The following is a 56,504-nucleotide window of genomic DNA, read 5'->3' as shown; positions in this document are numbered from 1 at the left end:
ATTCTCGCTCTCCAGGAACAGCAACTGCGCGACGATCAGATTGGCGGAATGGTCGTTCACCGGGCCGACCAGGAAAATCACACGCTCTTTCAGCAGGCGCGAGTAGATGTCGTACGCGCGCTCGCCGCGGCCGCTTTGTTCAATCACCATCGGCACCATACCGAGCATTTCGGTATCAAGTGCAGAGTTTTTCATCATGCCTGACATGTGCTTTCCTTTGGAGAGTGCACAAGCAGCTTAGGCTTGTGCGTTATTGCCCATCAATTCGTCGAAGGCGACCGCTTTCTCGGTGACCTTCGCCTTTCCGAGTACATAGTTAACGACGTTTTCTTCCAAAACAAGGGCTTCGACTTCGGCCAGGCGGCGACGGTCGCTGTAGTAGAACTTCAGGACCTGCTGCGGATCCTCGTAGCTCTGCGCGAACTCCTCGACCTGCGCCTTGACCTGGTCGGGCGTTGCCTCCAGCTTGTTGGCCTTGACGATCTCGGCCAGGATCAGGCCGAGGCGGACGCGGCGCTCAGCCTGCGCGGTGAACAGTTCACGCGGGAACGGCATGTCCTTCACGTTCATGCCGCGCTGTGCCATGTCCTGGCGGGCCATCTCGACCAGCCGATCGACGTCCTGCTCGATCAGGGCGTTCGGCACGTCCAGTTCGGAGACCTTGATGAGCGCGTCCATCACGCTGTCTTTGGTCTTCGATTTGACGCGCCCTTTGACCTCGCGCTCGAGGTTGGCCTTGATATCGTCGCGCATCTTCTGCAGGTCGCCGTCGACGATGCCCAGAGACTTCGCGAATTCGGCGTCGACTTCAGGCATGTGCGCCCACTCGACCTTCTTCATGGTGATCGTGAATTCGGCGGTCTTGCCTGCCACGTCCTTGCCGTGGTAGTCCTCGGGGAAGGACAGCGGGAACGTGCGGGTCTCGCCAACCTTCAGGCCGATCGCGGCCGTCTCGAACTCGGCCAGCATGCGGCCCTCGCCCAGCACGAACGGAAAGTCTTCCGCTTTGCCGCCCTGGAATTCCACGCCGTCGATCTTGCCGACGAAATCCACGGTCACGCGGTCGCCGTTCTGCGCCGAGACGTCCGCGCCGCCGTCGCCGTGCGCGCCCTGCTCACCCTTGACGTGGTAATGCACGCGCTGCTTGCGCAGGATGTCGATGGTCTTGTCAATCTCGGCGTCGGTCACGTCGCTGGTCGTCTTCTCGACCTCGACGCCCGACAGGTCGCCGATCTTCACTTCGGGATAGACTTCGAACGTGGCGTCGAATGCGACCACGCCTTCGCCTGTGCCGGTCTTCGGCTCGATCTTCGGGAAGCCGGCGACGCGCAGGTTGTTCTCGCTTGCCGCCTCGCTGAAGGCGCGACCCACCTTGTCGTTCAACACTTCAGTCTCGACCTGGTAGCCGTACTGCTGCGCGACCATCTTCATCGGCACCTTGCCGGGACGGAAGCCGGGAGCCTTGGCGGTACGGGCGCGGATCTTCAGGCGCTTTTCCACCTCATCCTTGACGTCCGCCAGCGGCACCGTGATGGTCATGCGGCGCTCGAGTTTTTCCAGGGTTTCGACTGCAGTTGCCATGTGAATTGTCCAAAAATTAAAGATTCTGTGGTGCGAGGAGGGGGACTCGAACCCCCACACCATTGCTGGCGTCAGGACCTAAACCTGGTGCGTCTACCAATTTCGCCATCCTCGCGGGAATGTAGCATCGCGTGCCTGCGTTGATTTGCACAAAAGCAAAGGGCGACCGTGAAGTGAACATTTGGTCGCCCTACTTTGATGCGTTAGTAGCTCTTCAACTTCAACGCGGGATTTTACTGTATTTTTTCAACCGCTGTCCCGATTTTTGAAGTCCGGAATCCCCGCGGACGGGCGCTCTTCACGGGATGACCGCCACTTCCGGCTGCGGTTTGCGCACCCTGAACCAGGCGGCGTAAAGGGCAGGCAGGAACAGCAGCGTCAGTGCGGTGGCGATGATCAGGCCGCCCATGATGGCGACCGCCATCGGCCCCCAGAACACCGAGCGCGACAGCGGGATCATGGCCAGCACCGCGGCTGCGGCGGTGAGGATGATCGGGCGGAAGCGCCGCACCGCGGACTCGACGATCGCGTTCCACGGCTCCGCGCCGGCCTGGATGTCGTGCTCGATCTGGTCGATCAGTATCACCGAGTTCCGGATGATCATGCCGAACAGGGCGATCACGCCCAGCTGTGCGACGAAGCCGAACGGCCGCTGCAGCAGCAGCAGCGCCATCGCCGCCCCGGCCACGCCGAGCGGGCCGGTGAGGAATACCAGCAGCGAGCGCGAAAAGCTGTGCAGCTGCAGCATCAGCAGCGTGAAGATGATGAAGATCACCAGCGGGACGTTGGCGGCGATCGACTCCTGCGCCTTTCCGCTGTCGGCCGCCGCGCCTGCCAGTTCGATCCGGTAACCGGCAGGCAGCTGCTGCCGCAGGCTTGCCAGCGCCGGGTCGATCTGGCTGGAGACCGTCGGTCCCTGGATGCCGTCGACCACGTCCGACTGCACGGTGATCGCCCATTCCCGCCCCTCGCGCCAGACCACGCCCGGCTCCCAGACGAAGGCGACGCGCGCGACCTGCGCGAGCGGCACGCCCCTGCCGCTGGCAGTCGGGATATATGCCTCGTTCACCGCGCTGATGGTTGCCCGTTCCTCGACTGGCTGACGCATGACGATATCGATCAGCTTGTTGCCGTCCCGGTACTGCCCGATGGTGCTGCCGGTCAGTACCGTGTTGACGGTGCGCATGACGGACTGCGAGCTGACGCCCAGTGCCCGCAGCTTGTCCTGATCGAGATCCAGGCGCAGCACCTTCACCGACTCGTTCCAGTTGTCGTTGACGCCGACGGCATTCGGGTTGGCGCCCATGATCTCCTTCACCTGGTCGGCGATCGCCCGCACCTTGTCCACCTCGTAGCCGGTGACGCGGAACTGCACCGGATACGGCACCGGCGGCCCGTTCGGCAGCAGCTTCACCCGCCCGCGCACTTCCGGGAAGTCCGTCTTGAATGCTTCGCTGATCTTCAGTCGCAGGTGCTCGCGCGCCGCCAGATCCTTGGCGAGCACGACGATCTGGGATACGTTCGTCTGCGGGAAGATCTGGTCGAGCGGAAGATAGAAGCGCGGGCTGCCGGTGCCGACGTAGGTGGTGACGCTTTCCACGCCTTCCTGGCGGCCGATGAACGCTTCGAACTTCTTTGCCTGGGCTTCGGTGGCGCTGAAGGAACTGCCCTCGGGCAGCCACATCTCGACCATCAGCTCGGGACGGCTGGAGTCCGGGAAGAACTGCTGTTCGATCAACCGGAAACCGAGCACGCCAAGCGCGAAGACGCCGAGCGTGAGCACGATGGTCGTCTTGCGCCACTCGACGCACCAGTTCACGAGCTTGCGGAAACGGACGTAGAAGCCGCCTTCGAACAGCTCGTGGTGACCGTCGGCACCGCTCGACGGCTTCACCTTGAGCAAAACGTAGCCGATGTAGGGCGTGAAAATGACGGCGACGAGCCAGGACACGATCAGGGCAATGGCGTTGACCGAGAACATCGAGAACGTGTACTCGCCTGCCGCCGACTTGGCCAGGCCGATCGGGAGGAACCCCGCTGCGGTGATCAGGGTGCCCGTCAGCATCGGCATGGCGGTGGAGGTATAGGCGAAGGTTGCGGCATCGAAGCGCGAGAAACCCTCTTCCATCTTTCGCACCATCATCTCGACGGCGATGATCGCGTCATCGACCAGCAGCCCCAGTGCAATGATGAGCGCCCCAAGCGAGATCTTGTGCAGGTCGATGTTGAATACCCGCATGAACAGGAACGTCACCGCCAGCACCAGCGGGATGGTCAGGGCGACCACCAGGCCCGGCCTGACGTCGAGACGGAATGGCCGCGTATGCAGGCCGAGCGCAAGGAAACTCACGGCGAGCACGATCAGGACCGCCTCGGCAAGCGTCTGCAGGAATTCATTGACGGAAGACGCGACGGCTTTCGGCTGGTCCGATACCCGTTCCAGCTCGATGCCCACCGGGAGCTTGTCCTTCATGGCCGCCACGGTGTTTTCGAGGTTGCGCCCGAGCTGGATGATGTCGCCGCCCCGCTCCATCGAGATACCGAGGCCGATCACGTCCCTGCCGTTGAAGCGCATCTTGTCCTGCGGCGGGTCGCGGTATTCGCGCTTGACCTTGGCGAAGTCGCCGAGCCGGAACGTCGTGCCGTTGGCGCGCAACTCGAGGTTCTCGAGGTCCTTCGGGGTCAGCAAGGCGCCCGTCACGCGCACCTGGAGATTGTCCGTGGGCGTGACCAGCACGCCGCTCGCCTCGACCGCATTTTGCGCATTGATCTGGGCCACCACGGCATCGAAGGGGATGCCGAGCTGCGCGAACTTCTTGTGCGAGAACTCGATGTTGATCTTCTCATCCTGCACGCCGAACAGTTCGACCTTGGCGACCGAAGGCACCTTCAGGAACTGCTGGCGCACGAAGTCCGCGTAATCCTTGACTTCGGCGTAGCTGAAACCGTCCCCTGAGAGCGCGAAGATCGAACCGTAGGTGTCGCCGAACTCGTCGTTGAAGAACGGGCCGATGACGCCGGGCGGCAGCGTGTTGCGGATGTCGCCGATCTTCTTGCGCACCTGGTACCAGGCGCCGGGCGTCTCCTTGGGCGGCGTCGACTCGCGCAGCTGCAGGATGATCAGTGTCTCGCCCGGCTTCGAGTAACTGCGGATCTTGTCGATGTAGGGCGTTTCCTGCAGCTTTTTTTCCAGCTTGTCCGTTACCTGGTCGGCCATCTGCAGCGCGGTGGCGCCGGGCCAGATGGCACGCACCACCATCGCGCGGAAAGTGAACGGCGGATCCTCGTCCTGACCAAGCCGGCCGTAGCTCAGCACGCCGCCGATCAGCAGCGCGACGATCAGGTAGCGGGTCAGCGGAATGTGTTCGAGGGCCCAGCGGGACAGGTTGAAACCGCCCTTCATTTGGCGGCTCCGGCGGGGAGCGCGGCCGTATTTTCAGTAGCGAGCAGCCTGACCTTCTGGCCCGGCTTGAGCTGGTTGACGCCAGCCGTCACCACGGTCTGGCCGGGTTCGATGCCGCCGGCGACCAGCACTTCATTGCCGGCGGTTCCGGCCAGTTGCACCGGCACGAGCTTCACTGCGCCATTCTCCACGACCCAGACGGCCGTGCCCGACTTGTCCTTGAACAGGGCATTGAGCGGCAGTCGGATGGCATTGTCCGTGGATTTTTCACTAAAGGCGACGTATGCGGTCATGCCGAGACGGACGTCTTCCGGTGCCTTTGGGATGGCAATGCGCGCGGCGTAGGTGCGGGTCGCCGGGTCGGCGACAGGCGACAGCTCCCGCAGCTTGCCCGGAATGACCTGCTCGGGACGCGCCCAGGTCCGGACCCTTGCTTCGACCGCCTGTTTGATGGCGTCGACCCGGTCTTCGGGAATGCCGATCACGACCTCCTTCTCGCCGAGCTGGGCGACGCGCACCACCGGCGTGCCTGCGGCCACCACCTGGCCGACCTCGGCGTCGACACCGGTTACGACGCCGTCCGCGTCTGCGACCAGTACCGCGTAGCCGGCCTGGTTCGACTGGTTGCGCAATGCCGCCACCGCCTGGTCGTAGCTTGCCTGCGCTGCCTTGAATGCAGTTTCCTTGCTGTCGAGGACGGCCTGGCTGACGAAGTTCTTCTCGCGCAGGTCCTGATAGCGCTTCAACTCGGCACGCGCGAGGTCGCGATTGCTCTCTGCGGCCTTCAGCGCCGCATTCGCCTGCGCCTGCGCCAGCTCCAGGTCGCGCGGATCGAGCTGCATCAGGACCTGGCCGCGCCTGACCGGCGTGCCGACATCGACCTTGCGGCTGACGATCTTGCCCCCGACCCGAAAACCGAGGCGGGACTCGACCCTGGCCCTGACCTCGCCGGAGAACTCGGCGCCGCCCTCGACGCTGCCGGCCGCGACTTTCACCACCCGGACAGGTCTCGCCTCCTCCACCTTCTCCACCGGCTTGGTACAACCGGCCAGCACGAGGCCGGCGGCGAGCGCGAGCAGTGGCAGGCGACCCGGCGGGGACAGGCGCGTGCGGAAGAAGCGGGAAGGATTGGGTGCGGCCACGTTCTTTTCCTTTACTATGCGGGCTGATTTTGCGGAGCGGATCTTAGCTGGCTGCCCGCACTGAACGCGCCGGCAACGGTTACTGACTGATTGGTTAGTAATTATAAGCAGGCGTTGATGGTTTGCATATGACTTTTTGGTCAGTTAAAGAATGCCCGTTGAACACTACGAGAATTTCCCGGTCGCCTCGCTGCTCCTTCCGGCGCGACTGCGACCTGCGGTCGAAGCCATCTACGCGTTCGCGCGCAGCGCCGACGACATCGCCGACGAGGGCCACGCTTCCCCTGGCGAGCGGCTGCAGGCACTGGACCGTTACGAAGCCGGGCTGGACGACATTGCAGCCGGCAGAACGACCGGGACGCCGCCATTCGCCGCTCTCGCCCGCACCGTCCAGGCCCACGCACTGCCGCTGCAACCGCTGCGCGACCTGCTGTCGGCATTCCGGCAGGACGTGGTCACCGTGCGCTACGCACGCTATGCCGACCTGCTCGACTATTGCGCGCGTTCGGCCAATCCCGTCGGCAGGCTGATGCTGCACCTTTACGGCAATGCGAGCGAAGAGAACTGCAGGCAGTCGGACGCCGTCTGCACCGCCCTGCAGCTGATCAATTTCTGGCAGGACGTCGCCGTCGACTGGGGCAAGCGCCGCATCTACCTGCCGCAGGAAGATCTGGACCGTTTCGGCGTGACCGAGGACGACATCGGGGGTGGCAAGCTGAGCGATGCATGGCAGGCGCTGATGCGATTCGAGGTCGAGCGCGCCCGCGCCCTGATGCTGTCCGGCGCCGGCCTCGCGCTGCGCCTGCCCGGCAGGATCGGCTGGGAATTGCGGCTGGTGGTGCAAGGCGGCCTGCGGATACTCGAACGCATCGAGGCGGCTGACCATGATGTGTTCCGGCACCGGCCACAATTGCGAGCACGGGACTGGGCGCTGATCTGCTGGCGCGCCGTGTGCATGAAAATACGTTTGTCGCCAAAGACGCAACTCGGCTAGGATAGCGGCTTTCGCATTTGCCCATCACCACGCCTTCATGTCGCCGGACGAATACTGCCAGCAAAAAGCCGTTCAGAGCGGCTCGAGTTTCTACTACAGCTTCCTGTTCCTGCCGGCCGAACGGCGGCGCGCCATAACTGCCCTGTATGCATTCTGCCGCGAGGTCGACGACACCGTCGACGAGTGCACGGATGCGACAGTGGCGCGCAACAAGCTTGCCTGGTGGCGCAAGGAGGTTCGCGCGATGCGGGAGGGCAAGCCGTCGCACCCGGTCACGCAGGCATTGCATCCGCACCTGGCGACGTACAAGCTTCAGGAGGAGCACCTGCAGGCGATCATCGACGGCATGGAGATGGATCTCGACCAGACGCGCTATCTCGATTACGCCGGGCTCAAGCGCTACTGCTGGCATGTCGCAAGCGTCGTCGGGATCCTGTCGGCCAGCATTTTTGGCGCCTCCCGTCCCGAAACTTTGCAATATGCCGAGAAGCTCGGCCTGGCCTTCCAGCTGACCAACATCATTCGCGACGTCGGGGAAGACGCCCGCAAGGGCCGGATCTACCTGCCGGTCAACGAGCTTCAGCAGTTCAACGTCACCGCCGCGGACATACTTAACGCGCGGCACAGCGAAAATTTCGAGAAGCTGATGCGGTTTCAGGCCGAGCGCGCCCGGACCGCCTACGACGAGGCCTTTTCCCTGTTGCCGGGCGCGGACCGCCGGGCGCAGCGCCCCGGCCTGATGATGGCGGCGATCTACCGCGCGCTGCTCGATGAGATCGAGCGCGACGGTTTTCACGTGCTGGAACGGAAGGTTTCGTTGACGCCGATCCGCAAGCTGTGGCTCGCCTGGAAGACTTATGTGCGCGGGTGATGCGTAACATTGCGGTCGTCGGGGGCGGCTGGGCCGGCTGCGCGGCCGCCGTCGAACTGTGCCGGAAGGGCGATGTGGCCGTCACGCTGTTCGAAGCGGCCCGCACGCTCGGGGGCCGGGCGCGACAGGTCGAGATGCAGGACATGGCACTCGACAATGGCCAGCACATCCTGCTCGGGGCCTACGGCGAATCGCTGCGCCTGATGCGGGAGGTCGGCATCACCCCCGAAACCGCCCTGCTGCGCTTGCCGATGCAGATGCGGTATGCGCCATGCGGCGACGGCATGGACTTCGTCTCCTGGCGACTGCCCGCGCCCCTGCACATGCTGGGCGGGTTGTTGTCGGCGCGCGGCCTGCGAGCCGGCGACAAGCTCGCGCTTGCCCGTTTCACGAGTGCCGCGCGATGGATGGACTGGCGGCAGGACACCGACTGCAGCGTCACCGAATTGCTTGACCGTTTCGACCAGACCGACCGGTTGGTTCAGCTGATGTGGCGGCCGCTGTGCATCGCCGCATTGAACACCCCGCCGGAGCGCGCTTCGGCCCAGGTCTTCCTGAACGTGCTGCGCGACAGTCTCGGCGCCTCCCGCAGGGGAGCTTCCGACATGCTGATTCCCCGACGCGACCTGACCGCGCTCTTTCCGTCAGCGGCGGCGAGTTATGTCGAGCGTCATGGCGGCGTAGTACGCAGCGGCACTGCCGTGTCGGGCTTGCGCCGCGTCGACGACGGCTGGAAGGTTGTGTCCGGCGAGGCGGAACATTCCTTCGAAGGCGTCGTGCTCGCCACCGGGCCGCATCATGCGGCGGGACTGCTGGAGGGATGGGTCGACGTCGCCGCATTGCAGTCAATGCGCTTTGAACCGATTACGACCTGCTACCTGCGGTATGAGGACGGCGTGTCGCTCGGACATCCGTTCTTCGCCCTGCGCGACGATCCAGTCGGCGGCGAATGGGGACAGTTCGTGTTCGACCGCGGCATGCTGGATGCGCGGCAGCGCGGCCTGCTCGCGGTCGTGGTCAGCGCCTCGACGGAAGCAATCGCGGACGGACATGAAGCGCTTGCTGCCGCGCTTGCAGCGCAACTGGCCCGCGCATTCGGTCAACCCGGGCTCTCGGCGCCCCTGTGGTCGAAGGTGATCAGCGAGAAGCGCGCGACCTTTTCCTGCACGCCGGGCATGCATCGCATGGGCAATGCCACCGGCCTGCCAGGGCTGGTCATTGCCGGCGACCATACGGCCTGCGACTACCCGGCCACACTGGAAGGCGCGGTGCGCAGCGGGGTGCAGGCAGCGGCCCTTCTGCTCGCCTGATCCCTGGCTCGGCCGCCACCCCTGCCCGGCTAATCCTGCTCGCGCAGCTTTGTAAACGCTTCGTCGATCCGTTCGACGCCAATCACCGTCAGTCCTTCGATCGGCTGCTTCGGCGCATTCGACTTCGGGATCAGCGCCAGCGAGAACCCGAGCTTTGCCGCTTCGCGCAGGCGCTCCTGGCCTCGCGGCGCCGGCCGGATCTCGCCTGCCAGGCCCACCTCGCCAAACACCACCAGGCCGCGCGGCAACGGCCGGTTGCGCATCGATGAATGAATCGCCAGCAGTACCGCGAGGTCGGCTGCGGGCTCGGTGATCTTCACCCCGCCCACCGCATTGATGAACACATCCTGGTCAAACGCGGCGATGGCCGCGTGGCGGTGCAGCACGGCCAGCAGCATCGCGAGCCGGTTCTGTTCCAGTCCGACCGACAGCCGGCGGGCATTCGGCACATGCGAGGTGTCGACCAGCGCCTGGATCTCCACGAGCAGCGGCCGGGTGCCCTCCTGTGTCACCATCACGCAGGAGCCCGGCACCTGGTTGTCGTGCTGCGACAGGAACAGCGCCGAGGGATTGGACACGCCCTTCAGGCCCTTCTCCGTCATGGCGAACACGCCCAGTTCGTTGACCGCACCGAACCGGTTCTTGAATGCGCGCACCAGCCGGAAGCTGGAGTGGGTGTCACCCTCGAAATACAGCACCGTGTCGACAATATGCTCCAGCACGCGCGGGCCGGCGAGCGCGCCTTCCTTTGTCACATGGCCCACCATGATGATGGTGATGCCAGACTGCTTCGCAACGCGCGTGAGCTGGGCGGCGCACTCCCTCACCTGGGCGACGGAGCCGGGCGCCGAGGTCAGCGCATCGGAGTAGATGGTCTGGATCGAGTCGATCACCGCCACCTGCGGCTTGTGCTCGGCCAGCGTGGCCAGGATCTTCTCGAGCTGGATTTCCGCCTGCAGCTGCAACTCCTTCGCGTCGATCGCGAGGCGCTTGGCACGCAACGCGATCTGCGCGCCGGACTCCTCGCCGCTGACGTACAGCGTCTTCTTGATGCGCGAGATATTGGCCAGTGCCTGCAGCAGCAAAGTGGATTTGCCGATGCCGGGGTCGCCGCCGATCAGGACGACGCCGCCCGCCACCAGGCCGCCGCCGAGGACCCGGTCGAATTCGTCGATGCCGGTACCGAAGCGCGGCACGTCGATCGCCTCGATGTCGGCCAGGCTCAGCACCGGCGACGACTGGGCCAGCCCCTGGTGCTGCCCCGAGTAGCGGTTGCCGGCACTCTCGACGACCGTCTCGACCAGGGTATTCCACTGACCGCAGGACGGACACTGCCCGGCCCACTTGCTGCTGACGCCCCCGCACTCGGTGCAGGTGTAGTTGGTTTTCTGCTTTGCCATGGAGTGCGGTCCCCGTTCAGTCCTCGATGACGCGCACGCGCGGCGCGACCGCGCACATCAACTCGTAGCCGATGGTGCCGGCTGCGTTCGCCACCTCGTCGATCGGCAGCGCGCGCCCCCACAACTCGACCCTGCTTCCCACGCGCGCGCCCGGTACATTCGTCAGGTCCACCGTGATCATGTCCATCGACACCCGGCCAGCGATGACGGTTCTCACGCCGTCGACCAGAACCGGCGTGCCGGCGGGCGCATGACGCGGATAGCCGTCCGCATACCCGCAGGCGAGGACGCCGACCGTCATCGGCGCCGGTGCAATGTAGCGGCTGCCGTAGCCGATGGCTTCGCCGGCGCCGATGCGCTGCACGCCGATGATCTCGCTTTCCAGCGTCATGGCGGGCTGCAGGCCGAATTCCGCCGCGCTCCTGCCCCCGGGCGTCGCCCCGTAGAGCATGATCCCCGGGCGCACCCAATCGGAACGCAGGTCGCGGCAGCCGAGCACCGCCGCAGAGTTCGACAGCGACCACTCGCCCGGCAGCCCTTCTGCGCCGGCACGAAATCGCGCCAATTGTTCCCGCAGCGGCAGGCCCGCGTTCAGCACTTCGTCCGCATTGGCGAAATGGGTCATCAGCGCAATATTGCCGACCGCGGGCAGCGCCCGCACCTTTTCCCATACGACGCGAAATTCCGCTGGCATGAAACCGAGCCGATTCATCCCGGTATTCATCTTCAGGTGCACGTCGATCGCCGCCCCCGGCCCGGCGCTCTCGAGCATCCTCACCTGCTCCTCCGTGTGCACCGCTGTCTGTATCCGGTGGTGTGACAGCAGCCGCACGTCGGCCGCATCGAAGAACCCTTCCAGCAGCAGGATGGGTTTTTGCCAACCCAGCTCGCGCAGCCGCACGGCGCCTTCGGGCTCGATCAGCGCGAGGCCGTCGGCGGCGGCGAATGCGCGCATCGCGCGTTCCAGTCCGTGGCCGTAGGCATTGGCCTTGATCACCGCCCAGATTTTCGATTCGGGCATGGACTTGCGTGCAACCGACAGGTTATGCCGCAGTGCAGACAGGTGGATGGTGGCGGTAAGGGGTCTCGGCATGAAGAGGCTTTTGAGGTTGGCAATTGTGAAGCAAATCAAGCATTTATTTTACCGGAGAGCGCCGCGCGAGCGCCGAGGAAAACCTCTGTGGCCCGAAGGATTCATGGTATAAAGCAAGCCGGAAACGGATGAGTCGAACACGTACACCTGAATATGCGGATGAATCGCGGTTTTTATACCATCATGGCAGCGCAGTTTTTTTCGTCGCTCGCCGATAACGCGCTACTCATCGCGGCCATCGCTCTGTTGTCAACAATGAATTCGCCGGCGTGGATGACGCCGATGCTGAAGTTGTTCTTCGTGCTTTCCTATGTCCTGCTCGCGGCATTCGTCGGCGCATTCGCCGACTCGCTGCCGAAGGGCCGCGTGATGTTCATCACGAACCTGATCAAGATCGGCGGCTGCGCGATGATGTTCGCAGGATTGCATCCATTGCTCGCATATGCCGTAGTCGGCTTCGGCGCCGCTGCCTATTCCCCCGCGAAGTACGGCATTCTCACCGAACTGCTGCCGCCGGAGAAGCTGGTGGCCGCCAATGGCTGGATCGAAGGCCTGACTGTCACCTCCATCATCCTGGGCACGGTGATGGGAGGCGCGCTGGTCAATTCGCGTGTCTCGAGCGCCTTGCTCGGTTTCGATTTCCCCTTGCTGGATCTTGGCATCGATACCGCGGCCGAAGCGGCGCTGACGGTGATCACCTTCACTTACCTGCTGGCTGCCGCATTCAATCTGCGCATCCCCGACACCGGCGCCCGCTACCCGCACCAGGAACGCAATCCCTTCCGCCTCGTGGCGGACTTTGCCAACTGCTTCAACCTGCTCTGGAAGGACAAGCTGGGGCAGATCTCCCTGGCGGTCACCACGCTGTTCTGGGGGGCCGGCGCGACGTTGCAGTTCATCGTCCTCAAGTGGGCAGAGAAGTCGCTCGGCATGCCGCTCGACAAGGCCGCGATCCTGCAGGGCATTTTCGCGGTCGGCGTGGCCGTGGGCGCGACGGCGGCGGCCCGCTTCGTTCCGCTGAAGAAGGCACTCACCGTGATGCCGCTCGGCGTCGCCATGGGCGTCATCGTGATGACCATGACGCTGGTGCACAGCGTATGGGTCGCCTATCCGCTGCTGGTACTGATCGGCGCACTCGCCGGATATTTCGTCGTGCCGATGAATGCGCTGCTGCAGCATCGTGGCCACGTCCTGATGAGCGCCGGCCATTCGATCGCCGTGCAGAATTTCAACGAAAACCTGTCGGTGCTGACGATGCTCATGCTGTACGCGCTGATGGTGAAGCTCAATCTCGACATCAATGTTGTCATCGTGCTGTTTGGCTTGTTCGTGGCCGGCATGATGTTCCTGACGATGCGGCGGCACGATGCCAACCAGCGCCGCTTCGACTCCCTCTCGCTGATCGGCGAACACAAGCACTGACGACGCGCGCGTCTGCTGAAGCCGGGCTCAGCTGGCGGCGTCCATCGATCGTCTTGCTGCCGCCTGCTCGCGCCAGTCGTCGGGCACGATGAAGCCGCGGTCAAACTCCAGCAGCTCGTCGCCCTCGCGGCGCAGCAGTGCAACCAGCACCGGCGCAGATGCAGAGGCGAAGTGGCGGGATAGCGCGCACGCCAGCGCCACCGGTTCCATCGTCCCGGCTTCGCCCGCGACTGCCCGCGCAGGCGCCAGCCACTGTAATCGCGGCAACACTGCAAAGGCGTCAGCCGCCAGCCCCCCGAGCTCGCCCTGCGGACGCCAGAAGCCGCGGCAATGCGAAATGCCGATGCCCTCCGGGGTGGCCGGGGTGCGCTCCCGGTAGAACAGCCAGCCCTTCACCAGCGCCTGCGCCTTGTGCACCGGCAGCGTCAGCTGCGCGCAGGCTGCCGGATGCTGCGACAGCGACAGCTGCTGATCCATGATCTTGCGCACTTTCGCGCCGAGCGTATCGGCCAGTCCGGGACCGACGAAGTAGTCCGCATGCTGCCCGTGCCCGCTCGACTCGAGAAGGTAGAGCTTGGTCGCAAACTCCCAGTGCACCAGTCCGTCCCCTTCCCGCAGCAGGAAATCGAATTCGCCGATGGTCTCGCCGCGCTCGGCACGAACCTGCACCCCATGGGCGTGAAGATCGCCGCGGCGGCTGAGGTACCAGGCAAGCAGCTTCTCGGCGTAGCGTCCCAGCCGTGTAAGCGGTTGCAGCGCGAGGTAGGTGTGCAGGTCCGCCGGATTCCTGTCGAGCGCCTCGAGCCAGTCGCGGGTTTGCTGGTCGCACGGCGGCAGGCTTGCCACCCGCCCCTTCCAGCGCGGCGCGTCGGCGTCCAGCAGATCGGGCGCGTCGAGCAGCCACGCCAGTGTGCGCACGTGCGGATCCTGCAGGTGCTTCCAGCGCTGGTGAAAGCCGGCCTGGTAGCTGAAGTCGCGCGCCTGCTCAGTCGGCGGCGGCATAGGTGGCCGTCGCCAGGCACAGATCCTCCCATGCCTTCTTCTTTTCCGCAGGGCTGCGCAGCAGGTAGGCCGGGTGATAGGTCACCACCAGCGGCCTGCCGGCAAATTCATGCACCTTGCCGCGCAACCGCGACACCGGCGTGTCCGGATCGAGCCCGAGCAGCGACAGTGCGGCGGTCTTGCCGAGGGCGACGAGGATGGTCGGCTGGATCAGCGCAATCTGGCGCTCAAGGTAAGGCATGCAGGCCGCCGCTTCTTCCGCGGTCGGCGGCCGGTCGCGACCGCTCTCGTCGACCGCCCGGCATTTCACGATATTGGCGATAAACGCGTTCTCGTCGCGCCGCAGCCCGACGGCCGCCAGCATGTTGTCGAGCAGCCTGCCAGCCTGGCCGATGAAGGGTTCGCCCTGCAGATCCTCGTTGCGCCCCGGTCCCTCGCCGATGAACAGCCACCGCGCCTTTGCGTCGCCGACGCCGAAAACCGTACGGGTACGTCCATGACAGAGGCCGCACTTGACGCATCCGGCGACGCTGGCCTGCAGCTGCGCCCAGTCCATCCGGGCCACCTCCTGCGCCGGCGGCGCATCGAAGCCAGGCGCCACGGGCAAGCCGTCATCGACTGTTGCGGCTTCCAGCGCGCCAGCGGAAGGCGCCGGGTGGACGGCGCCAGGGTTATCACGGCGCTGCCAGAGGGGGCCCAGTCCCATCTCCTGCAGGAAGACGGCGTTCCGGTCGCTCATAGCGGCAGCCTCATGACGATGGCATCTTCGCGGCTGCCGTTGGCTGCCGGGTAGTAGGCCTTGCGGTGCCCGATCCTGGAGAATCCGTACCGGGTATAGATGGCCTGCGCACGCGGGTTGGACGGCCGGACCTCGAGCAGCACCGACGCCATTCCCTTGTCGCGCGCGATGGCCGCCACCCGGTCCAGCTGCAGGCGTCCGATGCCGAGCCCGTGCAGATCGCGCCGCACGCTGATGTTCAGCAGGTGCGCCTCGTCCACCGCGAGCATCAGCAGAAAATAGCCGACCAGCTCGCCCGCATCCGACCGCAGGGTCCAGCATTCGTAACCGGAATACAGGGAATCCAGGAAATTCCCGCGCGTCCAGGGCTGGGGGTAGACGTCGTTCTCGATCGTCAGCACCTCGCCGAGATCATCCACCCGCATCGGGGTGAGATGCAGCGAGGTCAAGGCCGGCGAACTCGCCGTGGCCCGATACACGGCGCTCATGCCGCCGCCCTTGCCTGGCGCTCGGCCGTGGTCAGCGCGACCTTGTTGCGCAGGTAGACCGGCTGGGCGTCGCGCGGATCGACAATGCGCCCCGCGGAAAAGTCGCCGGCTGCCAGCACGGCAATCTCGGCCGCATGCGGAACGATGTCCGGCTTGCCCCCCTCCGCAAACGGCCGGCCGGCGAATGCGGCCGCATAGGCAGAGAGGCCGTTGCCGCAGGCAGTCACCGCCCCCTCCGCGCGTATGGCTGCGGCGGCGGACAGCGCGGGCGCCGATACCGTATGCCAGCCGTCCTCGAACCGGTACTGCGCCCAGTAGACCTCGTCCATACGCGCATCCAGCACGACCAGTACATCGGTCGCGCCATGTCGTCGGCGACAGGCTTCCGCCATTGCCTGCAGAGTGACGACAGGGACGACTGGCAGCGCCGCACCGAAGGCGAGACCCTGAGCAACGCCGCATGCGGTGCGTACGCCGGTGAAGGAACCGGGCCCGGCGCCGAATGCGATCGCGTCGCAATCGGCCATACCGATGCCGGCTTCGGCGAGCACGGCCTGGACCATGGGCAGGACCGACTGGGAATGCGTCTGCACCCCGCTCGCCTCACGCGTCACCAGCCGGCCATCCCGGGATAAGGCGACCGAGGCAAGCTCGGAAGATGTTTCAATCGCAAGTATCGTAGGCATGGCGGTATTTTACCGCGCCGTACAGGCTAAAGATTGGCGCACGGCTGCCGTAAACAGGGGATCTGATCGGAGGGAATCCATGGATGTGACCAATATTGCGCAGCTCGCAACAACCATTGCCGAGACCAACACCCGGGCCACGGTAGCCCTCACGGTCCAGAAGATGGCGATGGACGCCCAGGCCAGCAGCGCCACGGCCCTGCTCGATGCCCTGCCGCCGGTGACCCGCCCGAACCTGCCAGGTCACCTCGGCCAGAACATCGACACCACTGCCTGACCCGCCGCGGGCGCGGGCGAGAAGCTTCCCTTACAATAGCAATCCCCGAGCAATCCCCGCCGTTCTTCTGGGTTTCATGGCCGCCAACGGAATCACCCTCGACAGCAGCAATTACACGCAGCTGGCCGCATGGCTGGAGCAGGATGACTGGGTCATCGCCTGCCTGTGCGCAGCCTGGTGCGACACCTGCCGCAGCTATCGCGACGGCTTTGACCGCCTCGCCGCGCGCCACCCTGACAAGCGCTTCGTCTGGATCGATATCGAGGACCAGGCGGACTTCATCGGCGACATCGACGTCGAGAACTTCCCTACCCTGCTGATCCAGCGCCGCGACGTCGTCGCCTTTTTCGGGACGGTGCTGCCGGATGCCGGCGTGGCTGACCGCCTGCTTTCCGCGCAGGCGGAAAGGGATCCCGCCGAGCTCCTGGCCGAGGCAAGCTCCTCGACCGAACGCCAGGACTGGCAGCGCGAGTGCAACCTGCTCGCGCGCCTCGCCCGCTGAACAAGCAGGGATCTGCCTCGCCGCCGTCCGTTCGGCATCCACCGCGCGTTCGCAAATATCATTCTGCGCATCCTGTGGCATCCTGTGCAGCCTCGGAACCCCTGCCTGCGCCACATGACCCAAAGTTTTTTCCAGTCTTTCGTCATCCTCCTGCTGGTGACCGACCCGTTCGGCAACGTGCCATTGTTCGCCAGCGCGCTTTCCCATGTCCCGGTCGAACGGCGCGGGATGGTGATCGTGCGCGAGTGCGCGATCGCCTTCCTGCTGCTGCTGCTGTTCATGTTCTTCGGACGGCATTTCCTGGCGGCCCTGCAACTGACGGACATCGCCCTGCGCATAGGCGGCGGCGTGATCCTGTTCCTGATTGCGCTGCGCATGGTCTTTCCGCAGCCCGGGGGCGTATTCGGCGGCGACGGCGAAGTCCAGGGAGAGCCCTTCATCGTGCCACTGGCGATCCCAGCGCTGGCCGGGCCGTCCGCACTGGTGACCGTGCTGCTGTTCTCATCCGAAAGCGCACCGGAGACGATGCTCAACATCGGCGTGCTGTCGGCAGTCGCCCTGGTCTGGCTGGTGGTGCTGCTCGGTGCCGCGCGCATGCAGCGCGCGCTCGGGCCGCGCGTCATGACCGCCTTCGAGCGGCTGATGGGGCTGATCCTGACCGCAATGGCCGTGGAAATGCTGCTCGCCGGGATACGCGCCTACGTCCGGTCGTTGTAGGCGGCTGCCGCGGTCAAAGGGTCTTGATGAAGTAAAACACCGTCAGCAGGGCACCGACGGCAATGATGAAGCGCCGCAGCCAGACAGCCGGGATGCGGCGGGCGACCGAGGCGCCCCAGTATCCGCCCAACGTGGCGGTCAGCAGCATCACCGCGGTGTAGGGCCAGTCGACTGCACCCGCGATCACGAAGGTGAGGACCGTCACGCTGTAGATCACTGCCGAGAGGAGGTTCTTGATGGCGTTGATCTCGTGCACGTCGTCATGCCCTGCCATGGCCAGGCTGGCGAGCATCAGGATACCCATGCCGGCACCGAAGAAGCCGCCATAGACCGAGACCACCGCGTGCCCGGCCAGGGCCCCGGGGCTGTTGCCGGGCTTGGCCTTGTTCCCCCGCCGCAGCAGCGCCGAAATGCGCCCGGAAAACGCAAACAGCACGGTGGCGAACAGCAGCAGCCAGGGAATCAGCACCGAGAACTTGGCATCCGACGTCGCCAGCAGCAGCAGGCCGCCGCATACCCCGCCGACCAGCGAGACGAAACCCATGGGGATCAGGTACCGCTTGTAGCGCGCCAATTCCTGGCGATAGGCCCAGGCGCCGGACAGGCTCGCCGGCCAGAGGGCCACCGAATTGCTCGCATTGGCGACGACCGGCGGAACGCCCACGGCGAGCAGTGCCGGAAAGGACAGGAAGGTTCCGCCGCCCGCCACCGAATTCATCGCACCTGCACAGAATGCCGCAGTGCCGACGAGTGCGATTTGCCACCAGATCATTTGTTCTCCTTGAGATGCTTCTTCACGAAATCCAGCACGGCTGTCATGTCGGCGCCGGTGGCATCCGGCGTGACGCCGAGTTCTTCCAAAGGTGCGCCGGTCCGGTTCACCCAATAGGTGGTGTAGCCGAACCACGCGGCGCCGCAGGCATCCCAGCAGTTGCTCGATACAAACAGGATACTTCTTGGAGTTAGCCCGAACACGTCGGGGGCAAGCTGGTAGGCCTCGGGCGCGGTCTTGTACTTCTTCACGACATCCACCGACAGGACGTGGCTGAAAATGCCGTCCATGCCGGCAGCGGCGACCGCGGAGTCGAGCATCTGCGGATTGCCGTTAGACAGGATGGCCAGCTTCAGTCCCTGCTGCTTCAGCTTGCGCAGCACACCCAGGTTTTCCGGGAATGCCTGCAGCTTCGCGTACTGTCCCATCAGCGCATTTTGCGCATCGAGGGTGAGATCGAGACCTAGCTTGCGGCAGGCGAAGACAAGCGCATCCTGTGTCACTTCCCAAAACGGCTTGTAGGTGGCGCAGAGCGTGCGCAACCGCGTGTACTCGATCTGCTTGTCGCGCCACAGGTCCGCCAATGCGGCGCCGCGGCCCGGGAAACACTTCTCCGCGAGCGTGCCGATCGAATAGACGTCGAACAGCGTCCCGTAAGCGTCGAAAACGATGGCGTGGATGGTCATGGTGTGGGGTACTGAGGATGGCTGAGTATATTAGAGATGTTTTCTTTTAAAACCATACGTACGATCATTTGATTATTGCGTTTTAGTATCAAATGCTCTAAGTTCGGCGGATGGATCAGTTCAAGCAAATCTCGACTTTTGTCGAAGTGGCCGCGCGCGGCAGCCTCTCGGCGGCGGCGCGCGCCGAGGGCATCGCACCAGCGATGATAGGTCGCCGTCTGGACGCGCTCGAAGAGCGCCTCGGCGTCAAGCTGCTCCAGCGCAGTACCCGAAAGATTGCGCTGACCGACGAGGGCCTTGCGTTCCTCGAGGATTGCCAGCGCATACTTGCCGATCTCGAGGATGCGGAAAGCGCCGTCTCGGAGCGCAGCGCCAGGGCAAGCGGGCATCTGCTGATTTCCGCCCCGGCGGGTTTCGGCCGCCAGCACGTCGCCCCCCTGATTCCTTCCTTTCTTGCCCAGCATCGCGATGTCGCCGTGACACTCAACTTGAACGACCGTGTGGTCGACCTGATCGGCGAAGGCGTCGATGTGGCGATTCGCATCGCCGCCCTTTCCGATTCCAGCCTGATCGGCGTCAAGCTCGCGGACAACAAGCGGGTGGTGGTGGCATCGCCCGCCTATCTCAAGCGCAACGGCAGGCCGAAGGCACTCGACGATCTATCGCGGCACAACTGCCTCGCGATCAGCAGCGAGGGCAGTCAGCGGGGTTGGACCTTCCGCCAGAACGGCAAGAACGTCACGCTGAAAGTGGCGGGCAACATGGTGTGCAACGACGGCGCCGTGCTGCATGAATGGGCGCTGGCAGGCGAAGGCCTTGCCTGGCGGTCGATGTGGGAAGTCGCAACCGCGATCGAGGCAGGCGCGCTGGTTACGGTGCTCGACGAGTATGCTGCACCGGGTAACGACATCTATGCGGTTTTCGCGCAGCGCCGGCACCTGCCGCTGCGGATTCGGTCCTTCGTCGATTTCCTGCGCACCGCCTATGCGCAGCCCGACTACTGGCGGAAGGGCTAAACCCGAACGTTGGCTGTCCACTTCCCCGCGTGGCGTGCGACGCGCAAAGAGGACGGACAAAAAAAATCCCCGGCATGCCGGGGATTTTTTCGATCAGGGCTACCTGTCAGCAGCTTACAGCGGCTGGATAGCGGAAGCCTGCTTGCCCTTCGGGCCGGTCGTGACCTCGAAGGAAACACGCTGGTTTTCCTTCAGCGACTTGAAGCCGCTCGACTGGATTGCGGAGAAGTGCGCGAACAGATCTTCGCCGCCCTCGTCCGGAGTGATGAAACCGAAGCCCTTAGCGTCGTTGAACCATTTGACAGTACCTGTTGCCATGACATTTCCTTTGATTTGTTTGATTTGAGCTCGCGCCCACAGAACCCTTGAAGCTAGAAAGAAATGACAGACGAATACTGCACTACTAGTTCAAACTTCAAACGGTGGCCGAATTGTACCGTATGTGGAAAACCCGGAGTGAATTTAATTTTCATTTCATGTAGGGGTAATCGACTGCGTCAAACAAGAATGCTTTGCAGCATTTTTTCTCTGGCATGGATGCTGCATTGCAGGAGGCGACCGCCTTCCTATCCATGCCCATGACGACCACGCACTCTCCCATTCCGAATACCTCCCGGCCCCGTACCGTCGCCGGAAGCCGCAAGCGTCGCCGCGCCGTGCTGCAGGAACATGAACTTCAGGACACCTTGCAGGAGGCCTTCGGGCTTCGCCGCCTGCGTCCTGGTCAGCGCGAGGTGATCGACAGCGTGCTGCAGCAGCGGCATACGCTGGCAGTCATGCCGACCGGTGCCGGAAAGTCGCTCTGCTATCAATTGCCGGCCCTGAAGATGCCCGGGGTGACGGTCGTGGTATCCCCCCTCATCTCGCTGATGAAGGACCAGGCGGAAAAGCTCGGCGAAGTCGGGATGGACGCCGCCGAGGTCAACAGCACCCTCACCACCCGCGAGGAGGCGGAGGTGCTCGACCGCATCAGCCAGGCCGACCATGAGTTCATCTTCACCACGCCCGAACGCCTGTCCGATCCGGAGTTCCTTGCCACCGTGCGCCTCAACACGGTCAGCCTGTTCGTCATCGACGAGGCGCACTGCATCTCTCATTGGGGGCACGACTTTCGGCCGGCCTACCTGCAACTCGGAGCGATCATTGAAGCACTCGGTCGGCCCACGGTGCTGGCCCTGACGGCGACTGCCACGGAGGACGTCGTCTCGGACATCGGCCGGCAGTTGGGGCTGGATGACATGCATGTCATAAATACCGGCATCTACCGGTCAAATCTTCACTACGAGGTGGTGGCGGCAACCGACGAGTCGGAAAAGATGATGCATGTCGTGCGGCTTGTGCGTGAAAGCGAAGGCCCGGGCATCATTTACACGGCAACGGTGAAGGCGGTGGAGGAGGTGCTGCACGCGCTGCAGGAAGCCGGTGAAAACGTCACCGCGTATCATGGCCAGATGGCGACCCGCATGCGAACGGAAAACCAGGACATGTTCATGTCGGGTGCGTGCAGGATCATGGTCGCGACGAATGCATTCGGCATGGGTATCGACAAGAGCGATATTCGTTTCGTGATTCATTTCCAGATGCCCGCCAATCTCGAATCCTACTACCAGGAGTCCGGGCGCGCGGGACGTGACGGAAGACCTTCCGCCTGCACCCTGCTCTATTTCGCCAAGGATAAGCAGGTCCAGCAGTTTTTCCTGGCACGGCGCTATCCGGGCGCCGACGATATCGCCAGCGTCTACGCCGCATTGCAGGCGCTTGCAGCGGAAGGAGCGCCAGTCCCGCTCGAGCGGCTGCAGGACAAGCTTGAAGATGTGCATGACAACCGGCTCCAGGTTGCGCTCAAGCTCCTCAAGGACGGCGGCCTGGTGCGGCAGGACGAAAACCTCGCTTTTCATCTGGTCCGCGCCAATGCGAAGGCGAAGGAACTGCGGCAGCTGGTGCAGACCTATCGTGACAAGAGCGCCCGCGATCACGATGCGCTGGACCGCATGGTGTTCTACGCGCAGACCGGCTTCTGCCGCTGGAAGGTATTGCTTGAATACTTCGGCGAAGAGGCCGAGTGGTCGCATTGCGGCGTGTGTGACAACTGCCGCCGCCCCCCGGAGCAGGCGCTCAGCCCGGAACATGTGCGGCATCATGCGCCGCCGGTGCAGGTGGAGAAGGGACCGGAGCCGGGCCAGGCGGTGAAGGTGGCGCGCTACGGCGAAGGACGGGTCGTTTCATCGGCCGGGGACAAGGTAACCATCAGCTTCCCCAACAGCGAGACCAAGACCTTCCTGCGCAATTACGTCGAACTCGTCTGAGCCAGGGCAGCCTTGCGCACCCTCTTCGCGTCGAACATCCGCTTGTCCGCGATTTTCAGGAGTGCTTCGATATCCTCGCCGTCGTCCGGGAACATCGCCCAGCCGATGGACACGCCGACGCGGGCAATGCCGTGCTCGAGCGGCACGGGAGCCTCGACCACGGTCCGGATCTTCTCCTCCATCGCCATCACGTCACTTGCCGGCGTCAGGCCCTTGAGGAGGACGACGAACTCGTCACCGCCATAGCGGGCCACGACGTCGGTGACCCGAACGGATTCCTTCAGCCGCGCCGCCACCGTCGCCAGCACCCGGTCGCCGGCGGCATGGCCGTGCTGGTCGTTGACCTTCTTGAAATGATCGAGGTCGATGAACAGCAGCGCAAATTGCGGGCGCTCTCCGTTTTTCTGGTCGAGCTGCCGGCGCAGGAAGGCAATCTGCGCGATCAGCGAGGCGCGGTTGAACACGGCGGTGAGCTTGTCGATCCGCAGGTTGTGCTCCATCTCGCTGAACGACATGGCGAGCTGACCCAACTCGTCGCGCCGCCGCAGGTCGAGCTTCGGCAGCGGTTCGCCTTCGCCGATGCGACGGGCGGCCTCGTTCAGCCGGCGAATGTCCCCGAGCACGCGGTTGATCAGCGACAGGCCGATCGCGATCGCGGCCATCACGCACAGGATGGCGATCAGCATGCCTTGCACGAAGCTGCGCCTGACGCCGCCGGTAAAGTCCGACTTGGGCACGGCCACTACCGTGATCCAGTCGACGCCGTAACGCGCACCCAGCTCCCCGGCCGCAATCTCTATCGGGCCGGACGAGAGCGCCAGCATGTCCTTGGCATCCCCGTCGCGCATCTTCCAGTTGTGAATCCCCGCGTATGCCTGCCTGATCATGGTCGACTGCATGTCGGTGACATGCATGCGCTCCGGCTGTCCGTTCACCATCCGGAACGGCAGCTCCTGCCCGGATGTCGCGACCATGTAGCCGTCGCCGTCGATGACGAAGGCGACGCCATTGTCGCTGACCGAGAGCGTGCGCAGAAATTCGGTCAGCACCTTGAGCGTCACGTCGGTGGCGACGACGCCAGCCAGGGACTGGTCGGCACGGCGCACAGCCTTGGCCAGGGTGATCGTCGGCTCCTTCGAGGTGAAGTCGTTGTATACCGGCGACCAGACCGGGCGCGCCTGGGCGGCAGCAATCGTGTACCAGGGACGTTCGCGCGGATCATAGTCGTCGCGCCGCAGCAGGCTTTGCCGCTGGCCGGGCTGATTGCTTGCATAGACGCTGCGGCGGGCTGCGCCAGGATCACGACGGTAGAGTTCGACCAGGTCCTTGCTCACGCGGTTGACGCCGATGAAGCGGCCATCCGCGCCACCGAAGTAAACATAGTTGTTGATGTCCATGAACAGCCCGCTGGCCACCCAGAAGCGGGACTCGAGGCGGCTCAAGTCGTCGGAAAATGGCTGGGGCTCGGGCAGCGTGGCGGGGTCCGGGTCGATCGAATGCAGTGCCACGAGCGCGCGCGAAAGGTGTTCCTCGGTCGATGCGCTGATGCGCTGCACGGTATCGGCCAGAATACGGCGCGACAAGGTGTCGACCGCCTCCTCGCCTGCCTGGTACGAAACCCATCCGATTGCGGTGGACACGAAGATCACCAGCAGCACATATGGCAGCACAAGCTGCCTGCGCAGTGAGCTTTTGGTCATGTTTGTCCCCAACAAAAAAGGCCCGGAAGGGCCTGTCCCTGCTTGCTTGAATTTTGGAGCAGGATTATATCCTTACCATTGTTTAATTTCCTCGAGACAACATACTAGTATTGAATAAAGCATATCTCGACTTGAGATTTATCAAAGCCATCATCGGCACTTACGACAACGAATTTCCTCCAATTAGTTGTGTACCCCTTGTACTCCAATCAACAACTATATTTTTTTGAGAGGAATCAGCATGAAATATTCAGTATTGCTCGCGGCACTCGTCGCCACATTGACCCTGGGTGCCTGCAACAAGAATGACGCCGGCTCCGGAGCTGGCGGCGAGGGCAGCACCAGTAGCTCTGGCGCTGCCGGCAGCACCGGCGGTACTGCAGGCGGCACCGGAACCGCTGGCAGCACGCCGAGCGCGGGTGGCGCCACCTCCAGCGATTCCGCCGGCACGCCGGGCGGTACGGCCGGAAGCGGCACCACGGGCAGCACCGGCGGCACTGCAAGCGATTCCAGCAGCGGCGCGGCAACCGGCGGTATGCCGGGTGCGGGCGCGACCGGCGGAACGACCGGCGACACCACGGGCGGCGCGGCTGGCGGGACCAGCGGCGCAACGGGCGGCACCGGCGGCGCAACGGGCGGCACCAGCGGCGGCACCAGCGGCAGCACGGGCGGCACCAGCAGCGAGGCTGGCAGCGCAGGAGGCAATACCGGTGCCGGCGCCAGCAGCACGACGCCGCCGGGCAGCGGCAGCACTTCCGGCAGCAGCTCGTCGACTGGCGGCGCTTCCAAGTAACAGCGTCACTCCAGGAAGCCGTGCACCGCTAGCCGGTCACGGCTTCCTGCTTTTCTGCCCCGGCTTCGCGCCGCTCAGGCCTCGTCAAGCGCAACCGCTTCTATCCGCAACTCTCCGCGCAGCATCGGTTTCACCAGGATCTTGTAGGTGTCGACATCGAAGGAGCGCCGTGCCGCGCGCTTGATTGGCCGGGCGCCCGGGACATGATCGATGGAGCCGAGATAGAACCAGTGGTCGACCACATGGGTCTGCTTCCAGCCATCGCACTCCTCCACGATACCCATGGGACCGGACCACGGCCAGACGACGATGCGCAAGTCGTCGAGTGCCGCCCTCAGGCGCCTCTGGTGCTCCTGCACCGGCTCGGCGCCGACACAGGCACCAAGACAGCGCGATACCTGCCTGGCAAAGCAGGCCCGGCCGCGCATGGCATTCTCGAGTCCGGTCAAAGCCGGGCACAGCATGTGAAGGTCGACAATCTCACGCAGTTTTTCCAGTGCCGCCTTGCGCGTCGCGAACAAGCCGTACAGGTTTGCCGTGCGCGCGAAGTCATGCTCTCGTGCGTAAACGATCTCGGGCATCGACTTGAGGCCGGGGGCAAGATGCAGCGTGCACATCTCCCTGGCGCGGCGCAGCTTCTTATTGTGCAGCGGCTGCAGATCCTTGATCAGCCGCGACTCCAGCAGCAAGGCGCCGATGTCGCCTGCAGTACGTCGGAATTCGACATAGCGGCTCTGCTGCAGCATGCGCGCCTCCTCGGGGGTACGCAGGTGTGAAAGCACTCGTGTGCGGATGCTGACGCTCTTGCCAACGTAAAGGGGACGGTCCTGCGCATCGCGGAATATGTAGATGCCCGGCTTGGCAGGCAATGCATCAAGGCTGGCACGATCGATATGGTGCGGATAGGCGAAACTGCTGGCGGGATCGGGCTTGACCAGCAAGCCTACGGAAGTGACACGGGGCTGCATCGAAGGGATTTTTCCTGCTGGGTTCGGGCCATGGCCGCACAGGAAACCGGGCCTTGTGAATGGTCATGGCAAACAGTATGCGATCTTGGAATTTGACTAATCGGGTCTGAGGTTTTACTGTATATTTATACAGTATTGATGACAAGCATCATCAACCAGAATACTAGGAGGCCCGATGCCAGCAATAGTTTCACCGATAGAAAAATCCAACCGGCCCGAGCTTGTCCTTCCCGGTGCAGTATGGCGGGCAGACCAAATGGGGTCTTATCATGCCGCCGTCACACCTACCGGCCATCCTGCGCTCGACCAGGAACTGCCGGATGGCGGCTGGCCCACCGCCACCCTGATCGAACTCCTGGTGCAGCAGGCGGGCATCGGCGAAATCCGTCTGCTGCGACCGGCATTGCGGCACATCGCCACCAGGCGCCGCATCGTCCTGCTGCGCCCGCCCTACCTGCCGCAAATGGCGGCATGGACCGGATGGGGACTGCCCGCCGACAGCCTGTTGTGGATCAAGGCGCCGCGCAGTGCCGATGCACTCTGGAGCGCAGAGCAGATCCTGCGCAACGGCAGTTGCGGCGCACTGATTTTCTGGGAAGCCGAAGTGCGCGCCGAATCGCTGCGCCGCCTGCTGCTTGCCGCGCAGGGTTCCGAAATGGTGTTCTGGATGCTGCGTCCCCTGGCCTGCATCCGCCATGCCTCGCCTTCACCGTTGCGGCTGGCGCTGCGCCCGGCCAGCGGCGGTATCGATATCGAGATCGTCAAGCGGCGCGGGCCGCGCCGCGACACCCCCCTTCACCTGCTGCTGGAAGACTCGCCGGCGGCTCCCGTATCCCCTGTTTCTCCCGGCTCTTCCAATGCGTACCTGGATCAGCGTGCACCTGCCGCTGCTGTCACTCGAAGCAATCCGACCGAACTGGTCTGAACCAGGCAGGCATGTCATCGTCGAGCGTGGACGCGTGGTGGCGGCAAGTATGGCGGCGGTGCAGGCCGGCGTGCGGCCAGGCATGCGTAACGGCAGCGTGCAGGCGATCTGCCCGGATGCGGTCCTCCATGAGCACGACGCCGCGCGCGAGCAGGAGGCGCTGGCCGGCATTGCGCTCGCACTGCTGCAATACACCCCTGAAGTCGCCTTGGCCGGTGCCGGCGGCCTGCTGCTGGATGTCAGCGCCAGCCTGCGTGTATTCGGCGGCAGGCTGGCATTGGCGCGGATGGTGCGCGCCAGCGTGCGCATGCTCGGCTTCACGCCGCAGCTGGGCATGGCGCCCACTGCCCAGGGCGCCTGGCTGCTTGCCCGCCATGCAGGGCGGCGACGGCGCGTGGTACGCATGAAGAGCCTGGCATATCGCCTCGATGCCCTGCCCTGCCTGCTGCTGCCGGCGCTTTTGCCGTATGAGGAATGGCTGGCCGGAATCGGCTGCCGCAGCTTCGGGCAGTTGCGCAAGCTGCCGCGCGCAGGCCTGCAGCGGCGTACCGATGCCGCTGTACTCGAAGCGCTCGACCGCGCTTATGGAGAAGCACCCGAACTGTTCGACTGGGTCCCCGCGCCGAAGCATTTTTCCGCCAGGCTGGAACTGCCCGACCGGATCGAGCATGCGGAAGCGGCACTGTTCGCCGCACGCCGGCTGCTGCTGCAGATGAGCGGCTGGCTGGTCGCGCAGCAGCTCGCGGTATCACGCATCCTGCTGCAACTGGAGCATGAGCGCGGCCGCTGTGCAATCGAGCCCACCCCGGTCGAGATCGCGCTGGCGGCCCCGGTCTGGCGAGAGGATCACCTCATCCGCCTGCTGAAGGAACGCCTGGCGCGCATGGCATTGCGCGCTCCGCTGATCGGACTCCGCCTGGAGGCGCTGCAGGTGACGGAGATGCTGCCACCGACCGACGCGCTGTTTCCCGATCCGGCCAATACGCCGGAGGAATTCCACCGTCTGCTGGAGCTGCTCGTCTCACGCCTCGGCGAACAAAGCGTGCTGATGCCGTCGCTGCGCGCGGACCACCGACCGGAAGTCTCGAACGCATGGGTGCCGGCGGCAGGGCCTTCTCCACGCAGTCGGTGCGCGACGCCGGCATTCGCAGAGAGACCGTTCTGGATGCTGGAACAGCCGATCGAACTGATGGTGCGGGAACACCGGCCGGTTTTCCGGTCGCCGCTCCGGCTGGTCAGGGGACCTGAACGGATTGAATGCGGCTGGTGGGATGGCGCGCTCGTGGTCCGCGACTACTTCATCTACCAGGAGGATTCGTCGACCTGCTACTGGCTGTACCGGGAACGGATCGGGGAAGAGGTGCACTGGTTTTTGCAAGGTTTTTTTGCATGAAAAGATACCCACTATCTTTCTATAACTTCCATCAAAATTGCCTTATTTCCATTTCCGCACGGTATTTTCGGGATTTTTTACGACAAGCTTGCGCATGCTCGATCCTGTCGGCGGCAAAACCTTTTATACTGTACACCCATACAGCAAAGACACGATCCCATGAAACTGTTTGAAGGTCACAAACTGCATGCCGCCCGCGCGCGGCTCGCGCTTGCGGTCGATGCGATCGCCGAACGCTACCGCACTGCCGGCCATCCACTGACATGGCGGCTGGTACACGAAATCGAGAAAGAGGCACTGCAGGCGCTGGAGCAGGCCGGCGATCTCGACAAGCGCTACATCCGCATGTTGCGCTCCTCGCGCTGGGGGTACGTCCCGCGCGTCAATCAGCCCGCCGATCTCGACAGCTGCGACGCGCTGCCGGTCGCCGTCAAGATGATCCGCGCGGCCTACTGCACGGTCCACTGAAGCGGCACATCGCACGCCTCACTCACTGACACTGCAATCTCCGGCGGCGATTGACGCAGCGCTGTAGCGCGAAACCTCCTGCCGCCGCGCGACTCCAATCTTCAGCGCCTGGAATCTCTCCAGGCCTCCAGTCGCGGGCCATGTCATGCACTCCCTCCTCATCGCAAGAATTTTTCTCCTCCTGGTGGTTTTCACGCTTGCGGTACCGGAGTCCTATGCCAAGCGTGCCGGCAGCGGCCGCTCGAGCGGCAGGCAGTCCTCCGCAGTCCGGCAGCCGCCCGCCCCGCCTAGGACGGCACCGGCACCAACGCCGGCACAACCGCCCGTCTCCGCCCAACCCGCACCCGCCAATGCGCCGCTGCCGCCGGCTCCCCAGCACACGCTGCCGCGCGAGGCCGGCAGTCCCTGGGGCGGCATGCTCGGCGGCGCCTTGCTTGGCCTCGGCCTGGGATCACTGATATCGGGCGATCGCCAGGCGGATACCGTCACGCAGTCGGAAGGCAGCAGCGGAAATGCCGGGGGCAGCAGCGCCTCCGGCGCAGGCGAATCCACGATCCCGGCTCAGCAGGCAAATGAGCCTGTGCCCCAGAACAAGCTCGGCCCGGGCCTCCTGCTGGCCGTCTTCGCACTGATCGTATTCATTGCCGCCAGACGGTTACGCACCCGCCGGCGTTGACGCGGCAGCGGACGACGCCGATATCGGGCCGCCCACCCTCGCATCGCCGTTCCTTATTGCTTGCGCCCCACGAAGCCGCCCACGATAGTGGCGCCGCTGCCATTCGACAGCGTGAAGGTGCCGCCGATCTCGGCCGGTCCCGCGCCACTGGTCCCCGTCGTCACCACTGGTCCGAAGTAGCGTGCACCGAGCCCTCCCGACAGCGTGCCATTGCCGACCGGCGCCCTCAGGTAATTGGCGACGTTCGATCCCGCCGCTCCCATCTGCACGACCGCATTCAGCGTTGCCGGCACCGGCGTCTGTGCCTCGTTGTCGGTGCGCGTGTTCTGGATCGCCACGGTTACCTGGCGCGTGGCGAAATTGACCGTCACCTGTGCGACGCCACGATAGAACGAAGCTTCGGCCGTGCCGTTGGGGGCGTACCAGCCATAGACCTGTGCCGCGTAGCTCGCAGAACCGGTGGCCGGCACCTGTGACGGCATCGTCACGGGGCCGTAGGCAACCATGCCGTTGCGGCTCTGGTTGTGTTCATCGGTGCCGGCACCCGCGGTCCATTCGACGATCTGCACCGTATCTTGCGTCACCCAGGCGGCGAGGTTCGCATACTGGTAGCCCCAGTTGCTGAAGAAGCGATAGCCCTTGGATCCCGGGAACGGCACGCCGGGGCCATTGCCCCCCGGGAGAACGGTGGGATTGCCGTTGGCATCCGGCGGTCCGTCGCCCGCATGAACATCGCCGTCGCCGTGCAGGCGGCTGACGCTGGCCGAGTGGGGAATCAAGCCGCCTCCCGCCCAGTCCCCGGCCTGGGTCTGCAGGCCGGCGGTCTCGGTCGTCGGACAAGGCGAATAGCCGCAGCGGCTCGGCTCTGCACGCGGGAAGTAGCTGTTGTTCGCGTAGTTGAGCTGGGTGCCGGCCGTGCCTTTCGTGGCGAAATCGAAGAAGCCGAGATTGGAACGGGCCGGCAGCGCGGCAAACGAGATCAGGCCGTTCGCGTCGATGGTGACCCGTCCCTGTGTGGTGCGGAAGGTCTCGACAATGATCGGACGTTCAATCTTGCCGTCCCAGGAAATGCCGAGGTTGCGCAGCAACAGCACCGGGCTGGAAATGCTGCCGTCGCCCGCCTTCGCCACGCGCACCTCGGCGTAACCGCCCGAGGCCGGCGCGAGGCCGTAAGCCGTCGCCTTGTTGACGATGGGCGTGGCGAGGTCGTTGGTGGACTTGCCATAGGCCTGGACACCGGATGCCGTCAGCGCCACGCCGTTTTCGGTACGCAGGATAGTGTCGCCGCTGCAGTGGTAGAGACTGCCGTCGACGCAGGACATGGTGAGGCTTGCTCCAGGAACCGGCGCCGGCAGGCCGGGCGTCGGGGTCGGGGTCGGGGTTGGCGCCGGTCCGGGCGACGGCGTGGTCGTCGCATACTCGCAGATCTTGTCCGCGCCGGGCAGTGGATCGCCGAACACTTCATTCGAGCATTCGATTGCGCCGGTGACCGTACGTGTCGCCCAGCTGCCGTTCAGGCCGTAGCGGACCTGGGTAGTGCCGGGCACGGTGCAGGTGCCGTACTCATCCGCACATTTGACCCAGGCCGGCGCTGGTGTCGGTGTCGGTGTCGGTGTCGGTGTCGGTGTCGGTGCGGGCGATGAGGTGATCGTCACGTACTCGCAGATCTTGTCCGCACCCGGCAACGGGTCCCCGAACACTTCATTCGAACACGAAATCGATCCGGTGGCGGTGCGCTTTGCCCAGGAGCCATTGAGGCCGTAGCGGACTTCCCTCGTGCCGTTGAAGGTGCAGACGCCGTATTCATCCGCACATTTCGTCCAGACTTCGGGAGCAAGCCTGGTGTCCCCGCCGCTGCCCGTTCCCCCGCCCCCTGCCTGATCACCGCTGCCGCCGCCACACGCGCTGAGACTGCCGGCCAGCGCCAGCATCAGGCCCGACAACTGCCTCCCCGATTTCTGCATCTCTTCTCTCCTGGAATGAAGTCATGCCGAAAGTCTAAGATTGCAGTTTTATTAACGTTTGACGACTGTCAACCGCTTAACACATCGCATATCTGTTAAGAAACAAAGTTGGGCAATCGATAGAAAGTTTCGTTTATACTGGTTTTTTATACAGTATTTATGCAATGCTCTCCTTGTCCTCCCTGCCCGCGTATGCCGAACTCCAATGCATGACCAACTTCAGTTTCCTGCGAGGCGCGTCACATGGAGAAGAACTTGCCGCGCGCGCAGCCCAGCTGGGCTATGCCGCCCTGGGAATTACGGATGAATGCTCGCTGGCGGGCGTGGTACGGGCGCATGTGGAGGCAAAGAAGATCGGCCTGCACCTGATCGTCGGCAGCCAGTTCCAGCTGGTCGAGGAGGATGGCACGCCGGCCTTTTCGCTGATCCTGCTGGCCTGCAACCGCGAAGGCTACGGCAACTTGTGTGAACTGATCACGCTGGGTCGTACCCGTGCCGAGAAAGGCAGCTATCGGCTGCTGCCGGCAGACATCGAAGCGCCGCCGGAAGACCTTGCACACCTGCGCGGCATGCCGCACTGCCTCGCCATCCTGACACCTGCCCATGGAATCGATGCCGGGCGGCTGTCGTCCCAGGCAACGTGGCTGCGCGACGTCTTTCCGGAGCGCGCGTGGATTGCGATGACCCTGCTGCTGCGGGCAGGCGACGATCATCATCGCGCCACTATCGAGCGGGTTGCACATGCGCAGGGGCTGCCGGTGGTCGCGACCGGCGACGTCTGCATGCATGTACGTTCACGCAAGCCCTTGCAGGATGCGCTGACGGCGGTCCGGCTCGGCCAGCCGATCGCGGAATGCGGCTATGCGCTGGCGCCGAATGCGGAGCAGCACCTGCGCTCGCGGCTGCGGCTGGGGAACATCTACCCGCCGGCGGCGCTCGCGGAAACCCTGGAGATTGCGCGGCGGTGCACGTTCTCGCTGGATGAGTTGCGCTACGAATACCCGGACGAACTGGTGCCGGAAGGCGAAACCCCGGCCAGCTACCTGCGCAAGGAAACCTATATCGGCGCCGAACAGCGCTACCCGGGCGGCATCCCGCTGCAGGTGCAGCGCCAGCTCGAACACGAACTGGCGCTGATCGCCGAGATGGGCTACGAGCCCTACTTCCTGACGGTATTCGATATCGTCCGCTTCGCCCGCAGCCGCCACATCCTGTGCCAGGGGCGCGGCTCGGCGGCGAACTCCGCGGTCTGCTACTGCCTCCACGTGACCGAAGTCGACCCCTCGCGCGGCAACCTGCTGTTCGAGCGCTTCATCTCGAAGGAGCGCAACGAGCCGCCGGACATCGACGTCGATTTCGAGCACCAGCGGCGCGAGGAAGTGATCCAGTACGTGTACCGGAAATACGGACGCATGCGCGCTGCGCTGACCGCAGTGGTGATCAGCTACAAGCCGCGCAGCGTGCTCCGCGATGTCGGCAAGGCGCTCGGCGTCGATCCCGGCATCATCGACCAGGTCGCCGGGTCCCATCGCTGGTGGGACGGCAAGAACGGACTGGCGGAACGCTTCACGGAATGCGGCATGGATCCGGACACGCCGATCGCGCACCATTGGGCATCGATCGCGGAAAAGCTGATGTATTTCCCGCGCCACCTGTCCCAGCATCCGGGCGGTTTCGTGATCGCGCGGGGCAAGCTGTCGCGCCTCGTGCCGATCGAAAATGCGACGATGCCGGAGCGCAGCGTGGTGCAATGGGACAAGGACGATCTCGACGCACTCGGCCTGCTGAAGGTCGACCTGCTCGCGCTCGGCATGCTGTCGATGATACGGCGCGCGCTGGACATGATCACCGATCTGCGCGGCGAGCCTTTCGGCATGCAGGACATCCCGAAGGAAGATCCCGCCACTTACGCCATGATCCGGGAAGCCGACACCATCGGCGTGTTCCAGATCGAGAGCCGGGCGCAGATGACGATGCTGCCGCGGCTGCGCCCGCGCCAGTTCTACGACCTGGTGATCCAGGTCGCCATCGTCCGGCCCGGACCGATACAGGGCGGCATGGTGCATCCCTACCTGCGGCGACGACAGGGACTGGAACTGGTCAGCTATCCCAAGGAGGAAATCAAGCCGGCGCTGGAGCGTACCTGCGGTGTGCCCATCTTCCAGGAACAGGTCATGCAGATCGCCATGCTGGCGGCCGGCTTCAGCGCGGGAGAGGCGGACCAGCTGCGCCGGGCGATGGCGGCATGGCGGCGCAAGGGCGAGATGTTCCGTTTCCAGCAGAAGCTGCGGGACGGGATGGCGAAGAAAGGCTACGAGGCGGACTTCATCGAATCCATCGTGCAGCAGGTCGAGGGCTTCGCCTCCTACGGCTTTCCCGAAAGCCATGCAGCGAGCTTTGCGCTGCTGGCCTATGCCAGTTCATGGATCAAGTGCCATGAACCGGCGGTATTCCTGGCGGCGCTGCTCAACAGCCAGCCGATGGGCTTTTATGCGCCCTCCCAGCTGGTGCAGGATGCGCGTCGCCATGGCGTGGAGGTACGTCCGGTGGACGTGACGGCCAGCGACTGGGAAAGCACCCTGGAACCGGAGGGCGACGTACATGCCGTTCGGCTCGGCCTGAACCTGGTGCGCGGCTTGCCGCGTGAGGCAGGCTGGCGCATCGAGGAAGCGCGCGCAGTGCAGCCCTTTTCCGGCATCGACGACCTGGCGCTGCGCGCACAGCTGCGCCGCCAGGACCTGGAAGCGCTGGCCAATGCGAATGCCTTGCGGGCACTTGCCGGCAACCGGCGCCAGGCATTATGGGAAGCCGTGGCCGGCGCAGCCGACAAGGACCTGCTGCGCGGCGCGCCGGTGCGGGAGGAAGCGGTGCAGCTCGCCGCGCCAAGCGAGGGTGAAGGCATCGTCGCCGACTACCACATGACGGGACTCACGCTGGAGCGCCATCCGCTGGCGCTGCTGCGCCCGCAGCTGCATGCACGGCGCTTCCTGCCGGCGGAGGTGCTCAACACCTTCGTCAACGGCCAGCTCGCGCGTGGCTGCGGCATCGTCACCGTGCGCCAGCGCCCGTCCACCGCCAGCGGGACGGTATTCGTCACCATCGAGGATGAAACCGGCCCTGTGAACGTGATCGTCTGGCCCGGCCTGGTCGACCGGCAGCGCAAGGAACTGCTCGGCGCCCGCCTGCTCGGGGTCTACGGCATCTGGCAATGCGAAGGCAAGGTGCGGCACCTGGTGGCAAAGCGCCTGGTCGACCTCACGCCGCTGCTGGGCCGCCTGGTGACGCACAGCAGGGATTTTGCATGACGACGCCCTGGAATGAATGTCAAGGGAACCACGCAACACGCCGGGAAATCCACTTGGCGCGGCCGTCCCCGGATGCCTACAATGCCTGACACATCTCACCGCAGTTTCCATGAAGCCTGAATTCGATTCCGTACTCCATCTGCTGCACGGCTCCGCCGGCGGCACGCTCGCCACCCATTCCCAGCAACTGCCCGGCTACCCTTACGCCACCGCATTGCCGTTCGCGCCCGATGAAGCCCATCGCCCGGTCTTCCTTGCCAGCGGCCTGGCGGAACACACGAAGAACCTGCTGGCCGACAGCCGCGCCAGCTTCCTGGTCGCCGGCGGCGACGCCGGGCCGGCTGCACCCCGCGTGACCCTGCTCGGCGACGCCGTGCAGATCGAGGCTGCGCCGGCGCTGCAGGCGCGCTACCTTCGCTATCAGCCCGATGCGGAGCAATACCTCGCGCTCGGCGATTTCGCCTTCTTCCTGCTGCAGCCGAAACGCGCCCGCATCATCGGCGGCTTTGCGCAGATGGGCTGGATGGAGGAAGCGGACTGGCGCGATGCCATGGTCCTGGCCCTGGAGGATGAAGCGACACTGATCCAGGACCTGCTGGGTGAACTGCCGCCACGGGTACGCTTGATCGGTCTCGACTGTTACGGCATCGATGTCGAAAGGCAGGGACAGCGCGAGCGCCAGCGCTTCCCCGGCATGCTCGATTCGGTCGAGCAGATCCGCCTCAGCGCCAAACGCCTGCTGAGCGCCTTGTAAGTCAGGAGAAAAGAATGTCCGGCCCGGCCTCGGCCAGGGTCGCGCAGCCGCACAAGGCCATCGCGATTTCCAGTTCATCCCGCAGCAGCCGCAGTACATGGGACACACCCATCGCGCCGGCATTGGCGAGCCCGAACACATAGGGGCGCCCGACCAGCACCGCATTGGCGCCGAGCGCGATCGCCTTCAGCACATCGGTGCCGCGGCGGATACCGCCATCGACCAGCACCGGATAGCCGGCGCCGACCGCCGAGCGCACGCGCGGCAGCAATGCGGCGGTGGCGGGCATGGTGTCCAGGGTGCGGCCGCCATGGTTGGACACGATGATGGCGGCCGCGCCGGCAGCGACGGCGATGCGGGCATCCTCCGGGTGGGTGATGCCTTTCAGGATGACAGGCAAGCCCGTCACGCTTCGCAGCCATTCTATGTCGGACCAGTCGGGCGCATGCGCCAGGAGACCGTCGAACATGCGGCTCTGGTGCGCCGCCAGTGCAATCGGCGCAGCGGGCGGCAGGCCCTGCAGGTTGACGGCGGAAATGCCGGCCGGCAGACGAAAGCCGGCCCGGCGCTCGCGGTCGCGCGCACCGCTGCTGGACGCGTCCACGGTGACCACCAGCGCCTCGTAACCGGCGCGTTCGGCGCGCTGCACCAGCTCCCGCGTAAAGTCGCGGTCATGCTGGAAATACAGCTGGAACCAGAGCGGGCCGCGCGTCGCCTCACCCAGCGCGGCCTGCGCCACCTGCTCCAGCGGCAGGCTGGACTGGCTGCTCAGCACCAGCCCGGCGCCCTGCATGGCAGCAGCATAGGCGCTGGCGATCTCGCCGTCGGCATGTGCCAGGCGCTGGAAAGCCACCGGCGCCAGCAGCACCGGATGCGCCAGCGTGCGCCCCAGAAGCTGGACCCGGGTATGCCCGCCCGCCAGGCGCCGCAGGACCCGCGTCGACAGCCGGATGTCATCCCATGCCGCGCGATTGGCCCGCAGCGTGATTTCATCCCCTGCACCGCCCGCGAAATAGGCCCAGGCATTGTCGTCGAGGCGGCCGCGCGCATGCTGCTCATGGTCGGCGAGCGAGACGATGCCGGACGGGATGGCCTCGACGGCGGGGATGGGGTTCATGGTGCGCGGCTCAGGTCGAAGTGCGCATGTCGGAATTCAGGTGTCGGCCCACATGCGCAGCAGGTTATGGTAAGTCCCGGTCAGTTGCACCACCGACGGCTCCTGTTCGCCAAGGGAATCGCGCAGTTTCAGCAGCGCCATGTCCATTTCGAAAAGCAGTTGGCGCTGGTCCGCGCCGCGTACCATGCTCTCGATCCAGAAGAAGCTGGCCAGGCGCGCGCCGCGCGTGACGGGCGTCACCTGGTGCAGGGTCGTGCCGGGATAGAGCACAAGATCGCCCGCCGGCAGTTTGACGCGCCGCTCGCCCTGCGGGTCCTGGACCACCAGCTCGCCGCCATCGTACTCGTCCGGCTCTGCGAGGAACAGCGTGCAGGACACATCGGTGCGCACCCATTGGGCCGGGTTGCGCGAATAAAGAACGGCGCCGTCGATATGCGCGCCGTAGTGGTTGCTGCCGCCGCTGTAGCGGTTGAACAGCGGGTTGAATATCTTGCGCGGCAGCGCCGCCGAAAAGAACAGCGGGTCGCGCTGCACCGCGGCCAGCACCAGCGACTGCAGCTGGCGCGAGACATCGCTGTCCTGCGCCAGCTGTTCGTTGTTCTTGCGGGCGACCGCCTGGCCGCCCGCGCTGACCCGACCGTCCACCCACGGCGCGCCCGCGCCGAGCAGCGCACGGGCGGTGGCGATTTCGTCGCGGGTGAGGACGTTCTTCAGGTGCAGGAGCATCGCATGCCTTCCTAGAACATGGCCTTCAGCGTCAGTTCCACGCGACGCGGCGCGCCCGGGGCATAGAACCCGCGGTACAGCGAGTCGGCATAGAGCTTGTCGGTCAGGTTGGAGACGTTCAGCTTGGCGGACCAGGTCTCGTTGATCGTGTACTCCGCCATCGCGTCGAACACCGTGAAGCTGTCGGCCGTGACGTGCCGCGCCCCTTCCGGATTCTGCTTGCCGCGGTAGGTCAGGCCTGCCCCGAGGCGCAGTTCCGGCAGGATCCGATAGGTGGTCCAGAGGCTGCCGCTATGCTTCGGCGTCAGGCCCGGGCGGTCGCCCTCGACCTGAGCGCCCGTGCCGGCCGCGTTGAGCGCAACGTTGCTCTTGTCGATCTTGGCGGACGGGATCCAGGTGTGGTTGAAGAAGACTTCCCACTTTGGCGTGATGCGGCCGGCGAGATTGAATTCCATGCCCGACGCATGACGCTTTCCCGAGAGAAGCTGTTGGTCGGACGCGGTGTCCGGGTCGGTATTGCGCTCGTTGTACTTCTCGCTGTAGAACGCGGCAACGCCGAGCGAAGCGCGCTTTTCGAACAGCTCCCACTTGCCGCCCAGCTCGAAGTTGCGGCTCTTTTCCGCCGGTGTGTTGGCGTCGCGCTCGGCCTGCGAGCCCGGTGTCGGTGCGCCAGGCGCGAACTGATAGGTATCGCCCGACGTATTGTACGAAGTACCGTAGGACACGTAGTACGACGCCCAGTCGCTCGGCTGGAACAGAGCGCCGACGCGCGGCGACCACAGGTTCTCGCTGCGATCGTTGCTCACGCCGGCCGCCGTGTTGTACTTGGCCGTGAAGTGGTCGAAACGCAGGCCGCCGAGCAGCTTCAGCGTATCGGTGATGCTGACCATGTCTTGTGCGTACAGGCCAATGTTGCGCGCGTCGAAGTCGTTGTACACCGGCCGGCCACGCGTGTCGGCGCGCCAGTCGCCATCGTTCGGCGTTCCTACTGTGGTCGTCAACGGGCTGGTGGGCCCTGCAAAGCTGTTGTTGCGCTTGGCATCCTCCTGGTACAGGTCGACGCCTGCCAGCAGTTCGTGCTGCCGGCCGCCGAAATTGAACTTGCCGGAGTAGTCGCTCGACAGCTGAGTCGTGTCGCTGACTGCGGCGCGTCCCTTTGGAACGCGGCGCAGCACGGTATTGTCATTGATGTTGTCGCGCGTCGTGCCCGGCGTGGCGATCTGGATCACGCTTGCCCACAGGTCCCGCTCGTACCGGCCGTGACGCACCTGAGTTTTGACCTGGCTGCCGTTGTCAAAGCGATGCGTATGGGCGAAGGTGCCATAGGTGGCACGGGTGTCGAGGTAGTCGCTGGTGAAACCGTAGTAATTCTTGGCCGGCAGCGACTCGATGATGGTGCCGCGATTGCCCCCCGAGAGGAACCAGGGATTGCTGTAGGTCGGACGGCCGTCGATGTCGAGGTGAAAGAGGCCCACGGTGAACTCGTCGCGGGTGCCGATGCCCCAACTGTAGGTAGGAGCGATGCCGAGCTTCTTCTGCTTGGCGCCCCAGTTGTGGGCATCGTGCACCATCGCATTCAAGCGCAGGGCGGCATCGTCGCCGGTCTTGATGTTGAAGTCGCCCGTGAAGCGATGCAGGTCGCCGCTGCCGACGGTGTAGGTCACCTCGTTCTGGTTGAACAGGAAGGGCATCTTGCTGACCTGGTTGACGATACCACCGGTCGAGCCCTTGCCGAACAACATCGATGCCGACCCCTTCAGCACCTCGATGCGATCGTTGTTGAAGGTATCGCGCTCGTACAGCGCGCCATCACGCAGCCCGTCGGTATAGATGTCGCCCGCCTGGCCGAGCGAGAAGCCGCGCAGACGCACGTCTTCCTCGCCGGTCTCGCCCGCCTGGAAGGTCACGCCGGCAGTCGTGCGCAGCACTTCGCGGAAGTCGTCGAGATTCCGGTCGTCGATCAGGCGCTCGGTCATGACGGTGACCGACTGCGGAATGTCACGCAGCTCCTGCGTGCCCTTGCCGATGCCGGTCGTGGTGGTGCGCAGCGATTCCTTGCTCAGGGTCTCGCGCTGTCCCTGCACTTCCACCGTCGGCATCACCTGGTCGCGCGAGGCAGGCGCCTGCGCGACGTTCTGGGCGGTTGCGGAGACCGATGCGGCAAGCATCAGCGCACCGAGCGGCAGGCTCGCCGCCAGGCGGATCTCCGGCTGGACGGCGTGCCGGGTTTGCTGCGGACGTTGTCTTGCCTCCGGCGCCCGGCGTTTTACCAGTTTCTTTTTCATTGTGAATCCCTGTACGTGGTGAATTGAAGTGTCAGGCTGGCTATCAACAGGGACTGGCTGGCTGCGACATGACGAGAAATGAAAACGGAATGCTTTTACTTGTACCCGACGCGGTCGAGGATCTTCTGGGCCGGGATCTGATTCTTGCCGATGGCGGTGAACGAGACGTTTTCGGTCTTGAAGTCGCCCATCTGCTGCAGCACCGGGTTCTTCGCCACCGCCGTCTTCACGACCGGCCACTCGTTGTTGCCGTTGGCGAAATAGGCCTGGGCTTCGTCGCTGGCAAGGTATTCAAGGAACTTGACGGCGGCGTCGCGGTGCGGGGCATTCCTGGCGACTGCGCCACCTGCGACGTTGATGTGAGTGCCGGAAGTACCCTGGTTCGGCCACACAAAGCCAACCTTGTTCATCATCTCGCGGTCTTCCGATTTGTTGGAGCGCAGCAGGCGAGCGTAGTAGTAGCTGTTGGCGAGGGCCACGGCGCATTCGCCCGAGGCGACGCCCTTGATCTGGTCGGTGTCGCCGCCCTGCGGAGGACGGGCAAAATTGGCGACCATGCCCTGGGCCCATTTCTCGGTCGCCGGCTCGCCGTTGCGCTCGATCATGGCGCCGATCAGGGACAGCATGTACGGGTGTGCGCCGGAACGGGTGCAGACCTTGCCCTTGTTGACCGGGTCGGCGAGCGACTCGTACGTGGCCACCTCATCGCGCTTCACGCGCACCTTGTTGTATACGATGATGCGAGCCCGGGTCGACAGGCCGAACCACTGTGCGCCCTGCCCCTCGTCACCGCCGCGCAGGTTGACGGGAATCCGCTCCTCCAGCACTTTCGAGCGCACCGGCTGGAACTGGCCTTCGACCTGCGCGCGCCAGAGGCGGGCGGCGTCGACCAGCAGGATCACGTCGGCCGGGCTGTTCTTTCCTTCGTTGCGCAGGCGCTCCATCAACGCCGCGTCATCTGCTTCGATCCGGTTGATACGGATGCCGGTCTGCTGGGTGAACTTGTTGTAGAGCTCCTCGTCGGTCTGGTAGTGACGCGCCGAGTACAGGTTCAGCACCTTGTCCTGGGCTTGCACGGAAGCGACGGCGACGAGCGAGAGGGCGGCGGCGATGGCGTTGCAAAGAGTGACTTTCATGGATGTCCTGGTCAAGTGCGAAAGTGGTTGATGAATGGGGACTACCTTGCAGCTTCGGGATCGGTGATGAAACCGATCTTGTTCAGCCCCCCGGTCTGCGCCGCCGCCATCAGCCGGGCGACGTTCTCGTACGGGGTCTTGCGGTCGGCGCGCAGGTGCAGTTCCGGCTGCGGCGACTGCGCGGAGGCGACCGCGATGTTCTCCTTCAGTGCCTGCTCGTCGACGGCGTTGCCGTTCCAGCTGATGATGCCCTGCGCATCGATCGACACTTCGACGTGCGGCGGCTTGACGTCATTGGGCTGGCTCGCCGCGCGCGGAAGGTCGAGCTTCACCGCGTGATTGATCACCGGGATGGTGATGATGAAGATGATGAGCAGGACCAGCATGACGTCGACCAGCGGCGTCATGTTGATCTCCGCCATCACGTCATCGTCGTTGTCGGGATTCCCGAAGCTCATGCCTCCCCCTTGCGCAGGCTGACGACATTCTGCGGCGCCTGTCCGACGCGGCCGCCGGTGATCAGGTACGCATGCAGGTCATGCGCGAAATTGGACAGCTGCGACAGCAGCGCCTTGTTGCTGCGGGTGAGTGCGTTGTAGCCAAGCACCGCCGGGATGGCAACGATCAGGCCGAAGGCGGTCATGATGAGTGCCTCGCCTACGGGGCCGGCAACCCGGTCGATGCTGGCCTGTCCGGTGACGCCGATGCCGACCAGTGCGTGATAGATGCCCCAGACGGTGCCGAACAGGCCGACGAAAGGAGCAGTGCTGCCCACCGACGCCAGCACCTGCAGTCCGCTTTGCAGACGGCCGGTGACGTTCTCGATCGAGCGGCGCAGGCAGCTGGTCACCCATTCGCTGAGATTGAGTGCGCCGTGCAGGTCTTCCTTGCTCATCGCGTGATGGAGCGCGGCGTTGGCGCCGTCCTCGGCAAGTGCGCGGAACGGATTGCTGCGGCGGTCGGGGGTCAGCATGTTCATGCCCTCTTCCAGGCTCTTGCTGTGCCAGAACTTCTCGTTGGCCACCGCCGCCTGGCGGCGCAGGCGCACCAGGCTCCAGGCCTTGACCACCATGACGTACCAGGAAAGGATGGACATGATGAGGAGGACGATCGCCACAGCGCGCGTGATGGAATCGCCTTGCTGCCAGAGGTTGGCAATACCGTAGGGGTTGTTCATGAGCGTACTTTCGTAAATGACGGTTCAGTTCAGTTTGAAATCGATCGGCACCTGCACCCACTCGGCCACCGGCGCATCGCCGCGGCGGGCCGGCACGAAGCGCCACTTGCGCACGGCGTTCAGTGCAGCCTCGTCGAACAGAGGTGAACTGCTCGAGCGCAGTACATGGACCTCGCCCGCATTGCCCTCCGCCGTGACCAGCACCCGCAGGACCACCCTGCCTTCTTCACCGGCGCGGCGCAGCAGCGGCGGATAGACGGGTGCCGGGTTGTTCAGGTACGCGGCGTTGAATCGCGGCGGGGTGACGGGTGCGGGCGGCGCCGGTGGCGCTGGCGGCGCCGGCGGTGCGGGCGCCGGCGGCTCGGGTGTGGCTACCGGGGCCGGCGCGACCGGCTCCGGCTCCGGCTCCGGCGCGGTCAACGCCTTGTCGCTGGTGGTCGTCTTCGGCGGTTGGCGTTTCGGCTGCGCCTTGGGAACGGGCTTCTTTGGCTGCGGCTTCGGTTCGGGGGGCGTCGGCTTCGGCGGTTCGGGCTTTGGCGGCACGACGGCCGGCAGCATCTCGACCATGACCATGGGCTGCGGCACGGACGGTACCGCCGGCGCTGTGCCGGCGCCGAGCGTCGCCAGGATCAGCAGGCCGAGATGGATCGCGAAAATCAGCGTCAGGACGCTGGCTTTCGCGTTAAACGATTGATTCATAGGGTCTTTTTTTTGCCGTAACGGCTTCTGCCTGCCGCTCTTCCAGTCTTCGCCTTTGCGGCGAAGCGGCTATTCATTCAGCCAAGAAGGGAATGATAACAATTCTCATTTAAAAAGAAAAGAGGGAAATTCCTGCGGCGAACCGGATTGACCCTCCGGCTGAACGACTTCGGACGTCCCCGTGAAATCGGCAGGGATGAAAGGCAGGGATGGGCCAGTAACGATGGCCGTGCTGGCGCCGGGCGTCATCGACGTCCGGCGCGCCCAGGCGGCAGGCTGTGGAATGCCCTCTCGCACCAGGAGACGGGCGGGCTGGCAGGCAGCCACCGGCAGCGATTGCCGCTGCGGCGACATGAAGAGCAAAAACAGGCACACGCTACCGAAACCGATGGTCCGGCAGCGCGTCGCGGCAGTTCAGCGCGGCTGGGGACGGTTGTCGGCGGGGCCGGGCAGGATGCCGAGCGCCTCGTACTCTTCGAGCTTGCGGTAGAGGCTGGAAAGTCCGATGCCGAGTTTCAGGGCAGCGGCGCGCCGGTCGCCGTTGGCGTCGGCGATGGCATTGTGAATGACGGTGCTCTCGAAACGGCGTACCTGCTCGCGCAGGCTGTCGCCGCCCTCGCCCGCCACGCGCGCGCTTCCCGGCGGGGCGACGCGCGCCACGTGCGGCGGCAGGTCCGCCATCGTAATACGGCCTTCGTCGGCCAGGATCAATGCTCGATCAACCACGTTTTCCATCTCCCGTACATTCCCGGGCCATTCGTAGGCGCACAGGGTTTCCTCGACATCCGCGTCCATGTTGATGTCTTCACTGGTGTTCAGACGCTTCGCCGCCTTTGCCAGCAAGAAGCGCACCAGCCCCGGAATGTCCTGCCGCCGTTCGCGCAGCGGGGGAACGTGTACATGAAAGACTGACAAGCGAAAGTAGAGGTCTTCGCGGAAGCGGCCCTCCGCGACCATCTGGGCAAGATCGCGGTTGGTCGCGGCGACGATGCGCACGTCGGCGCGCCTGGCCTGCTCGCTGCCCACCGGTCGGATCGACTTCTCCTCGATCACGTGCAGCAGCTTCACCTGGAGGGCGAGCGGCAGTTCACCGATCTCATCGAGGAAGATGGTGCCCTTGTCCGCCTCCAGGAACAGCCCCTTGCGCGCCTTGTCGGCGCCGGTGAACGATCCCTTGACGTGGCCGAACAGCTCGCTCTCCATCAGGTTCTCGGGAATCGCGCCGCAGTTGACGGGGATGAAGGGGCCGTCCACCCGCTGGCTGTTCTGATGGATCTGGCGCGCGATCACGCCCTTGCCCGTGCCGCTCTCGCCCGTCACCAGCACGGTGCTGTCGGTCGGCGCCACCTTCGCGATCATGCGCTCGAGCTGTTTCATCGACGCCGAGGCGAAATCGAACTGCGGCTCGCGGGAGCCGAGCACCAGGTTGCGGAGAACGCGATTCTCGGAACTGAGACGGCGCAGGTCGCGCACCTTCATCAGCCGGTGCACCACCTCGTCATTGCGCACGGGCTTGATCATGTAATCGGATGCGCCCGCCTTGATGGCCTCGATCGCGGTATCCACCGACGCGTAGGCGGTCATCATGATGAAGCTGGTCTCGATACCTGCGGCGCGGGCGCGACGCACCAGCTCGATGCCCGTGAAGTCCGGCATCTTGATGTCGCTGACGGCGACGTCGATGTCCCCTTTGGCCAGGCACGCGAAGGCCTCGCTGCCGCTGCCCGCCTGCCAGACCTTGCATCCGGCGCCCTCGAGGTGGACGGCAAGCACCTCGCGTATCGCAGGCTCGTCGTCCACGATCAGCACTTCCAGAGACTTCATCGTATTGGTATCGGACTTGTTCATTGTGCATTCTTCGATCTGTCGGCGGCTGCCGCGGCAGCCCCACCCATCCCGGATCTTTTCCGGAATCGGGAAACGCAAGCATAAACGCTGGCAGCGACCCTTGCCACAGACGCTGTACCGGCCTGGCGAAGTCGCAAGGGTTGGTTCACGGTCCTTTCCTTGGAACCACCGGCCGGCACGACGGGTGCAGCCGCTCCATGCACACCCCGCTTGTGATTCCCACACGCGAGAGCGCAGGACTGCCGATTCCCGGTTTCGGGAAGGGGCGGTTCGCGGTTTTGACGCTCTCCCCTGGAATTTCCCGTTTGTATCAATTGGCATGCTAGTTGCTGGATGCGGGATAAAAGCGCCCCGGAAACCGACACGTTCCGGATGGCGACCTGCCGGCGGCGCCGGGCGATTTCAAGGATGGGGAGCGACGAGATGCATGCAAGTGCACAGCTGGCGACAAATGAACCGGAAGCGGCGACGCTGAAGTTGCGCCTGCGCCTCCTCACTTCGCTCGCATTCGTGTCGACGCTGGTGCTCGGCTGCGCGTTCGCCGCAATGTATGCCCATGCGTGGCTGCCGGACGGCGTGGCCGCCGCCGAGCAGCAGGGCCCGGGGACTTCCGCGTGGCCGGCGGCAGGCGCGCCGCTGATCGCAGCCGTCGCACTGCTGGGCCTGGCCGTGCTGGCTGCCCGCTTCACCCGTACCCGCATCAGGCAGTCGGCACGCTTGCAGTGCGAGATCAGGCGACACATGGCGCAGCTTGCCGCCTGCGAGGGGCGCATGGCGGCGGAAGCGGCGGAACGCCGGCGCGAACGACTGGCAGCGGCGCAGGCGACACGCCTCCACCGCCTGCTCTCCGGCGTCGGAAGCGCGATCGTGCGCGCCGCCGACAGCGACCGCTTGCTTGAGCAGGTGTGCCGCCTTGCGGTCGAAGCGGCCGGATTCGCAATCGCCCGCGCGGCACTCGAGGGCGACGACGGCGCCTGGAACCTGGTGGCGACGCGCGGCGCCGCGCTGCACGGGGTAGCGCCGAACGGCGAGACCGCGGGCACTTGCGAGGGCATCGGTAAACCTGTCTGCTCCAGGCCTCAGGACGAGCGCTTCGGCACCCGGGTAAGCCTCACGCTGCGCGTCAATGGCCGTGCCGCGGGCATGCTCAGCCTCTACACGTCCGTTGACGATGTTCTCGAGACGGCGCAGATACGCATGCTGGACGGAATGGCGGACGACCTGTCGTTTGCACTGGAGAACATCGAGCGGGATGCTGGCCGCCGGAAAACCGAGGAACAGCTTCGCAAGCTGTCGCGCGCCGTCGAACAGAGCACGAGGGCGGTCATGATTACCGACGCCAAGGGCATCATCGAATATGTGAACCCGTGCTTCTCCAGCCTGACCGGCTATCGCGTGGAAGATGTGGTTGGCTGCACCCCGCGCCTGCTGAAGTCGTCGGACATGCCCGCGGAGGTCTACCGCAATCTGTGGGAAACGCTTCTCGCCGGCAGGGAATGGCACGGCGAGTTGCACAATACGAGGAAAGACGGACAGCAATACTGGTCGTACGTGGTGATATCACCACTCAAGGATGACGAAGGCCACATCACGCAGTTCGTCGCCGTCAGCGAGGACATCAGCGCGCGGAGGCACAGCGCGCACCCGTGCGCCTGAGCCTGGCTTCGCCCTGGCCGTGCCCCCTTGTTCAGCCGGGCAGGCGCGACGTTCGGCCCGGTTGGATAACGGCAAGCATGCGGAGCATGCGTTGGCCCGGCGGCGGGCATCGCCCTGCCTTCCGGCGCGATCAGGCATAGCGGCAAGCTGTGGCACAATCGAACGCTATTTCAGAACCAGGCACCGTCATGGAAAGATTCAAACAGTACGACCTGATCATCGATGCCCGCAGCGAGCGCGAGTATGCCGAAGATCACATTCCGGGTGCGATCAACCTGCCAGTCGTCAACAGCGACGAGTACGCCGAGGTCGGCACGCTGCACCGGACCGACAAGATGCGTGCCTACCTCATCGGCGTCGCCTATTCGCTCAAGAACATCGCCCGCCACCTCGATGAGGTGATCTCCGGCCGGCCCCGCAATACGCGGATCCTCGTTTACTGCTTCCGCGGCGGCAAGCGCAGCCGGCTCTGGTTCGATGCGCTCGACACCATCGGCTACCGGGTGCAGAAACTGGAGGGCGGCTGGAAAGGATATCGCCGCTGGATCAATGAGCAGCTCGAGACCTTGCCGCGGCGCTTCAATTACATCGTACTGTCGGGTCCGACCGGATGCGGGAAGACACGGCTGCTGTATCAGCTGGAGGGGCTTGGCGCGCAGGTGCTCGACCTCGAGGCGCTTGCCTCCCACCGGGGCTCCGTGATCGGGGCGCTGCCCGGCAAGACCCAGCCGACGCAGAAGTATTTCGACAGCCTGCTGATGCAGGCACTGTCCGGGTTCGATCCGGCCCGGCCGATCTGGGTGGAAGCCGAGTCGAAGAAGATCGGCAATGTCCGACTGCCCGATGCGCTGCTCGACACGATGCACGCCGGCGCGCGCCTGCTCCGGATCGACGCGCCGATGGACCAGCGCGTCATCCTCTGGCGCGAGGACTACCGCCACTTCGAGGACGACCCGGAAGCCTTCGTCGCCAAGCTTGCCCACCTGCGCCAGCTGGTCGGCAGCGCCGAGTTCTCCCACTGGGAGGACATGGCCCGCGCGCGCCGGATGCCCGAACTGTTCGAACGCATCATGCGCATGCACTACGACCCCGCCTACACCCGTTCGACCAGCCGGCACTACCTTGCGCTAGAAAAGGCGCCGCTGATCTCCCTGCCCGACCTGTCGCCCCCGGCATTGCGCGTCGCCGCGCAGGACCTGCTTGCACAATACGATCCGCAGCACGCCCCCCTGCCCGCCTGAACGCGACGCGCCGGGGCTGCCCGGCGTCACGCAAGGCCGGCGGCGAGCCGGCACCGGCATACCACGGGAACCGCCCGACCGGGAGGACAGGCCGGTACGCGAATGGGGAAATCTGGCGTGAAAACAACCGGCGGCGATCCGGGCCGCGCTGAAATCCGGAGGCCCAAAGGAAAACGGGTCAGTGCTTTTGGCACTGACCCGTTTTTTCTTGCAAATAATGGCGCGGCTGGCAGGAATCGAACCCACGACCCCTTGGTTCGTAGCCAAGTACTCTATCCAGCTGAGCTACAGCCGCGTAAAACGAAAGTATAGCACCTGTTCAATAAAAAAAGAAAGCCCCCGGCGCAAGAAATGCAGATGCCGCCGCGTTGCAGCCGGGCTGCGTTCCTCGCCCGGGCTCGCTGCTCCGGACTGCCGAAGTGCAAGGCGCCTGTGTTAAAGTCGGCTCACTATTTCTATCGAGCATCACCTGGCACCATCCCTGACCGCGCGAGTACGCTGCACGGGGCTGTGGCCAGCCAGAACCAACACGACATGATTTCCCCCGCGCCAAGCGTCCCGTTGCTGCGCCGCCTTCCCCGCGGCCGCCTGTTCCTGCTGCTTTCCTGCCTGCTCGCGTCGACTGCCCACGCGAGCCTTCAGGTATACGTACAGGACACAGGCGGGCGGGCGCTCGTGGACGCCGTCGTCTATGCCGAACCGATCGACGGGCCGGTGCCGAAAGCGGCGCGCGGCGCCGAGATCGAGCAGAAGGAAAAGCGCTTCCTGCCCGCGGTGACCGTGGTGCAGGCGGGCACCAGCATCTCTTTCCCGAACCGGGACACCGTGCGCCACCATGTCTACTCGCTCTCGCCGGCCAAGGTATTCGACCTGAAACTGTATGCGGGAGATCCGCCGAATCCCGTCACCTTCGACAAGCCCGGCACCGTCGTCATCGGGTGCAATATCCATGACCAGATGGCGGCATGGATCCACGTCGTTTCGACACCGCATTTCGGCAAGACCGACAGTACAGGCAAGGTCCGCATCGAAGGCATGCCATCCGGGCGCTATCGCCTGAAAGCCTGGCACCCCGGCCTGCCGCCCGGGGCGCCGCCCGCGGAGCAGGTGTTCAACCACACCGGTGGCGAGGCGTCGGCTTCGATCACGCTCAATGCAAGGATGCGGTAGCAATGTCGTTGCGCCTGCGTAGTCTTGAAAGCCGGATCGTCCTCCTGTTCCTGGTCCTGGTGCTTGCCGTCCAGCTGGCCGGCCTGTTCGCCATACAGGCGGGCATCCGGGACAATGCGCGCACTGCGATACGCGAGGAACTCCTGGTCGGCGAACGCGTGTTCGGACGGGTGCTGCAGCAGTATGCGCAGACGCTGACGCAGGGCGCGCGACTGCTTGCCGCCGACTACGGCATGCGCGAGGCGATCGGAAGCAATGACCGGGAGACCATCGAATCGGCGCTCGCCAACCATGGGCAGCGTATCCAGGCGTCGCATACGATGCTGATCGGGCTCGACCGCTCGCTGCGCGCCGCCACTGCCGGCGGTGCGAACGGTCCGCTCGAGGCGGCTGCGCTGGGACTGATCGACCGTGCCGAGGAAAAGGGCAGCGCGGCCGGCGCCGCCGTACTGGAGGAGCGCCCCTACCTGGTGGTGGTGGTACCGGTGAAGGCGCCGGTGACGATCAGCTGGGTGGCGATGGCGTTTGCCATCGGGCAGCGCATCGCGGACGACATGCGGGAACTGTCTTCGCTGCAGGTGGCGATTCTGACCAGCGACAGCAAGACCGGCTACAGCGCCGACGCCAGCACCCTGCCCGGCGCCGCCACCGCCAGCCTGCTCCAGCGACTCGGCCAGCTCGAACACGCCAGCGCCTTCATCCCGGAGATGACGCTGGGGGACGCCGAATACAGCGCCCGCCTGCTGCCGATCGCCGAGGACAGCGACGACGAAGTGCTGGTGGTGCTGCTGCGCTCCACCAGCGAGGCGGTTGCGCGCTACAGCCAGCTTCAGCTCCGGCTGCTGGTGCTCACCGTGGCGGGCATCATGATCGCGTTCGGCGCCAGCATCGTCGTCGCCCGGCGCATCACCGGCCCGCTGCGCGACCTCGGCGATACCGCGAAACGCTTTGGAACGGGCGACTACGAAGGTGCGATCGATGTGCGCCGGGACGACGAGATCGGAGAGCTGTCACGCGCCTTCGCCGCCATGCGCGACGGCATATCGAAACGCGAACTCGAGATCCGCAGGCTGGCGTACTGGGACACGCTGACCAACCTGCCGAACCGGGCGCAGTTCGTCACGCTGCTCGATGCGGCGATTGCGGAGGCAGCCCGGCGGGGCGGCGCATGCCAGGTGCTGATGATGGACCTCAACCGGTTCAAGGACGTCAACGACGTGATGGGCCATCGATTCGGCGACACGCTGCTGCGGATGGTGGCGGAACGCTTGCAGGCGCAGGCATTCCCCGTACCCTGCAAGCTCGCCCGCCTTGGCGGCGACGAGTTCGCCGTTCTGCTGCCGGATTCTCCGGCTGCGGACGCGCGCCAGGTCGCGGCCTGCCTGCTGAAGGCACTGGAAGCGCCGCTCGTGGTCGAAGGCCAGAGCGTCGATCTTGGCGCGGGAATCGGCATCGCCGGCTACCCGGACCACGGCGCGGCCGCCGAACTCCTGCTGAGCAGGGCCGAAATCGCGATGTATGCGGCCAAGTCCGGCGGCAACGAGGCCGTGATGTACGAATCCGCCCTCGACAAGGGCAGCCAGCACAGCCTGTCCCTGCTGACGGAATTGCGCCGCGCGGTGGAGGAAAACCAGCTTCGCCTGTATGTGCAGCCCAAGGTGGATTTCGCCACCGGCCGGGTGAACGGGATCGAGTCGCTGCTGCGCTGGGTGCATCCGGACCGCGGCATGGTGTTCCCCGACCAGTTCATCCCGTTCGCCGAATCCACCGGGTTCATCCGCACCCTGACCCGCTGGGTGCTGGAGCAGTCGGCCGCACTGTGCAGCCGGATGCGCGCCGACGGCATCCACCTTCGGGTATCGGTGAACCTCTCGACACGCGACCTGCTCGACCAGGAACTGCCCGCCAGATTTGCCGGGGTGCTGGCCCGCCATCAGCTGCCGCCCGCTTCTTTCTGTCTAGAAATCACCGAAAGCGCGATCATGGACGATCCGGTGCGGGCCGAGAAAACACTGGACGCCCTGCATGCCATGGGCGCGGACCTGTCGATCGACGACTTCGGCACCGGCTACTCCTCGCTGGCCTATCTGAAGCGGCTGCCGGTGCAGGAACTGAAGATCGACAAATCCTTCGTCCTGAAGATGGAGAACGACGCGGACGATGCAAAGATCGTCCGATCCACCGTGGACCTCGGCCACAACCTGGGCCTGAAGGTGGTCGCCGAGGGCGTGGAGACGCTGGGGGCATGGCACTTGCTAGCAGCCATCGGTTGCGACCAGGGCCAGGGCTATTTCATCAGCCGGCCGATACCGGCGGAGCAGTTCTCGTCCTGGCTCGCGCAGTGGCGCCCGCCCTCCTCCGCGGACGGCGCGGGGACCGACGGCGCCGGCATCTGAACCGGCCGGACCGGGAAAGGAGACCGACATGATGCAGGCAGAGTGGCTGCCCCTGGTGATGCAGGCGTCGTTCAGCGAGATCTACGTCGTCGATTGCCGCAGCCTTCGGTTCCTGCACACGAATCCCGCGGCACGCAAGAACCTGCGATACGTGGCCGCCGAGCTGGCCGCGCTGACACCGCTCGACATTGCGCCGGGACTGTCGCGCGACATGCTGGAGCAGGCGCTGGCGCCGTTGCGCGACGGCCGCCGCAAGCGGACGTCGCTGAACGCCGTGCTGGTCCGCAAGGACGGCTCCACCTATCCCGTGGAATTCCGCCTGGTCCATTGCGCGTCGAAGACGGCGCCGGCCTACGTCATGATCGGCAACGACCTCAGCGCGCGCGACGCCTCCGACAAGGCGCTGCGCCTGTCCGAGGCGCGCTTCCGCACCATCGTCTCCAACACGCCCGGCCTGTTCTTCCAGCTGCTGCGCAAGCCCGACGGCAGCACCGCCCTGCCGTTTCTCGGGGACGGCTGCCATGCACTGCTCGGGGTGAGCGCGCAGCGCCTGCGGGACGATCCGGCGTTGTTCCTGCACCTGATCGTGGAGGAGGACCGCCCCTCGTTCACTGCCACGATGACTGCCTCCGCAAGCAGGCTCAGGGAATGGAACTGGGAGGGCCGCATCCACGTCGAGAAATGGAAGGACATCAAGTGGATCAACCTGCGCTCCACACCACGCGGGCTGCCAGGCGGCTGCGTCCAGTGGGAAGGGATCATGACCAACATCACCCAGAGCCGGCTGGAGCAGGCCGAGATACGGCGCTCGCGCGCGCAACTGGCCGAGCTGTCGGCCCACGTCGAAAGCGTGAAGGAGATCGAGCGCACCCGCATTGCGCGCGAAATCCACGATGACCTCGGCGGCAACCTCACCGCCATCAAGATGGCCATGGCGCTGGTCAAGAAGCGGCTGCCGGCAGACGACACGGCGCTCGCCGAGAAGGCCGCCTACGTCGATGCGCTCGTCGACCGGACCATCGAAGCGATCCATCGCATTGCGGTCGACCTGCGGCCCGGCATCCTGGATTTCGGCATCGTCGCCGCGATCGAATGGCAGGCCAGGGAATTCGAGAAGCAGCTCGGCATTCCGTGCGAGGTCGAGTGCGGCGCCAGGGAGATTGCCCTGCCGGCGGACCAGGCCGCGGCGCTGTTCCGGATCTTCCAGGAGGCACTGACCAACATCGGCAAGCATGCGCAGGCCACGCGCGTCGCCGTGCGCCTGCTGCGCACCAGGGACAGCGTGCTGCTGGAAGTGACCGACAACGGTCGCGGGATCGCGCCGACCGACCGCCTGAAACCGAAATCCTTCGGCATCCGCGGCATGGCCGAACGCGTCAGCGCACTGGGCGGGCAGCTCACGGTGGCGGCGGCGACCGGCGGCGGCACCGAAGTCGCGATTAGAATTCCCCTGCCGGATTAAAAGGGAAGGTGCTCGTGAAGACAGCGAACGAAACAATCAGGGTGCTGATCGCGGACGACCACGCGATCGTGCGCGAAGGGCTGCGGCAGATCCTGGCGGACAGCAAGGACATCGTCGTCGCCGGCGATGCCGAGAACGGCAATGACGCGGTCAAGCTCGCCCGCAAGGGCGACTGCGACGTCCTGCTGCTGGATATCTCGATGCCCGACCGCAGCGGCATCGAGGTGCTCAAGCAGATCAAGAAGGAGATGCCGAAGCTGGCGGTGCTGATGCTGTCCATGCACCGGGAAGACCTCTACGCGATCCGGTCTCTCAAGGCCGGCGCCGCGGGCTACCTGAACAAGCAGAGCGCGCCCGCGGAGCTGGTCGACGCCATCCGGCAGGTCGCCGCCGGCAGGAAGTACATCAGTCCGGCGCTGGCACAGGAACTGGCCAACCAGGTCGGTGACGAGCACCGCGAGGTGCCCCTGCACGAGACCCTGTCCGACCGAGAGTACCAGACCCTGGTGATGATCGCGTCCGGGAAGACGGTCAGCGACATCGCCGCGGAGCTGTCGCTGTCCGTAAAGACCATCAGCATGTACCGCTCGCGCCTCTTGCAAAAAATGAAATTGCGGCATAACGCGGAACTGACGCATTACGCCATCCGGAACCGCCTGGTTGAATAAGGCTGCCGGGACGCCGCCCGGCTTGCCGACGTTGCTGCGGCACACTTCTCTTTTGCCGTTAATCAACGTAAAGTGGCGAATTAACGTGGCGCGTCCGTCAACTGCGCCCTTCCACGGATGGCGCAGGATGCGAGAGAACGACAGCAAGCCGGAGCAGCAGAGTCCCGCCGATATCGCGCGCGAGGCGTTCAAGCGTCTCGCGGTACGCCGCATTGCGCCAACGCCTGACGCCTATCGCGAAATCTACGAGGAGATCGCCGGCATCCAGGCACGCGCCGGCGCCGAGCAGGTGCTGGCGGAGTTTGCCGCTTCGCTCGCCCGCACGCCCCGTGACCTGTCTCCGCTTGCGGCGCAGCTGCGGCAAGCCGCCGAGAGCCGCGACTGGCAGGACTACAGCCGCAACCTTGCACGGCTTGTCGATCTTCACCTGGCTCCCGCCGCCATGCCGGCGCCCGAGGCAACGCCTCCGGCAGTACCGTTATCCGCAGCGCAGCCGTCCGCAGTGCAGCCCCCGCCGGTTGCCCCGCTGGGGGCGCCCGCTGCCCGCACTTCCATCCCGCTGGTCGACCCGGAAGCGCCGCCGGTCTCGAAGTCGCGCGGTATCCCGCTGGTGGACGCGACGCCGTCAACCTCTGCCGCCGCGGCCGCAGGATTGCCGCTGGTCGAGGACGCCCCCCCGGCCCGCCCTGCCCCCGCCGCATTCAACGTCATTGCGCCGGCAGTCCAGGAAACGCGCCAGATGCAGATGCTGCGCGACCTGCTGGTACGCACCCTGACCCTGGCGCTCGGCTCGATGCTGCGCGGCGCCCCCGCCCTGGCGGAGGAATCCGAGGCGCTCGCAGAGTCGATCCGTACGGCCTGGACCGAGCAGGCGCTGAACGAGATCGGCGGTCGGCTCAAGCAGCTGTGCTTCCGCGTCGGACTGAAAGCCGACGACATGGCGGAAGAGCATGAGCTCCTGCTGCGGCTGTTCCAGCTGCTGCTGGAGAACGTCAGCGAACTGCTGGACGATGACACCTGGCTGAGCGGCCAGATCGCCAACGTGCGGGACCTCCTGGCGGGTCCGATCACGCACGCCGCGCTGCTCGACGCCACCCGCAGCCTGAAGGAAGTCATCTACAAGCAAGGCGCGCTGAAGCACAGCCTGAAGGAGGCAAAGGTCACGGTCAAGAACATGATGATGACCTTCATCGACCGCCTCGGGGCGGTGGCCGTCAGCACCGGCGACTTCCACAAGAAGATCAACAACTACCAGCAGAAGATCACCGACGCCAAGGGCATCGTCGAGCTCAACAACATCCTCGACGACATGATGCGCGACACCAGGGCGGCGCAGGCCGAAGTGCTGCGCTCGCACGACGAGATGGTCGCCGTCAGGCGCGAGGTGCAGGACGCCGAGGCGCGGATCCAGGAGCTTGAATCGAAGCTGGAACAGATGAGCGAACTGGTGCGCGAGGACCAGCTGACCGGCAGCCTGAACCGGCGCGGCCTCGACGATGTGTTCGAGCGCGAGATGGCGCGCTCGGCGCGGCGCGAAACGCCGCTGTGCATCGCCCTGCTCGACCTCGACGATTTCAAGCGCCTCAATGACACCTACGGCCATTCCGCCGGCGACCAGGCGCTGGTGCACCTGGTGCGGGTGATCAAGGAGACGCTGCGCACAATGGATGTTGTAGCCCGTTTCGGCGGCGAGGAATTCATGATCGTGCTGCCCGACACGCCGCTGCCGGAGGCGGTGCTGACCGTGACCCGGGTGCAGCGCGAGCTGACCAAGCGCATCTTCATGCACGACAACCAGCGGCTGCTGATCACGTTCAGCGCCGGTGTCGCCCTGCGCCAGGCAGGCGAGGACCAGCAGACGCTGGTCAAGCGGGCCGACGCCGCGCTCTACCAGGCCAAGCACGCCGGCAAGAACCGGGTCGTCGCCGCCTGATCCCGGGTTTCACCGCAAGGCAAGGATCCGGCACGAACCCGCCAAAAACCGTATATTCCCGCTGCGGCGTTTTACGCCCCGCCCGCCGCCGGATGCATCACGGGGCAGATTCTGGAATCCACATGCAAGACAAAACCGCCTGTTCGCTCGATCCATCGGACTGGGAATCCTTGCGCGAGCAGGGTCACCGCATGCTTGACGACATCATCGACCACATGGCCGGCCTGCGCGGCCAGCCGGTCTGGCAACCGGCGCCCGCCGCGGTACGGGCATCGTTCCGTGAACCGATGCCGCGCGAGGAGACGCCGCTGGCCGAAGTCCATGCCCGGTTCATGCGGGATATCCTCCCTTATGGCATCGGCAATGCCCATCCGGGCTTCATGGGCTGGGTACAGGGCGGCGGCAGCGCGGCCGGCATGCTGGCCGAGATGTTGAGTGCCGGCCTCAATGCCAACGTGGGCGGCCGCGATCAGATCCCGGTCGAGGTGGAGCGCCAGGTGCTGCGCTGGGTGCGCGAACTGTTCCGCTTTCCTGACGCCGCCAGCGGCCTGTTCGTCACCGGCAGTTCAATGGCCAACCTGATCGCCGTGCTGGTCGCGCGCACCGCGGCGCTCGGCACCGGTGTCCGGCAGTCCGGGCTCGCGGCCAGCGGGCTGCGGCTCACCGCCTACGCCTCGGTCGCCGCGCACCAGTGCGTGAGCCAGGCGATCGACCTGTGCGGACTGGGGACCGCCGCCCTGCGCCTGATTCCGACCGATGCAATGGGACGGATGGACACCGCGCTGCTGGCGGCGACGATCGCCGCCGACCGCCGCGCCGGTTGCACGCCGTTCTTTATTGCCGGCAGCGCCGGCACGGTCGACATCGGCGCGATCGACCCGCTGTCCGCGCTGGCCGATATCGCGGCCCGGGAAGGCGTCTGGTTCCACGTGGACGGTGCGTACGGCGCGCTGGCCATGCTGTCGCCGCGGATCGCGCCGCGTCTTGCCGGCCTGGAGCGGGCCGATTCGATCGCCTTCGACTTTCACAAGTGGGCCCAGGTCCCGTACGACGCCGGCTTCATCCTGGTACGCGACGGACGCCTGCACCATGACACCTTTGCTTCGCCCGCAGCCTACCTTTCGCGCGAAATCCGGGGCATGGCCGCCGGCTCGCCCTGGCTGTGCGATTTCGGCCCGGACCTGTCGCGCGGCTTCCGCGCGCTGAAAACATGGTTCTCGATCCAGACGTATGGCAGCGACCGGCTGGGCGCCGTCATCGACCATGGCTGCGCATTGGCGCAGTACCTGAAACAGCGGATCGAGGACGAACCACGGCTGGAGCTGCTGGCCCCGGTCGGCCTGAACATCGTCTGCTTCCGCTACCGCTGCGCGGACGCCGATGCGGCCAACCGCAACATCGCGATCGCCCTGCAGGAATCCGGCGTTGTCGCGCCATCGACCACGATGGTCAACGGCAGGTTGGCGATACGCGCCGCCCTGTTCAATCACCGCACCGAACGGCGCGACATCGACGCCTTGATCGAAGGCGTCCTGCATTTCGGCTCCCGCGAAGAGACGCTCGACCGGGACGCTGCATGACGCCCATCGCGAAAGCGGCCGCATAACGGCAGGGACGCCGCAAACTTTAGGGCGGCA

48 protein-coding genes and 2 tRNA genes (1 of these 50 only partly in view) are annotated in these 56,504 nt (G+C 65.1%); 23 read left to right on the top strand and 27 right to left on the bottom strand.

Annotated elements, in window-relative coordinates; all coding sequences use genetic code 11:
• The 5 genes from clpP to VIM12_RS05450 all read right to left on the bottom strand — a co-directional run.
• Positions 1-207, bottom strand: the start of a protein-coding gene (clpP, locus tag VIM12_RS05470; protein ID WP_331940604.1) for an ATP-dependent Clp endopeptidase proteolytic subunit ClpP. 420 nt of this gene lie to the left of the window's left edge; 207 of the gene's 627 nt are visible here — the first part of the coding sequence; it begins with the start codon at positions 205-207; its stop codon lies beyond the left edge, outside the window.
• Between the two features lie 30 nt (positions 208-237).
• Complete coding sequence (gene tig / locus VIM12_RS05465; protein ID WP_331940603.1) at positions 238-1,581, bottom strand: trigger factor; 1,344 nt, start codon at positions 1,579-1,581, stop codon at positions 238-240.
• A 28-nt stretch (positions 1,582-1,609) separates the two neighbouring features.
• Positions 1,610-1,696, bottom strand: a tRNA-Leu gene (locus VIM12_RS05460).
• A 183-nt stretch (positions 1,697-1,879) separates the two neighbouring features.
• The gene (locus tag VIM12_RS05455; protein WP_331940602.1) at positions 1,880-4,984 is read right to left on the bottom strand and encodes an efflux RND transporter permease subunit; all 3,105 of its coding nucleotides are present in this window, start codon (positions 4,982-4,984) and stop codon (positions 1,880-1,882) included.
• Positions 4,981-6,126 carry an efflux RND transporter periplasmic adaptor subunit gene (locus VIM12_RS05450; RefSeq protein WP_331940601.1) on the bottom strand — a complete coding sequence of 382 codons (1,146 nt, stop codon included), beginning with the start codon at positions 6,124-6,126 and terminating at the stop codon, positions 4,981-4,983. The genes VIM12_RS05455 and VIM12_RS05450 overlap by 4 nt, the downstream gene beginning before the upstream one ends.
• A gap of 151 nt (positions 6,127-6,277) precedes the next feature.
• Here VIM12_RS05450 and hpnC point away from each other — a divergent pair, with 151 nt between their 5' ends.
• The 3 genes from hpnC to hpnE are packed head-to-tail and all read left to right on the top strand — an operon-like array spanning position 6,278 to position 9,301.
• Positions 6,278-7,120 (top strand): squalene synthase HpnC, encoded by an 843-nt coding sequence (gene hpnC, locus VIM12_RS05445; RefSeq protein ID WP_331940600.1) that lies wholly within the window; start codon positions 6,278-6,280, stop codon positions 7,118-7,120.
• A 37-nt stretch (positions 7,121-7,157) separates the two neighbouring features.
• Positions 7,158-7,991, top strand: coding sequence for a presqualene diphosphate synthase HpnD (gene hpnD / locus VIM12_RS05440; protein WP_331940599.1), 834 nt, complete (start codon positions 7,158-7,160; stop codon positions 7,989-7,991).
• Positions 7,991-9,301, top strand: coding sequence for a hydroxysqualene dehydroxylase HpnE (gene hpnE, locus VIM12_RS05435; protein ID WP_331940598.1), 1,311 nt, complete (start codon positions 7,991-7,993; stop codon positions 9,299-9,301). The genes hpnD and hpnE overlap by 1 nt, the downstream gene beginning before the upstream one ends.
• A gap of 29 nt (positions 9,302-9,330) precedes the next feature.
• On the opposite strand, the gene radA is transcribed toward hpnE, so the two are convergent.
• Together radA and alr are read right to left on the bottom strand one after the other, a co-directional pair.
• Positions 9,331-10,701 carry a DNA repair protein RadA gene (radA, locus tag VIM12_RS05430; protein ID WP_331940597.1) on the bottom strand — a complete coding sequence of 457 codons (1,371 nt, stop codon included), beginning with the start codon at positions 10,699-10,701 and terminating at the stop codon, positions 9,331-9,333.
• A gap of 16 nt (positions 10,702-10,717) precedes the next feature.
• Positions 10,718-11,794, bottom strand: a complete 1,077-nt coding sequence (gene alr / locus VIM12_RS05425) for an alanine racemase (protein ID WP_331940596.1) — start codon at positions 11,792-11,794, stop codon at positions 10,718-10,720.
• Positions 11,795-11,953: 159 nt separating this feature from the next.
• Between alr and lplT the strand changes: the two genes are divergently transcribed.
• Positions 11,954-13,216 carry a lysophospholipid transporter LplT gene (gene lplT / locus VIM12_RS05420; protein ID WP_331940595.1) on the top strand — a complete coding sequence of 421 codons (1,263 nt, stop codon included), beginning with the start codon at positions 11,954-11,956 and terminating at the stop codon, positions 13,214-13,216.
• A gap of 27 nt (positions 13,217-13,243) precedes the next feature.
• Here lplT and VIM12_RS05415 read toward each other — a convergent pair whose 3' ends face one another.
• The 4 genes from VIM12_RS05415 to tsaB are packed head-to-tail and all read right to left on the bottom strand — an operon-like array spanning position 13,244 to position 16,131.
• Positions 13,244-14,218: a DUF1853 family protein gene (locus VIM12_RS05415; protein WP_331940594.1), complete on the bottom strand. Its 975-nt coding sequence runs from the start codon at positions 14,216-14,218 to the stop codon at positions 13,244-13,246.
• Positions 14,202-14,957 carry a uracil-DNA glycosylase gene (locus tag VIM12_RS05410; protein WP_331940593.1) on the bottom strand — a complete coding sequence of 252 codons (756 nt, stop codon included), beginning with the start codon at positions 14,955-14,957 and terminating at the stop codon, positions 14,202-14,204. The genes VIM12_RS05415 and VIM12_RS05410 overlap by 17 nt, the downstream gene beginning before the upstream one ends.
• Positions 14,954-15,445, bottom strand: coding sequence for a ribosomal protein S18-alanine N-acetyltransferase (gene rimI, locus VIM12_RS05405; protein ID WP_414691753.1), 492 nt, complete (start codon positions 15,443-15,445; stop codon positions 14,954-14,956). The genes VIM12_RS05410 and rimI overlap by 4 nt, the downstream gene beginning before the upstream one ends.
• Positions 15,442-16,131: a tRNA (adenosine(37)-N6)-threonylcarbamoyltransferase complex dimerization subunit type 1 TsaB gene (tsaB, locus tag VIM12_RS05400; protein WP_331940592.1), complete on the bottom strand. Its 690-nt coding sequence runs from the start codon at positions 16,129-16,131 to the stop codon at positions 15,442-15,444. Before tsaB ends, rimI begins: the two co-directional genes overlap by 4 nt.
• Before the next feature lie 79 nt (positions 16,132-16,210).
• On the opposite strand from tsaB, the gene VIM12_RS05395 reads away from it, so the two are divergent.
• The 3 genes from VIM12_RS05395 (at position 16,211) to VIM12_RS05385 (ending at position 17,627) form a co-directional block, all read left to right on the top strand.
• Positions 16,211-16,408 carry a YjfB family protein gene (locus tag VIM12_RS05395; protein WP_331940591.1) on the top strand — a complete coding sequence of 66 codons (198 nt, stop codon included), beginning with the start codon at positions 16,211-16,213 and terminating at the stop codon, positions 16,406-16,408.
• 76 nt (positions 16,409-16,484) lie between these two features.
• Entirely contained in the window at positions 16,485-16,910 is a 426-nt protein-coding gene (locus tag VIM12_RS05390) for a thioredoxin family protein (protein ID WP_331940590.1), read from the top strand.
• A 114-nt stretch (positions 16,911-17,024) separates the two neighbouring features.
• Positions 17,025-17,627 carry a MarC family protein gene (locus VIM12_RS05385; protein WP_331940589.1) on the top strand — a complete coding sequence of 201 codons (603 nt, stop codon included), beginning with the start codon at positions 17,025-17,027 and terminating at the stop codon, positions 17,625-17,627.
• A gap of 13 nt (positions 17,628-17,640) precedes the next feature.
• On the opposite strand, the gene VIM12_RS05380 is transcribed toward VIM12_RS05385, so the two are convergent.
• Both VIM12_RS05380 and VIM12_RS05375 read right to left on the bottom strand, forming a co-directional pair.
• Positions 17,641-18,399: a sulfite exporter TauE/SafE family protein gene (locus VIM12_RS05380; RefSeq protein ID WP_331940588.1), complete on the bottom strand. Its 759-nt coding sequence runs from the start codon at positions 18,397-18,399 to the stop codon at positions 17,641-17,643.
• A complete protein-coding gene (locus VIM12_RS05375) occupies positions 18,396-19,085 on the bottom strand; it encodes a haloacid dehalogenase type II (RefSeq protein WP_331940587.1) in 690 nt (229 codons plus the stop codon). Before VIM12_RS05375 ends, VIM12_RS05380 begins: the two co-directional genes overlap by 4 nt.
• 110 nt (positions 19,086-19,195) lie before the next feature.
• Here VIM12_RS05375 and VIM12_RS05370 point away from each other — a divergent pair, with 110 nt between their 5' ends.
• Positions 19,196-20,101, top strand: a complete 906-nt coding sequence (locus tag VIM12_RS05370) for a LysR family transcriptional regulator (protein ID WP_331940586.1) — start codon at positions 19,196-19,198, stop codon at positions 20,099-20,101.
• Positions 20,102-20,215: 114 nt separating this feature from the next.
• Here the strand turns inward: VIM12_RS05370 and VIM12_RS05365 are convergent, their stop codons facing one another.
• A complete protein-coding gene (locus VIM12_RS05365) occupies positions 20,216-20,419 on the bottom strand; it encodes a cold-shock protein (RefSeq protein WP_331940585.1) in 204 nt (67 codons plus the stop codon).
• Between the two features lie 215 nt (positions 20,420-20,634).
• Here VIM12_RS05365 and VIM12_RS05360 point away from each other — a divergent pair, with 215 nt between their 5' ends.
• On the top strand, positions 20,635-22,407 hold the full coding sequence (locus tag VIM12_RS05360; RefSeq protein WP_331940584.1) for a RecQ family ATP-dependent DNA helicase: 1,773 nt from the start codon (positions 20,635-20,637) through the stop codon (positions 22,405-22,407).
• Here the strand turns inward: VIM12_RS05360 and VIM12_RS05355 are convergent.
• The 3 genes from VIM12_RS05355 to VIM12_RS05345 form a co-directional block, all read right to left on the bottom strand.
• Positions 22,389-24,107 (bottom strand): diguanylate cyclase, encoded by a 1,719-nt coding sequence (locus tag VIM12_RS05355; protein WP_331940583.1) that lies wholly within the window; start codon positions 24,105-24,107, stop codon positions 22,389-22,391. The genes VIM12_RS05360 and VIM12_RS05355 overlap by 19 nt on opposite strands.
• Before the next feature lie 216 nt (positions 24,108-24,323).
• Complete coding sequence (locus VIM12_RS05350) at positions 24,324-24,896, bottom strand: hypothetical protein (RefSeq protein ID WP_331940582.1); 573 nt, start codon at positions 24,894-24,896, stop codon at positions 24,324-24,326.
• A gap of 78 nt (positions 24,897-24,974) precedes the next feature.
• Positions 24,975-25,868 carry an endonuclease gene (locus tag VIM12_RS05345; protein WP_331940581.1) on the bottom strand — a complete coding sequence of 298 codons (894 nt, stop codon included), beginning with the start codon at positions 25,866-25,868 and terminating at the stop codon, positions 24,975-24,977.
• A 175-nt stretch (positions 25,869-26,043) separates the two neighbouring features.
• Between VIM12_RS05345 and imuA the strand changes: the two genes are divergently transcribed.
• From imuA to VIM12_RS05325, 4 genes are all read left to right on the top strand, one after another.
• Entirely contained in the window at positions 26,044-26,793 is a 750-nt protein-coding gene (imuA, locus tag VIM12_RS05340; RefSeq protein ID WP_331940580.1) for a translesion DNA synthesis-associated protein ImuA, read from the top strand.
• Positions 26,726-28,186 (top strand): DNA polymerase Y family protein, encoded by a 1,461-nt coding sequence (locus VIM12_RS05335; RefSeq protein WP_331940579.1) that lies wholly within the window; start codon positions 26,726-26,728, stop codon positions 28,184-28,186. Before imuA ends, VIM12_RS05335 begins: the two co-directional genes overlap by 68 nt.
• Positions 28,187-28,345: 159 nt before the next feature.
• On the top strand, positions 28,346-28,654 hold the full coding sequence (locus VIM12_RS05330; protein WP_331940578.1) for a DUF2471 family protein: 309 nt from the start codon (positions 28,346-28,348) through the stop codon (positions 28,652-28,654).
• Positions 28,655-28,799: 145 nt separating this feature from the next.
• Complete coding sequence (locus VIM12_RS05325; protein WP_331940577.1) at positions 28,800-29,330, top strand: hypothetical protein; 531 nt, start codon at positions 28,800-28,802, stop codon at positions 29,328-29,330.
• 53 nt (positions 29,331-29,383) lie between these two features.
• On the opposite strand, the gene VIM12_RS05320 is transcribed toward VIM12_RS05325, so the two are convergent.
• Positions 29,384-31,294 (bottom strand): hypothetical protein, encoded by a 1,911-nt coding sequence (locus VIM12_RS05320; protein ID WP_331940576.1) that lies wholly within the window; start codon positions 31,292-31,294, stop codon positions 29,384-29,386.
• Positions 31,295-31,458: 164 nt separating this feature from the next.
• Between VIM12_RS05320 and VIM12_RS05315 the strand changes: the two genes are divergently transcribed.
• Positions 31,459-34,599 carry an error-prone DNA polymerase gene (locus VIM12_RS05315; RefSeq protein WP_331940575.1) on the top strand — a complete coding sequence of 1,047 codons (3,141 nt, stop codon included), beginning with the start codon at positions 31,459-31,461 and terminating at the stop codon, positions 34,597-34,599.
• A 109-nt stretch (positions 34,600-34,708) separates the two neighbouring features.
• On the top strand, positions 34,709-35,353 hold the full coding sequence (locus tag VIM12_RS05310; protein WP_331940574.1) for a HugZ family protein: 645 nt from the start codon (positions 34,709-34,711) through the stop codon (positions 35,351-35,353).
• A gap of 1 nt (position 35,354) precedes the next feature.
• Here the strand turns inward: VIM12_RS05310 and VIM12_RS05305 are convergent, their stop codons facing one another.
• From VIM12_RS05305 to VIM12_RS05270, 8 genes are all read right to left on the bottom strand, one after another.
• Positions 35,355-36,470 (bottom strand): alpha-hydroxy acid oxidase, encoded by a 1,116-nt coding sequence (locus VIM12_RS05305; RefSeq protein ID WP_331940573.1) that lies wholly within the window; start codon positions 36,468-36,470, stop codon positions 35,355-35,357.
• Between the two features lie 36 nt (positions 36,471-36,506).
• Positions 36,507-37,196, bottom strand: a complete 690-nt coding sequence (locus tag VIM12_RS05300) for a Fe2+-dependent dioxygenase (RefSeq protein ID WP_331940572.1) — start codon at positions 37,194-37,196, stop codon at positions 36,507-36,509.
• An 11-nt stretch (positions 37,197-37,207) separates the two neighbouring features.
• Positions 37,208-39,481, bottom strand: a complete 2,274-nt coding sequence (locus VIM12_RS05295) for a TonB-dependent siderophore receptor (protein ID WP_331940571.1) — start codon at positions 39,479-39,481, stop codon at positions 37,208-37,210.
• Positions 39,482-39,576: 95 nt separating this feature from the next.
• Positions 39,577-40,617 carry an extracellular solute-binding protein gene (locus VIM12_RS05290; protein WP_331940570.1) on the bottom strand — a complete coding sequence of 347 codons (1,041 nt, stop codon included), beginning with the start codon at positions 40,615-40,617 and terminating at the stop codon, positions 39,577-39,579.
• A 41-nt stretch (positions 40,618-40,658) separates the two neighbouring features.
• Positions 40,659-41,075: a biopolymer transporter ExbD gene (locus VIM12_RS05285; RefSeq protein ID WP_331940569.1), complete on the bottom strand. Its 417-nt coding sequence runs from the start codon at positions 41,073-41,075 to the stop codon at positions 40,659-40,661.
• A complete protein-coding gene (locus VIM12_RS05280; protein ID WP_331940568.1) occupies positions 41,072-41,794 on the bottom strand; it encodes a MotA/TolQ/ExbB proton channel family protein in 723 nt (240 codons plus the stop codon). Before VIM12_RS05280 ends, VIM12_RS05285 begins: the two co-directional genes overlap by 4 nt.
• A 24-nt stretch (positions 41,795-41,818) precedes the next feature.
• Positions 41,819-42,493, bottom strand: coding sequence for an energy transducer TonB (locus tag VIM12_RS05275; RefSeq protein WP_331940567.1), 675 nt, complete (start codon positions 42,491-42,493; stop codon positions 41,819-41,821).
• A 414-nt stretch (positions 42,494-42,907) separates the two neighbouring features.
• Positions 42,908-44,341: a sigma-54 dependent transcriptional regulator gene (locus VIM12_RS05270; RefSeq protein ID WP_331940566.1), complete on the bottom strand. Its 1,434-nt coding sequence runs from the start codon at positions 44,339-44,341 to the stop codon at positions 42,908-42,910.
• 423 nt (positions 44,342-44,764) lie between these two features.
• Here VIM12_RS05270 and VIM12_RS05265 point away from each other — a divergent pair, with 423 nt between their 5' ends.
• Together VIM12_RS05265 and mnmH are read left to right on the top strand one after the other, a co-directional pair.
• Positions 44,765-45,997, top strand: a complete 1,233-nt coding sequence (locus tag VIM12_RS05265) for a PAS domain S-box protein (protein ID WP_331940565.1) — start codon at positions 44,765-44,767, stop codon at positions 45,995-45,997.
• Positions 45,998-46,185: 188 nt separating this feature from the next.
• Entirely contained in the window at positions 46,186-47,238 is a 1,053-nt protein-coding gene (mnmH, locus tag VIM12_RS05260; RefSeq protein ID WP_331940564.1) for a tRNA 2-selenouridine(34) synthase MnmH, read from the top strand.
• Between the two features lie 218 nt (positions 47,239-47,456).
• Here the strand turns inward: mnmH and VIM12_RS05255 are convergent.
• Positions 47,457-47,533: transfer RNA gene (locus VIM12_RS05255), tRNA-Arg, on the bottom strand.
• Positions 47,534-47,772: 239 nt separating this feature from the next.
• Here VIM12_RS05255 and VIM12_RS05250 point away from each other — a divergent pair.
• The 6 genes from VIM12_RS05250 (at position 47,773) to VIM12_RS05225 (ending at position 56,447) form a co-directional block, all read left to right on the top strand.
• Positions 47,773-48,408: a methylamine utilization protein gene (locus tag VIM12_RS05250; RefSeq protein ID WP_331940563.1), complete on the top strand. Its 636-nt coding sequence runs from the start codon at positions 47,773-47,775 to the stop codon at positions 48,406-48,408.
• Positions 48,409-48,410: 2 nt separating this feature from the next.
• On the top strand, positions 48,411-50,804 hold the full coding sequence (locus VIM12_RS05245; protein ID WP_331940562.1) for a putative bifunctional diguanylate cyclase/phosphodiesterase: 2,394 nt from the start codon (positions 48,411-48,413) through the stop codon (positions 50,802-50,804).
• A 28-nt stretch (positions 50,805-50,832) separates the two neighbouring features.
• Positions 50,833-52,266, top strand: coding sequence for a PAS domain-containing sensor histidine kinase (locus VIM12_RS05240; protein WP_331940561.1), 1,434 nt, complete (start codon positions 50,833-50,835; stop codon positions 52,264-52,266).
• 14 nt (positions 52,267-52,280) lie between these two features.
• On the top strand, positions 52,281-52,934 hold the full coding sequence (locus tag VIM12_RS05235; protein WP_331940560.1) for a response regulator transcription factor: 654 nt from the start codon (positions 52,281-52,283) through the stop codon (positions 52,932-52,934).
• A gap of 127 nt (positions 52,935-53,061) precedes the next feature.
• Complete coding sequence (locus VIM12_RS05230) at positions 53,062-54,867, top strand: diguanylate cyclase (RefSeq protein WP_331940559.1); 1,806 nt, start codon at positions 53,062-53,064, stop codon at positions 54,865-54,867.
• A gap of 122 nt (positions 54,868-54,989) precedes the next feature.
• Positions 54,990-56,447 carry a pyridoxal phosphate-dependent decarboxylase family protein gene (locus tag VIM12_RS05225; protein ID WP_331940558.1) on the top strand — a complete coding sequence of 486 codons (1,458 nt, stop codon included), beginning with the start codon at positions 54,990-54,992 and terminating at the stop codon, positions 56,445-56,447.
• Positions 56,448-56,504: the final 57 nt, after the last annotated feature.

The organism is Noviherbaspirillum sp., from assembly GCF_036563305.1.
GTDB lineage: Bacteria > Pseudomonadota > Gammaproteobacteria > Burkholderiales > Burkholderiaceae_D > Noviherbaspirillum.
The sequence above is the reverse complement of the archived record's forward strand: the minus strand, read 5'-3'. Positions and strand labels throughout refer to the sequence as shown.

What these genes read in the sequence shown, in the direction of transcription:
- tig (WP_331940603.1), bottom strand. Translation starts at nt 1,581, where the DNA reads ATGGCAACTGCAGTCGAAACCCTGGAAAAACTCGAGCGCCGCATGACC.
- VIM12_RS05455 (WP_331940602.1), bottom strand. Translation starts at nt 4,984, where the DNA reads ATGAAGGGCGGTTTCAACCTGTCCCGCTGGGCCCTCGAACACATTCCG.
- hpnC (WP_331940600.1), top strand. Translation starts at nt 6,278, where the DNA reads ATGCCCGTTGAACACTACGAGAATTTCCCGGTCGCCTCGCTGCTCCTT.
- hpnD (WP_331940599.1), top strand. Translation starts at nt 7,158, where the DNA reads ATGTCGCCGGACGAATACTGCCAGCAAAAAGCCGTTCAGAGCGGCTCG.
- hpnE (WP_331940598.1), top strand. Translation starts at nt 7,991, where the DNA reads ATGCGTAACATTGCGGTCGTCGGGGGCGGCTGGGCCGGCTGCGCGGCC.
- radA (WP_331940597.1), bottom strand. Translation starts at nt 10,701, where the DNA reads ATGGCAAAGCAGAAAACCAACTACACCTGCACCGAGTGCGGGGGCGTC.
- alr (WP_331940596.1), bottom strand. Translation starts at nt 11,794, where the DNA reads ATGCCGAGACCCCTTACCGCCACCATCCACCTGTCTGCACTGCGGCAT.
- lplT (WP_331940595.1), top strand. Translation starts at nt 11,954, where the DNA reads ATGAATCGCGGTTTTTATACCATCATGGCAGCGCAGTTTTTTTCGTCG.
- VIM12_RS05415 (WP_331940594.1), bottom strand. Translation starts at nt 14,218, where the DNA reads ATGCCGCCGCCGACTGAGCAGGCGCGCGACTTCAGCTACCAGGCCGGC.
- VIM12_RS05410 (WP_331940593.1), bottom strand. Translation starts at nt 14,957, where the DNA reads ATGAGCGACCGGAACGCCGTCTTCCTGCAGGAGATGGGACTGGGCCCC.
- rimI (WP_414691753.1), bottom strand. Translation starts at nt 15,445, where the DNA reads ATGAGCGCCGTGTATCGGGCCACGGCGAGTTCGCCGGCCTTGACCTCG.
- tsaB (WP_331940592.1), bottom strand. Translation starts at nt 16,131, where the DNA reads ATGCCTACGATACTTGCGATTGAAACATCTTCCGAGCTTGCCTCGGTC.
- VIM12_RS05395 (WP_331940591.1), top strand. Translation starts at nt 16,211, where the DNA reads ATGGATGTGACCAATATTGCGCAGCTCGCAACAACCATTGCCGAGACC.
- VIM12_RS05390 (WP_331940590.1), top strand. Translation starts at nt 16,485, where the DNA reads ATGGCCGCCAACGGAATCACCCTCGACAGCAGCAATTACACGCAGCTG.
- VIM12_RS05385 (WP_331940589.1), top strand. Translation starts at nt 17,025, where the DNA reads ATGACCCAAAGTTTTTTCCAGTCTTTCGTCATCCTCCTGCTGGTGACC.
- VIM12_RS05380 (WP_331940588.1), bottom strand. Translation starts at nt 18,399, where the DNA reads ATGATCTGGTGGCAAATCGCACTCGTCGGCACTGCGGCATTCTGTGCA.
- VIM12_RS05375 (WP_331940587.1), bottom strand. Translation starts at nt 19,085, where the DNA reads ATGACCATCCACGCCATCGTTTTCGACGCTTACGGGACGCTGTTCGAC.
- VIM12_RS05370 (WP_331940586.1), top strand. Translation starts at nt 19,196, where the DNA reads ATGGATCAGTTCAAGCAAATCTCGACTTTTGTCGAAGTGGCCGCGCGC.
- VIM12_RS05365 (WP_331940585.1), bottom strand. Translation starts at nt 20,419, where the DNA reads ATGGCAACAGGTACTGTCAAATGGTTCAACGACGCTAAGGGCTTCGGT.
- VIM12_RS05360 (WP_331940584.1), top strand. Translation starts at nt 20,635, where the DNA reads ATGGATGCTGCATTGCAGGAGGCGACCGCCTTCCTATCCATGCCCATG.
- VIM12_RS05355 (WP_331940583.1), bottom strand. Translation starts at nt 24,107, where the DNA reads ATGACCAAAAGCTCACTGCGCAGGCAGCTTGTGCTGCCATATGTGCTG.
- VIM12_RS05345 (WP_331940581.1), bottom strand. Translation starts at nt 25,868, where the DNA reads ATGCAGCCCCGTGTCACTTCCGTAGGCTTGCTGGTCAAGCCCGATCCC.
- imuA (WP_331940580.1), top strand. Translation starts at nt 26,044, where the DNA reads ATGCCAGCAATAGTTTCACCGATAGAAAAATCCAACCGGCCCGAGCTT.
- VIM12_RS05335 (WP_331940579.1), top strand. Translation starts at nt 26,726, where the DNA reads ATGCGTACCTGGATCAGCGTGCACCTGCCGCTGCTGTCACTCGAAGCA.
- VIM12_RS05330 (WP_331940578.1), top strand. Translation starts at nt 28,346, where the DNA reads ATGAAACTGTTTGAAGGTCACAAACTGCATGCCGCCCGCGCGCGGCTC.
- VIM12_RS05325 (WP_331940577.1), top strand. Translation starts at nt 28,800, where the DNA reads ATGCACTCCCTCCTCATCGCAAGAATTTTTCTCCTCCTGGTGGTTTTC.
- VIM12_RS05320 (WP_331940576.1), bottom strand. Translation starts at nt 31,294, where the DNA reads ATGCAGAAATCGGGGAGGCAGTTGTCGGGCCTGATGCTGGCGCTGGCC.
- VIM12_RS05315 (WP_331940575.1), top strand. Translation starts at nt 31,459, where the DNA reads ATGCTCTCCTTGTCCTCCCTGCCCGCGTATGCCGAACTCCAATGCATG.
- VIM12_RS05310 (WP_331940574.1), top strand. Translation starts at nt 34,709, where the DNA reads ATGAAGCCTGAATTCGATTCCGTACTCCATCTGCTGCACGGCTCCGCC.
- VIM12_RS05305 (WP_331940573.1), bottom strand. Translation starts at nt 36,470, where the DNA reads ATGAACCCCATCCCCGCCGTCGAGGCCATCCCGTCCGGCATCGTCTCG.
- VIM12_RS05300 (WP_331940572.1), bottom strand. Translation starts at nt 37,196, where the DNA reads ATGCTCCTGCACCTGAAGAACGTCCTCACCCGCGACGAAATCGCCACC.
- VIM12_RS05295 (WP_331940571.1), bottom strand. Translation starts at nt 39,481, where the DNA reads ATGAAAAAGAAACTGGTAAAACGCCGGGCGCCGGAGGCAAGACAACGT.
- VIM12_RS05290 (WP_331940570.1), bottom strand. Translation starts at nt 40,617, where the DNA reads ATGAAAGTCACTCTTTGCAACGCCATCGCCGCCGCCCTCTCGCTCGTC.
- VIM12_RS05285 (WP_331940569.1), bottom strand. Translation starts at nt 41,075, where the DNA reads ATGAGCTTCGGGAATCCCGACAACGACGATGACGTGATGGCGGAGATC.
- VIM12_RS05280 (WP_331940568.1), bottom strand. Translation starts at nt 41,794, where the DNA reads ATGAACAACCCCTACGGTATTGCCAACCTCTGGCAGCAAGGCGATTCC.
- VIM12_RS05275 (WP_331940567.1), bottom strand. Translation starts at nt 42,493, where the DNA reads ATGAATCAATCGTTTAACGCGAAAGCCAGCGTCCTGACGCTGATTTTC.
- VIM12_RS05270 (WP_331940566.1), bottom strand. Translation starts at nt 44,341, where the DNA reads ATGAACAAGTCCGATACCAATACGATGAAGTCTCTGGAAGTGCTGATC.
- VIM12_RS05265 (WP_331940565.1), top strand. Translation starts at nt 44,765, where the DNA reads ATGCATGCAAGTGCACAGCTGGCGACAAATGAACCGGAAGCGGCGACG.
- mnmH (WP_331940564.1), top strand. Translation starts at nt 46,186, where the DNA reads ATGGAAAGATTCAAACAGTACGACCTGATCATCGATGCCCGCAGCGAG.
- VIM12_RS05250 (WP_331940563.1), top strand. Translation starts at nt 47,773, where the DNA reads ATGATTTCCCCCGCGCCAAGCGTCCCGTTGCTGCGCCGCCTTCCCCGC.
- VIM12_RS05245 (WP_331940562.1), top strand. Translation starts at nt 48,411, where the DNA reads ATGTCGTTGCGCCTGCGTAGTCTTGAAAGCCGGATCGTCCTCCTGTTC.
- VIM12_RS05240 (WP_331940561.1), top strand. Translation starts at nt 50,833, where the DNA reads ATGATGCAGGCAGAGTGGCTGCCCCTGGTGATGCAGGCGTCGTTCAGC.
- VIM12_RS05230 (WP_331940559.1), top strand. Translation starts at nt 53,062, where the DNA reads ATGCGAGAGAACGACAGCAAGCCGGAGCAGCAGAGTCCCGCCGATATC.
- VIM12_RS05225 (WP_331940558.1), top strand. Translation starts at nt 54,990, where the DNA reads ATGCAAGACAAAACCGCCTGTTCGCTCGATCCATCGGACTGGGAATCC.